Here is a 56,825-nt window from a genome sequence, read left to right as displayed (position 1 = left end):
CCACGCGGGGCATGACCCGCGTGCCGTCGGTGAAGGTGGACGCCGTGGACACCACCGGCGCCGGGGACGCGTTCACGGCGGCGCTGGCGTGGAAGCTGGGCACGGGCGCGTCCCTGGCCGACGCGGCGGCCTACGCGGCGCGGGTCGGGGCGGCGGCCGTCACCCGGCGCGGCGCGCAGGAGTCGTATCCGACGGCGGACGAGGTGGCCGCGCTGTGAGCAGGGCCGGCCTCCTCGACCGCCATCCGTCCTTCTGGCGCGGGCCGCGCCCCTGAGGGTGGGCCGCTGCCTCCGCCACTGCCGGTCGCGGCTCTCCGGCAGGCGCCTCGACGCCCCCCGCGCCCCCGTCCACCCCGTCCATCGCTGGAGCACCCCGGTGCTCCGGGGTCCGGGACAGCGCGCGGGTCTCCAAGTGGGCCCAGGCGGTGAGGAAGACGGTGTTGGCCGTGGTGAAGAGGACCGCGGTGAGCCACGCGGAGTGGACCAGGGGGAGGGCCACGCCTTCGACGACCACCACGGCGTAATTGGGGTGGCGCAGAAAGCGGTACGGGCCGTGGGTAACGAGGGGGAGGCCGGGGACGACGACGATCCGTGTGTTCCAGCGCGGGCCGAGCGCGCGCATGCACCAGCCGCGCACGGCCTGCACCAGCACCAGGACGGCGACGCAGGAGAAGCCCAACGGCGGCAGGAAGGGGCGACGGGCGAACGTGACCTCCAGCAGGATGCCGAGGAGCAGCCCGGTGTGCAGGACGATCACGACCGGGTAGGCGCGGCGGCCGTACTCGATCCCGCCGTGTGCGACGGCCCAGCGGGTGTTGCGCCGGGCCAGGAGCAGTTCGGCGACGCGCACGCAGCACACCGAGGCCAGCAGGAGCAGGACGCCCGGCGGGGGCGTCGGCGTCGCGGGCGTGGTCACGGGCCCACCCGCGCGTCCGTCGGCTCCGGCGCCTTCGACGCGGGCCGCCGGGACGTCCCGCGCCGGGGGGCCGCGGCCAGGTAGCAGAGCGCGGCGGCGGTGACGACGGCCACCGCGACGACCGCCGCTGACATACCGCTCATGAACGCGTTCCTGACGTCGTCGGCGAGCGCGGCGCCGCGCGGTCCGAGGCGCTGCGCGACGTACAGCCCGCCGACCGGGGAGCGGCGTACGGCGTCGGCCGCGGTCGCGGGGAGCCGACCGAGGTCCACGGTGAGCGAGGAGCGGTAGTGGCTGCCGAAGACCGAACCCATCAGCGCCACGCCCAGGGCCGCGCCGACCTCGCGGGTGGCGTCGTTGGCGGCCGACGCGACGCCCTGCCGGTCGGCGGGCAGCGACCCGGTGATCGCGGAGGTGCCGACCGTGCCGGTCAGGCCGATACCGGCACCGGCCAGCACCAGGCTGCCCAGGAAGGGCGGATACCCCGAGTCCGCCGTGAGCAGGGACAGCGTCACCAGGCCGGCGGCCAGCAGGGCCAGCCCGGCCGCCAGCACCGCCCGCATGCCCGACCACCGCACCATCCGCGGGGCGATGAGCGAGGCCGGTACGACGACGAGCCCCACGGGCACCAGAGCGACGGCCGACTTCAGCGGGCCGAAGCCGAGGATCAGCCGCAGGTACTGCAGGCCGACGAAGTAGAAGCCGAACAGCACCATGAACTGCACGGTGAGCGCCGTGGTGCCGGCGGAGAAGTCCCGCAGGCGGAACAGCCGCGGGTCGAGCAGGGGGTGCCGGGCGCGCAGGCCCAGCAGGACGTAGGCGGCAGCGGCCAGTACGGCGACCACGAGCGCCGCCGCGACGGACGGGGTGCGCCAGCCCTCGTCGTTGCCCGCGATGAGGGCGTACACCAGCGCGCCCGGAGCGAGAGCCGTGCACACGGCCCCCGCGGCGTCGAAGCCGCCGGGCGACGGGTCCTTCGTCTCGGGGGCGCCCAGAAGGGCCGCGGGCGCCATCGCCAGGGCCACGCACCCGCCGGCCAGGAAGACCGACCTCCAGGAGAACCACTCCAGCAGGGCTCCGGAGGCCAGCATGCCGAGGATGGAGCCGGCCCCCGCGCAGGCGGACCAGATCGCCACGGCCCGGCCGCGCCGTCCGGCGGGGAAGACGGCGGTGACGGTGGACAAAGTCCCGGGCATGATCATGGCGGCGCCCACGCCCATCACCGCGCGCCACACGATCAGGGCGGTGGGGCCGGACGACACGGCGGCGGCGAACGCGGCGCCGCCGAAGACCAGCGTCCCGGCGACCAGGACGGCCCGGCGCCCGACGCGGTCACCGAGCGCGCCCAGGGGCAGCACCAGGCCGGCCAGGGCCACCGTGTAGCTGTCGACGATCCAGGTGAGCGAGGTGAAGGAGGCCGACAGGTCCAGTGCGATGTCCGGCAGGGCCAGGTTGAGCGCGGGCATGAAGGCGACGACCAGCATCAGGGCCAGGCACATGACGCACAGGACGCGGCGGCGCGCCACCCCGTCCTGTACGACGGCCACCGCCGCGGTCGGAGGTGCGGGAGGAGACGTCATACGGCAGCGGGTCCTCGTCTGTCGGGCGGTGCGTCCGTGGGGTCGTACGTCTGTCGGGCGGTGCGGAGCGGTCGGCCGCCGTCGGCTCACCAGCGGGTGAGGACCAGTTCGATGGCGAACCCGGGGCCCATGGCGGCGAGGAGACCGGGCGCGCCCGCGGCGGGGGGCGTGCGCAGGGCGGTGTCCAGCACGTGCAGGACGGAGGCGGAGGAGAGATTGCCCCGGTCGGCCAGGGACCGGCGGGTCGCTTCCAGGGCGTGCGGCGGCAGGTCCAGGGCCTGTTCGACGGCGGTGAGCACCTTCGGCCCGCCGCCGTGGACGATCCAGGTGGCGACCTGCCGGGGTGTGAGAGCGTGCCGGCCGAGCAGGTCGTAGACGGCCTTGGGCAGGTGTTCAGCGGTGAGGGCGGGCACCTCCGGGGCCAGGACGATGCGCAGGCCGTGCGAGCCGATGTCCCAGCCGAGGGCCTCCTCCGTGCCGGGCACCAGGTGGCTGTGCGCGTCGACCAGTTCGGGCCCCGCGGCCGTCGCTCCGCGCGGCCCGCCGGTGTCCTGGTACCGCTGTGCGCCGGTGGCCACGACGGCTGCGGCGCCGTCCCCGAACAGGCTGCCGGCGACCACGTTCGCCATCGACGTGTCCCGCATCTGGTAGGCCAGCGAGCACAGTTCGACCGAGAGCAGCACCGCGATGTGGCCGGGATGGGCCAGGAGGTAGTCGCGCAGCCGCGCCAGCCCGACGGCGCCGCCCGCGCAGCCGCTGCCGAACAAGGGGATCCGCCGCACGTCCGGGCGCAGACCGACACGGTGCGCGAGCCGGGCCTCCAGCGAGGGCACCGCCAGGCCCGTGACCGTCGTACTGATCACGGCGTCGACCTCGTCGGGCGCCACCCCGGCCGTCTCCAGCGCACCGCTGAGGACCTCCTCGCCGAGTTCGAGAGCGGCCTGCAACCAGACCCGGTTGGCGTCGGAGAAACCGGCGAGCGCCCGCAGTTCCTCCAGCGGCCGGGCGAAGTGCCGTGCGGTGACCCCCGCGTTCGTCTGGATCTTGCGCAGCATCAGCGCGCCGGTCTCGGAGCGGCCCAGCGTCGTTCCCGCCAGGAAGTCCATGATCTCTTCCTGGGCGAACCGGTGTGGCGGCACGGCCGTCCGGATCGCCGTCACCCGCGGTGCGGGCTGCGGCGGCCCCCAGCCCCCGCGCCCCGGTGCGCTCGCCGTTCCCGGACGTACCGACCCGTGCATGCTCACCCTTCGCCACCCTGCTCGACCGTGGAGAAGACCAGGACCGCGTTCTGCCCGCCGAACCCGAAGGAGCAGCTGACGGCGGCTCCCCCGGCTGCCGGGCGCGGCCGCCCGGCCACGATGTCCACCTTGTGATCGCCGTCCTGCCCCTCGAAGTTCGCCACCGGCGGCACCAGGCCCCGGCGCAGCGCGAGCACCGTGTACGCCGCCTGGATCGCTCCCGCCGCTCCCAGTGCGTGACCGACGACGCCCTTGGAAGCGGTGACCGCGGGGGCGTGGCTCCCGAAGACCCGGGTGAGGGCGGCGGCCTCCGCCGCGTCGCTCAGCGGGGTGGAGGTGCCGTGCGCGTTCACGTGCGCGATGTCGCGGGGTGCGCAGTCCGCGTCGCGCAGCGCGGCCCTGATGGCCCGGGCGGCGCCCTCGCCCCGTGGGTGCGGGGCCACAGGATGGTGGGCGTCGGAACCGGCGCCGTACCCGCGCAGCAGGGCCAGGACCCGGGCGCGGCGGGCCCGCGCGTCCGCCGTCCGCTCCAGGACCAGGACGGCGGCGCCCTCGCCGAGCACGAGTCCGTCCCGCCGGGCGTCGAACGGCCGGCTCGCGAGCTCCGGCGCGTCACGGCGCCGCGACAGCGCCCGCATCCGGGAGAAGCAGGTGACCGCCATCCGGGACCGGCCCGATTCGCTGCCGCCCGCCAGCACGACGTCGCAGGTGCCCGAGCGCAGCAGGTCCCGTGCCACGCCGAGCGCGGTCGCGCCCGAGGCGCAGGCGCTGGCAGTGGTGAAGTTCGGTCCCTGCGCGCCCAGGTCGACGGCGACCTCGCCGGCGGCCATGCTGGGCACGCTGCGCGGCAGCGCGAGCGGGGAGACCCGCTCCGGGCGGCCCGCGCCGAGATGGCCGAACTCGGTGACGTACGTGCTCAGGCAGTTGGATCCGACGCCGAGGACGACGCCCACCCGCTCGCCCAGCGGGCCGGGGCCGAGGCCGGCGTCCGTGACGGCCCGGCGTGCGGCGACCAGCGCGAACTGGATGAACCGGTCCACGCGGCGGGCCAGCGGCCGGCCGAGTTCGGCAGCCGCGTCGAAGCCGGTCACCGCACAGCTGAAGTCGACGGGCAGGCCGGCCAGTTCGGGGTCGCTGCGGGCCAGGCTGCGTCCCCGGCACAGGGCGTCCCAGTTCTCCTGCGGGGTATGGCCGGCCGGAGTGACCAGACCGATTCCGGTGACGGCGACCTCAGCGGGCATCGGCGAAGACGCGGGCCGCGTCGGCGAGCGTGGCGGACGGCGAGAGGTCCAGGGCTTCCTCGGGCAGGACCATGCCGAACTTCTCCTCCGCCGCCACGACGAGTTCCATCAGCATCAGGGAGTCCACGCCGAGGCTTTCGAAGGTGGTCGACGGGGTCAGCTCCCCGGCGGTCACCGTGAGGGGCAGGTGTTCGGTCAGCAGAGCCGTGAGCTGGTCCGGGAGCGTTCGGTGTGCCGCGTGGGTCATGCCGGTGTCTCCTGTCGTTGTTCGTGTCGGCGTGCGGGGGCCGGGACGTGACGGGCGGTCACGGGGTCAGGAGCCTTCGATCGTCAGGGCCCCCGGGTCAGGGGACGGCGAGGCTCCCGGCGTTCATGCGGGCGAAGAGCTCCCGGGAGCGGGCGGCCCGCGCGGCGAGCTGTTCGACATGGGCGGCGAGCCGTTCACGGGCCTGTTCGCCGACCGGTCCGAGCCCGGGCAGGGACGTCACCTTCAGCGCGCGCAGGAGCGGGGAGACCACGTATTCCAGGTGGACGTCCAGGTTGTAGATGCCGCAGGCCGCGATCCGGGCCGCGCGGGCCCGGAACCCGGGGATCGCCGTCCCGGGCATCCGGAAGTCCTCCAGGACGTCCGCCAGCGCGGCCAGGGCCGCGTCGGGGAACAGTTCGAGCGCGTCGGTGAGCAGTCCGCGGTAGAACACCATGTGCAGGTTCTCGTCCGCCGCGATCCGCGCCATCATCTGCTCGCCGGCTCGGTCCCCGCAGGCGGCGCCGGCGTTGCGGTGGGCCTGCCGGGTGGCCAGTTCCTGCACGGTGACGTAGGCCAGCGTGTGCAGGAGCGTCGGCAGCCCGGTGTGGTGGCCGGTGGCGACCTGCCGTATCCGCAGCCCCTCCAGAGCGACGGGGTCCACGGCCCGGCGGGCGTGGACGTAGGCACGCAGCACCGAGGCGTGGCGGTCCTCCTCCGCGGTCCACCGGTGCACCCAGGTCCCCCAGGCGCCGTCCCGGCCGAACCGGGTGGCGATCTCGAAGTGGTAGCTGGGCAGGTTGTCCTCGGTGAGCAGATTGACCACCAGGGCGTCCCGGACGGCCTGGGGCAGCGCCGACTGTTGCGGTGTCCAGGCGGTGCCGTCCAGCGGTCCGTCGTAGTCCCGGGCCGCGCTCCAGGGCACGTACTGGTGCGGCAGCCAGTCGTGAGCGACGGCGAGGTGCCGCTCCAGCAGCCGTTCCACCGACGGTTCCAGCTCCCGCAGGACGCGCTCCGCCCCCACCCTGACCTCAGCCATCCACCGTTCCCTCTCGTCACCGGCCGGCCCGTGCGTCCCCCTGTGCGCGCAGCGGGGGACGGACCGGAGACGATCTTTGACACGGCTGGGGACGCTCCACACCCGGCAGCTCGCCGGATCACCTTGCGGGGGGAGCAACGGGCCTCCCGGCTGCTCCGGGTGGCGGCAGCCGCGGGATTCTCACCGCCGGCCGGGCCGGGCGCCGGCCGAGCGGGCAGCACAGGGGGGCGTGCGACACCGGCCCCGGCTCTCCCGACGTGCGCCGGGCCCCGGCGTTCTCCCGGTGTGTGCCGGGCCCCGGACGTCTTCGAGGGGCCCGGTCCGTCGACCGGGCCCCTCGGCTTTCCCCCCGTCGAAGCCCCGTGAATCCCCCCCGGGTTCCCTCCCCCGGAAGCTTCGACGCCCAGTACGACCGGCGAGGTGCGGAAACGGTTGTACCGCTTCCGCGATTATTTTTCCGGCGCCATCATTCGACCACGTGTGCGAGGAATCGTTCCGCGGTCTCCACCAGCACCTCCCGCCCGTCACGCGCCCACAACGCGTCGTTGAACAGCTCGACTTCGATGGGACCGGTGTAGCCGGCCGCCTCCACGCACGCCGTCCACTCGCGCAGGTCGATCGCGCCGTCACCGATCTGTCCGCGGCCGTCGAGAACCCCCGCGGGCAGCGGGGTAATCCAGTCGGCGAGCTGGAAGCTGTGGATGCGGCCGCCCGCGCCGGCCCGGGCGATCTGCGCGGGCGCCCGGTCGTCCCACCAGATGTGGTACGTGTCCACGGTCACGCCCACCTGGTGGGCGGGGAAGCGTTCGGCGAGGTCCAGCGCCTGGGCGAGGGTGGAGACCACGCAGCGGTCGGAGGCGAACATCGGGTGCAGCGGCTCGATCGCCAGCTTCACGCCGTGCTCCTCGGCCCAGGGGCCCAGCTCGGCGAGCGCGTCGGCGATGTGTTCGCGGGCGCCGCGCAGGTCCTTCGAGCCGGCCGGGAGGCCGCCGGAGACCAGGACCAGGACGTCCGTGCCGAGGGTGGCCGCCTCCTCGACCGCACGCCGGTTGTCCTCGAGGGCGCGGGCGCGTCCGGCCGGGTCGGTGGCCGTCAGGAAGCCGCCGCGGCACAGGGTGGTGACGCTCAGGCCCGCGTCACGGACCAGCTTGGCGGTCGCCCGGAGGCCGTACGCCCGGACCGGTTCGCGCCACAGGCCGACCCTGCCGACGCCCAGGTCCTCGCAGGCCGCGACGAGTTCGGGCAGCGACAGCTGCTTGACCGTCATCTGGTTGATGGAGAAACGGGACAGGTCGCCGGTCACTGGTCCACTCCGTACAGGGTCAGCAGGGTCTTCATCCGCTCCTCGGCCAGCTTGGGGTCGGGGAACAGGCCGAGGCCGTCGGCGAGTTCGTAGGCGCGGGCGAGGTGCGGCAGGGAGCGGGCCGACTGCAGGCCGCCGACCATCGTGAAGTGCGACTGGTGGCCGGCCAGCCAGGCGAGGAGGACCACGCCGGTCTTGTAGTAGCGGGTCGGGGGTTCGAAGAGGTGGCGGGACAGCCCGACCGTCGGGTCGAGCAGGGCGCGGAAGCCGGCCGTGTCGCCGGTGTCCAGGACCCGGACCGCCTCGGCCGCGAGCGGGCCCAGCGGGTCGAAGACGCCGAGCAGGGCGTGGCTGAAGCCCTGCTCGTCCCCCGCGATCAGCTCCGGGTAGTGGAAGTCGTCACCGGTGTAGCAGCGCACGCCCCGCGGCAGGCGGCGGCGCAGGTCGACCTCGCGCCGGGCGTCCAGCAACGACACCTTGACGCCGTCGACCTTGTCCGGGTGGGCGGCGACGACCTGAAGGAACACATCGGTGGCCGCGTCCAGGTCGGCCGGACCCCAGTAGCCCTGAAGCGCCGGGTCGAACATCGGGCCGAGCCAGTGCAGGATCACCGGCTCGGCGGACTGGCGCAGCAGGTGGCCGTACACCTCGAGGTAGTCCTCGGGGCCCTTCGCGGTCGCGGCCAGTGCCCGGGAGGCCATCAGGACGGCCTGCGCGCCCGCCTCCTCGACCACGGCGAGCTGCTCCTCGTAGGCGGCGCGGATCTCGGCGAGGGAGCCGCCGGTGATCTGGTCGGTGCCGGCCCCGCAGACGATACGGCCGCCCACGGCGCGCGCCTCGGCGGCGGAGCGGCGGATCAGTTCGGCCGCGCCCGCCCAGTGCAGGCCCATGCCGCGCTGGGCGGTGTCCATGGCCTCGGCGACACCGAGCCCGTGGGACCACAGATGGCGGCGGAAGGCGAGGGTGGCGTCCCAGTCGACGGCGGCCGGGGAGTCGGGGGTGACGTCGGCGAAGGGATCGGCGACGACGTGCGCCGCCGAGAAGACCGTGCGGGAGGCGAGGGGGGCGCCGGGGGCGACGAGGAGGGGTTCCGTGCGCGGCTCGTACGTCCGCAGGGTCCCCCGGGCGCCGGGAAGTCGGACGGTCACAGCGCGATCTCCGGAACCTCGACACGGCGGCCCTCGGCCGAGGACTTCAGGCCCAGCTCGGCGAGCTGCACACCGCGGGCGCCGGCGAGCAGGTCCCAGTGGTAGTCGGCACCGGCGTGGACGTGCTTGAGGAACAGCTCCCACTGGGCCTTGAAGCCGTTGTCGAACTCCTGGTTGGCGGGGACCTCCTGCCACTGGTCGCGGAAGACTTCGGTGGCGGGGATGTCCGGGTTCCACACCGGCTTGGGCGTGGCGGAGCGGTGCTGGACGCGGCAGCTGCGCAGGCCCGCGACCGCGGAGCCCTCGGTGCCGTCGACCTGGAACTCGACGAGTTCGTCGCGGTGGACGCGCACGGCCCAGGAGGAGTTGATCTGGGCGATCGCCCCGCCGTCGAGTTCGAAGATGCCGTAGGCGGCGTCGTCGGCGGTGGCGTCGTAGGGCTTGCCGTTCTCGTCCCAGCGCTGCGGGATGTGGGTGGCGGTGAGGGCCTGGACGGACGTGACGCGGCCGAACAGCTCGTGCAGGACGTACTCCCAGTGCGGGAACATGTCGACGACGATGCCGCCGCCGTCCTCGGCGCGGTAGTTCCACGACGGGCGCTGGGCCCCCTGCCAGTCGCCCTCGAAGACCCAGTAGCCGAACTCGCCGCGCACGGACAGGATCCGGCCGAAGAAGCCGCCGTCGATCAGCCGCTTCAGCTTCAGCAGGCCCGGCAGGAAGATCTTGTCCTGGACGACGCCGTGCTTGATCCCCTTCTCCCGGGCGAGGCGGGCGAGTTCCAGGGCGCCCGCGAGGCCGGTCGCGGTGGGCTTCTCGGTGTAGACGTGCTTGCCGGCCGCGATGGCCTTCCTGAGGGCGTCCTCGCGGGCGGAGGTGACCTGGGCGTCGAAATAGACGCCGATCGTGTCGTCGGCCAGTACGGCGTCCAGGTCCGTCGACCAGTGGTCCAGGCCGTGCTTCTCCGCAAGCGCCTTCAGGGCGTGCTCGCGGCGGCCGAGCAGGACCGGCTCGGGCCACAGCACGGTGCCGTCGCCGAGGTCGAGCCCGCCCTGGTCGCGGATGGCCAGGATCGAGCGGACCAGGTGCTGGCGGTACCCCATGCGCCCGGTCACGCCGTTCATGGCGATGCGCACCGTCTTGCGTGTCACGTCAGTCCCTTCGTGGGCGCCGGGCGCCCGGTGGATCGGCCGGTGAAGCCGTACAGCAAGCGCTTTCTATCGTGAAAAGCTAGCCCCCGGGCGGCCGTCTGTACAAGGCTGCGGACCGGACGAGTTGTTCGAGGGGGCGAACACCCGCGCCGGGTGGCCTTAAGGTCTGCTCGGAACCGTGGCGGTGGGCCCGGGTGTGTACGAGGGCGTACGACGAGATGCGCGACCGGAGGACGACATGACGGTGACCCTGGCGGACGTGGCGGCCCGCGCCCAGGTCTCCCCCGCGACGGTGTCGCGCGTACTGAACGGCAACTATCCGGTGGCGGCCTCCACCCGGGAGCGGGTGCTCAAGGCCGTGGACGAGCTGGACTACGTCCTGAACGGTCCCGCGAGCTCGCTGGCCGCGGCCACCTCCGACCTGGTCGGCATCCTGGTGAACGACATCGCCGACCCCTTCTTCGGGATCATGGCGAGCGCCATCCAGAGCGAGATCGGCGGGCCGGGCGGGCGCGCGGGCGGCGAGAGACTCGCGGTCGTGTGCAACACGGGCGGCTCACCGGAGCGTGAGCTGACCTACCTCACGCTGCTGCAGCGGCAGCGGGCCGCGGCCGTGGTGCTGACCGGCGGCGCCGTCGAGGACGCGGCACACCAGGCGGCCATGACGGCGAAGCTGCGCAAGCTGGCCGAGGCCGGGACGAAGGTGGTGCTGTGCGGGCGGCCGCCGGCGCCGGACGCGGGCGCCGTCGCGCTGACCTTCGACAACCGGGGCGGTGCCCGCCGGCTCACCGAGCACCTCATCGGGCTCGGCCACCGACGGCTCGGCTACATCGCCGGGCCCGAGGAACGCACCACCACCCGGCACCGGCTGGAGGGGCACCGCGAGGCGCTGGCCGCGGCCGGCGTCGAGGAGCGGCCCGGCTGGACCGTGCACGGGCGCTACGACCGGCAGTCCGGCTACGAGGCCACGCTGGAGCTGCTGCGGCGGGACCCGTCGCTGACGGCCGTCGTCGCCGCGAACGACTCCGTCGCGCTCGGGGCGTGTGCCGCGCTGCGGGAGTCGGGGCGGCGCATCCCCGAGGACGTCTCCGTCGCCGGGTTCGACGACCTGCCGTTCAGCGTCGACGCGGTGCCGTCGCTGACGACGGTGCGGTTGCCGCTGGCGGAGGCGGGGGCCCGGGCGGGGCGCATCGCGATGGGGCGGGAGGAGGCGCCGCCCGGGGGGATCGCGACGGTGCGGGGGGAGCTGATGGTTCGGGGGTCTTGTGGGGTGCCTGTGGCGGGGTGACGGGTGCCGGTGCCTGCGGCGCTGGGTGCGTTGTGCCTGCGGCGCGGGGTGCCTGCGGCGCTGGGTGCGTTGTCGTCTGCGGGTGCGTTGTGCCTGCGGCGCCGGGTGCGTTTTCCTCTGCGGGTGGGTTGTGGCTGGTCGCGCAGTTCCCCGCGCCCCTTTGGCGCCTGCGGCGCCCGGTGCGCTTTCTTCTGCGGGTGCGTTGTGGCTGGTCGCGCCGTTCCCCGCGCCCCTTTGGTGCCTGCGGCGGCCCGTTGCCGTCCGGTGGGGGGTGGCGGTCACGTCGTGGGGGTGACGTATTGGGTCTCACCGTGGCCGAAGGACCAGTCCGGGGAGGTGTTTTCGTACAGGGTGACCACCACGTTGCGCGGCTCGACCCCGGCGCGGGCCTCGGCCTCTTCGGCGATCCGGCGGTAGAGGTGCTGTTTCTGCTCGGTCGTGCGGCCGGTGCGCAGGGTGACGGCGATGAAGACGACGCCGTCGTCGTGGGGGATGCCCAGGTGGTCGCCGTGGCGCAGGGTGCTGGTCGTGCCGTCGTGGGCGGTCAGGATCTGGAAGCGGTCCTCGGGCGGGATGCCCAGGGCGTCCATGAGGGCCTGGTGGACCGCGTCGCCGAGTGTGTGCAGGCGGGCGGTGTCCGTGCCCAGGGTGTCGATGCGGACCAGTGGCATGCGGGCTCCCGGGTTCGGGCCGACGGTTCCGTACATACTAGTAGGTACAGAGATGACGGGTGACGGCTTCCGCGTTTCGGTGGGCGCAAATGGGCCACCTAGGGGCATGACGCCCCGATACTGGGCGGCGGGCACCGCACCGGCAGGAATGAGTCCCATGCGTACCGTGGCCAGCGAGTTCATCAGTCTCGACGGTGTCGTGCAGGCACCCGGCGAGCCGGAGGACGAGACCGACCTCGACTTCGCGCACTCCGGCTGGTCCCTGCCGTATGTCGATCCGGAGGTCGTCGGCGGCGCGTTCGAAGGGGCGCTCGCCAAGGCGGGCGCCCTGCTGTGCGGGGAGCGGACCTGGCAGGCCATGGCCACCTTGTGGCCGGAGCGGGCCGGGGAGATCTTCGCCGACCGGATGAACTCGGTCCGCACCTATCTCGTCTCCGGCACCCTGGACGAGTCCGACCTGCCCTGGGACAACATGCGCCTGATCCGGGCCGGTGAGGTGATGGACCGGATCGAGGACCTGCGGGCCACGCCGGGGGGCGACCTGCTGATCGCGGGCAGCCCGCGCCTGGTGCGCTCGCTGCTGGCCGAGGGGATGCTCGACGAGCTGATGCTGATGCGGATGCCGGTGCTGCTCGGCGGCGGTGTGTCGATCTTCCCGGCGGACGGGGTGCGGCGGCCGTTCCAGCTGGTCTCGACGGTGGCCGCGAAGACGGGGGCCGAGGTGTGCGTCTACCGGGCCGTGGCTCAGGACGTTTGAAGCGGCGGCCTGCGAGTAGGGTCCTGAGCATGAAGCTGGCGTTCTCCACTCTCGGCGTTCCCGGTCTGCCCCTGCCCGACGTGCTGAGCCTGGCCGGCGCGCACGGCTATCACGGCGTGGAGCTGCGCGCCCATCCCGAGGAGCCGGTGCATCCGGGACTCTCCCCGGCCGAGCGGGCCGACGTGGCCGGCGCGTTCAAGGCGGCCGGCGTGGAGCTGCTCGGCATCGCCGGGTACGCGCGCGTGGCCGCGCCGGGCGACGACGGGCCGGTGCTGGACGAGATCCGCGCCCTGCTGGAGCTGGCCCGTGACCTCAGCGCGCCCTTCGTCCGGGTCTTCCCCGGCGGCGGTGACGCGCCGTCGCCCGAGGAGGCCGACGCGACGGCCGCGCGGCGGCTCGGTACGGCCGCGGAGGACGCCTCCGCGCTCGGGGTGCGGGTGCTGGTGGAGACCCACGACTCGCATCGCACCGGAGCGGATCTGATCAGGGTCCTCGGGCCCGTCGGGCACGGCAGCGTGGGCGCGCTGTGGGACGTGATGCACACCTGGCTGGGCGGCGAGCAGCCGTCGCAGACGTACGCCGCGCTCGCCCCGCACCTCGGCTACGTCCAGGTCAAGGACATCGCCTCCACCGACGACACGACGCCGCTGGCGCTGGGCGCGGGGGTGCTGCCGCTGGCCGAGGTGGTGGAGGTGCTCTCCCGCAACGGCTGGGACGGCTGGCTGTGCTGGGAGTACGAGAAGCGCTGGCACGAGGCGGCGGCGCCGCTGCCGGGACTGCTGGACGCGGGGCGTGAGCATCTGAGCCGGCTGCTGAACGAGTCGGCCTGAGCGGCGGGGCCGGTGAGCGGTTCCGGGCTCATCCCTCCGGTGCCGTGCGTCCCCGGGCGTGGCGGGCGACCCGCTGCTCCAGCCTCGTGCGGCACTGCGGCCACTCCGGTGCCGTGATCGAGAAGATCGCCGAGTCGCGCAGCGCGTTCTCCTCGCCCGGGACCCAGGAGCGGGACCAGTTGCGCAGGACGCCCTCGAAGCGGGCGCCGACCGATTCGATGGCCGCGCGGGAGCGGGCGTTGCGGGCGTCGGTCTTCAGGTCGACGCGGGCCACGCCCCACTCCTCGAAGGCGTGCCGCAGGAGCAGCAGCTTGGCCTCGGCGTTGATGCCCGTGCCCTGCGCGGAGGAGGCCAGCCAGGTGAAGCCGATCTCGATCGCGTCGAGCACGTCCTCGGACCGCCAGCTGCGCGGGTCCCAGTACGACGTGGTGCCGACGACCCGTCCCGTCGCGCGGGACACCTGGGCGTAGGGGGCGAGCGTTCCGGCCGCCGCGCGGGCCAGCTGGGCGTCGACGTACGTCTGGATCTCGTGGGCGCGGGGCACCCAGGTGAAGGCGTAGGTCTCCCGGTTCTCCTCCGCGGCCGCCGCCAGCCCGGCGGCATGCCGGTGCTCCAGCGGCTCCAGGCGCACCAGCGCGCCCTCCAGAACCGGGCCGTTCAGCGTGAAGCCCACCCCGTGCCACCTCTCACTCGCGTGCGGCGCTGCCGACGAGCGCAGAGTCTTCCGCAGCCGGTCGTGGCCGTCGACCGAAATAGCCGGGGGCGCGCCGCCGCGCCGGCGCCAGGGAGGTGACCGCGACGCCGCCCACCAGCAGCGCCGCCGCGCACCAGCGCAGCGGGCTCACGTCTTCGCCCAGGAACAGGGCTGCCGACGTCATCCCGAACACCGGCACCAGCAGGGAGAACGGGGCGACCGTGGACGCCGGGTGGCGGCGCAGCAGCCAGCCCCAGGCGCCGAAGCCGAAGACCGTGGTGACCCAGGCGACGTAGACGAGCGTGCCGGCGCCCTGCCGGTCGAGGGCGCGCAGGGCGTCGTAGTCGCGGGTGGGGCCCTCCAGGAGGAGGGAGAGCGCGAGGAGGGGCAGGACGGGGACCGTGCTCACCCAGACCATGAAGTTCAGCGCGTCGGGCGGGGCGGCCTTGCGGGTCAGCACGTTCGACAGGCCCCAGCAGGCGGCTGCCGCGACGACCAGCGCGAACGCGCCGAGCGGGCCCGAGGCGCCCTCGTCGACGGCCGCCACCGCGATGCCGCTGAGCGCCACCAGCATGCCCAGCAGCCTGGTGCGGGTGGGCCGTTCGCCGAGCACCACGGCGGCGATCAGGGCCGTGAAGACCGCCTGGATCTGCAGGACGAGGGAGGACAGGCCCGCCGGCATGCCGGCGTCCATGCCGACGAACAGCAGCCCGAACTTCGCCACGCCGAGCACCAGGCCGACCGCGAGGATCCATCGCCACGCCACCTTCGGACGGCCGACGAGGAAGACCGCGGGCAGCGCCGCCACCAGGAAACGCAGGGCGGAGAAGAGCAGCGGCGGGAAGTGGCCGAGGCCGATCTCGATGACGGTGAAGTTCACGCCCCAGACGGCCGCGACGAGGACGGCGAGGGCCACATGTGCAGGTCGCATGCATCGAGGATCACGGCCGTGGACCCTTCAGCACCAGCGATGATTCCTGCACTGTTGAATGAAGCAGCGCTTACGACTCGCGGCGCTCACGACTCAAGGAGGGGCCGTGCTGGATCTGCACCGGCTGCGCGCTCTGCACGCCGTCCATGTCCACGGCAGTGTCGCCGCGGCCGCCGACGCGCTCGGATACACGCCGTCGGCGGTGTCGCAGCAGATCGGCAAGCTGGAGCGGGAGACCGGGGCGGCGCTGCTGGAGCGGGACGGGCGGGGGGTGCGGCTCACCGCCGAGGCGCTCCATCTGGCCGGCGCGGCGCGGGAGTTGCTGACGATCGTGGAGCGGGCCGAGACCGAGCTGGAGGAGCGGCGCGGGGTGCCGGCGGGGCGGCTGACGATCGCCGCGTTCGCGTCGGCCGCGCGGGGGCTGCTGCCGGGCGTCCTGGCCGACCTGTCGGCGCGGCACCCGGCCCTGGACGCCCGGCTCAGCGAGGTCGATCCGCATCTCTCGGTGGACCTCGTCGCCCGGGGCGCGGTCGACCTGGCCGTGGCACACGACTGGGACATCGCGCCGCTGCCCGCACCGGCGGGTGTGGAGCAGGCGGTGATCGGGGACGACCTGTGCGATCTGCTCGTACCGGCGGACCATCCGTTCGCCGGGCGGGCGGGGGTGCGGCGGGGGGAGCTGGGCGGGCAGCGGTGGATCTGCCAGCCGCCCGGCCGGGTCTGCCACGACTGGCTGGTGCGCACCCTGCGCGGCGCCGGTCACGAGCCGGAGATCGTCCACCAGGCCGAGGAGAACCCCACCCTGGTCGCGCTCGTCGCCGCCGGGCTGGGCATCGCGCTGATCCCGCGGCTGGGGCGCGGCCCGCTGCCCGAGGGCGTGGTGGAGGTGCCGCTCGATCCGCTGCCGGTGCGGCGGCTGTACGCCCTGTGGCGCACCGGGGCCACCGGGCGGCCGTCGATCGCGGAAACCGTGCGCACGCTGCGGGAGCACTGGCCGAAGGTGTCGGTCCGGCCGGCGGGTTGAGGAGCGCGGGGCGGCGCAGGGGAAGCGGGCCGGCGGCGCCGGCGGCGGCCTTCGCCGCACAAGTCCGGGCGCTGCGCACTGTCTTGACTGGCAGAAACTTCCCGGATATTGGTGGCCTCTCGGAAGTTTCCTTCAGCGGTTCCCCCTCCGGAAGGAGCGCACGTGCACCACGCCAGCACGGACAGCACGGGAAACACCGCACGACCCGCCAGACGCACGGTCCTCGCCGCGACGGCCGCGCTCACCGCCGCCCTCGCCGTCGGCCCCGCCACGACGGCCGCCGCCGCCCCGGACGACGAGCGCAAACTGCGCGCCCTCATCTCCCGGATGTCCCTGGAGGAGAAGGTCGGCCAGCTCTTCGTCATGCGGGTCTACGGCCATTCGGCGACCGCCCCCGACCAGGCCGACATCGACGCCAACCTCCAGGAGATCGGGGTCCGTACGGCGGCCGAGCTGATCGAGAAGTACCGCGTCGGCGGCATCATCTACTTCGTGTGGGCGCACAACACCCGCGACCCGCAGCAGATCGCCGACCTGTCCAACGGCATCCAGCGGGCGTCCCTGGCGCTGCCGCGCGGGCTGCCGCTGCTCGTCTCCACCGACCAGGAGCACGGCATCGTCTGCCGCGTCGGCAGGCCCGCCACCCTGTTCCCCGGGGCGATGGCGATCGGCGCCGGCGGCTCCCGCTCCGACGCGCGCACCCTCGGCCGGATCTCCGGCACGGAACTGCGCGCGATCGGCATCCGCCAGGACTACTCCCCCGTCGCCGACGTGAACGTCAACCCGGCCAACCCGGTCATCGGTGTGCGCTCCTTCGGCGCGGACCCGGACGCGGTCGCGGGACTGGTCGCCGCCGAGGTCACGGGGTACCGGCACGCGGGGGTCGCGGCGACCGCCAAGCACTTCCCCGGGCACGGCGACACCTCCGTCGACAGCCACTACGGCTTCCCGGTCATCACCCACAGCCGCGAGCTGTGGGAGACGCTGGACGCGGTGCCGTTCCGGGCGGCCATCAGGGCCGGCATCGACTCGATCATGACCGCGCACATCCAGTTCCCGGCGCTGGACCCCTCCGGCGACCCCGCGACCCTCTCCCGCCCCATCCTCACCGGCATCCTGCGCGAGGAGCTGGGCTACGACGGGGTGGTGGTCACCGACTCCCTCGGCATGGAGGGCGTGCGCTCCAAGTACGGCGACGACCGGGTGCCGGTGCTCGCCCTGAAGGCGGGCGTGGACCAGCTGCTCAACCCGCCCGACCTGGACGTGGCGTGGAACGCCGTGCTCACCGCCGTACACACCGGGGAGCTCACCGAGGAGCGGCTCGATCAGTCGATCCTGCGCATCCTGCGGCTCAAGGCGCGCCTCGGGCTGTTCGACGCGCCGTACGCGAGCCACGCCGGTGTGGAGCGGACGGTGGGCACGCCCGCGCATCTCGCGGCGGCCGACCGCATCGCGGAGCGGACGACGACGCTGCTGGTCAACGAGGGCGCGCTGCTGCCGCTGGACCGGCGCGCACACAAGAAGCTGCTCGTCGTCGGCGCCGACCCGGCGTCCCCGTCGGGCACCACCGGCCCGCCCACCGGGGTCCTCGCCGCCGCCCTGACCGAGCTGGGCTTCACCGCGACCGCCCTGTCCACCGGTACGGCACCGTCCACGGCGACGATCGACCGGGCCGTCGCCGCGGCGGCCGACGCGGACGCGGTCGTCGTCGGGACGTACAACGTCACCGCGGGCAGCAGCCAGCGCACGCTGGTGCGGCGGTTGCTCGCCACGGGCAGGCCGGTGGCGGCCGTCGCGGTGCGCAACCCCTACGACGTGGCCCAGCTGCCCGAGGTGCGGGCGTATCTGGCGTCCTACTCGTGGACCGACGTGGAATTGCGCGCCGCCGCCCGGGTGATCGCGGGGCGGGTCGGTCCGCGCGGGAAGCTGCCGGTGCCGGTGATGCGGGCGGACGATCCGGCGCAGGTGCTCTACCCCATCGGGCACGGCCTGGCGTACTGACCCCACGCTCCGCCCCCGGCGCACCCCCGTGCGACCGGCCCGGAACTCCCCGCGCGTCTGGTGTGCGCCCACGTCCACGGGTCACGCTGGGCGCGGGGGGCGAGGGATGCGCGGAGCTGGTCCGTGGGGAGGAGGAACGGGCGGCCGCCCGGGTCGTGCCGCCGCACCCGGGCGACCCGGGCGGCGGGGGCGGGCCGCGCACCATCGCCGGCGACTGCGTCTACGCCCTGGGTGGCGGCCAGGTCCGGGAGACGGCCTGCGACGGCGGCGGCCGCCACGCGCCGCAGTACCGGGTGGTGCGGGCCGTGGCCGTCCGGTCGCTGTGCCCGGCGGCCACGGCCCGGTACGTGCGGCTCGGCGGGCAGCAGCCGGTCGGCTGCGCCCGCCGGATGTGACTACGGGCGCAGCGCGGGCTCGCGCTCGGTGTCACGCACGTCCAGCCGGCTGTCGAACCTCGCCAGCGGCTGGGCCTGCGCGGTGTCCTGCCGGACGCCGGCCCACTGCAGGATGCGGGCGGTGGCCAGTTCCTTCTGCGCGGGCACCAGACCGGCCACGTTGGCGCCGTGGTTCAGGCCGGGCGCGGTGAAGACGTAGGAGTCCTTGGCGCCCTTGTCGACGCGGAAGCGCTCGCTGCCCCACGGGTCGTTCTGGCCGTACACGAAGAGCATGTGGCGGGCGTTGTGCCGCACCCAGGTGTCGACGTCGCGCATCGCCCACGGCTGGAAGCGCATCGGGATCTCGCGCGGGACGAAGTTGCGCGGCGGCTGGTAGCCGTAGCGGATGTACCGCTTCTCGATGTGCGGGAAGTGGATGGTGGGCGCGCCGAGCTGGGTGCCCGCCTGGTAGTAGTACGGCGTGTACGTCTCGAGGCCCTGGTCGGTGTAGGCGGAGAAACCGGAGATCTCGTCGACCGAGTTCCAGATCTCGTCGTCGCTCGCCGTCGCCGCGTTCGCGGGAATCCTGTCGCAGTCGGCGAGCAGGCTGTACTGCCAGAAGCCCCACACGTAGTCGAGGACGACGGCCTCGTAGGCGCGGTCCAGGGAACCGATGGTGGTGAAGGTGTAGCCGTTCTCGGCGGCGTACGCGGCGTACTTCTTCTCCAGCGGTTCGCGGCGCACCAGCGCCTCGCGCTGGACCGCGTTCAGCTTGTCGCGGCACTCCTTGGTGCCGACGGAGGCGAAGAAGCGGTCGTAGGCCGAGTCCTCGTTGTTCACCACGTCGTCGGGGGCGACGTAGGCGACCACGCCGTCCATGTCACGCGGGTAGAAGCGCTCGTAGTAGGTGGCGGTCATGCCGCCCTTGGAACCGCCGGTGGCGAGCCAGTTCTTCGAGTAGACCGGCTTCAGCGCCTCGAAGACGCGGTGCTGGTCGCTGGCGGCCTGCCAGATGTCGAGCTTGGACCAGTCGGCGGGGGCGGGGCGGGACGGGGTGAAGAAGCGGTACTCCAGGGAGACCTGGTTGCCGTCCACGATCTGGGTGGGCTCGCGGCGCGACGGGGTCGTGGAGACGTTGTAGCCGCTCGTGTAGAAGACGGTCGGGCGGCTGACGTCCTTGTGCAGCACGGTGATGCGCTGCTGGAACGTGCCGGCCGAGGGGTGGCGGTGGTCGACCGGCTGGGTGTAGTTCAGGACGAAGTAGCGGTAGCCGGGGTACGGCTTCTCCTGGATCAGGCTCATGCCCGGTATGGAGAGCAGCCGGTCCTTGATGTCCTGGCTGCCGGAGGCGTCGGCGGCGGTGGCCGCGCCCGCCGCGCTCAGCGTGCCTATGAGCACGGTGAACGCCAGCAGCCATCTGAGTGCCTTGCGCATGCACCCTCCCTGTGAGACAGATGTGCGCCGGACGCTATCGGCGCAACATCGTTTTCACCAGGGGGAGTTGCGGAGAGCAAGACGGTTCAGCACAGGATCCAGCCGGAGTTGACCGTTCCGCCTCCCACCGAGCCGGTGACACGGACGCAGCGGTGCCCGGCGTGCACGGTGACCGGTCCGGCCCGCTCGATGAACGGCCCCTTGTCCACCACCGGCCGCCCGCCGCGCGCCTGCACGCCGACCGACATGACCTGGCGGGGGCCGGGACGCCGGGGCACGGTGATCGCGCAGACGTAGCCGTCGCTGCGGAAGACCTGCACGCTGCCGGTGGAGAAGGGCAGCGTCGCCACCCTGTGTCCGCCGCACCGCGTGGGCGCCGCGGCGGCCTCGGCACTGCCGGGCGCGGCCAGCGCGAACAGCCCGGCCGCGGTCAGCACGCCCAGCGCGACCGCCGTCCGCCGCCGTATCCCACCCCAGTCCACAGTCGTCCCTCCCTACGTCCCGCGCGACACGAAGCGTACGCGTGTACGGACGCGGTACGTATGTCGGATGGTTGCACGACCGTCAGAGAGACGACGCGGGGCCCGGCGTTCAGCGGGAGGCGCCGACCGGCTCTTCCGGTTCGGCCTCGCCGATGAACGTGCGCCACAGGCGGGCGTAGTGGCCGTCGCGGGCGAGGAGTTCCTCGTGGGTGCCGTCCTCCGCGACACGGCCGTGGTCCATGACCACCACCCGGTCCGCGCGGGCGGCGGTGGTCAGGCGGTGGGCCACGACCAGGGTGGTACGGCGGCCCGCGAGGCGGTCCGTGGCCTGGTTGACCTGGGCCTCGGTCGCCAGATCCAGCGCGGCCGTCGCCTCGTCCAGCAGCAGGATGTCGGGGTCGACCAGCTCCGCGCGGGCCAGCGCGATCAACTGCCGTTGCCCGGCGGACAGGTTGCGGCCGCGCTCGGCGACCTGGTGCAGGTAGCCGCCCTCCAGCGTGGCGATCATGTCGTGCGCGCCGACCGCCCGGGCCGCCGCCTCCACCTCCGCGTCGGTGGCGTCGGGACGGCCGTAGGCGATGGCGTCACGGATCGTGCCGGGGAAGAGATACGCCTCCTGCGGCACCACGCCGAGCCGGTGCCGGTACGACGTGAGGTCCAGGTCGCGCAGGTCCGTGCCGTCGGCCGTCACCCGGCCACCGGTCGGGTCGTAGAACCGGGCCACCAGCTTGACGAGGGTCGACTTGCCCGCGCCGGTCTCACCGACGAACGCGACCGTCTGCCCGGCGGGGATGCGCAGATCGATGCCGCCGAGCGCCTCCTCGTCGTCGCCGTAGGCGAAGTGGACGTCCTCGAAGGCGATCTCGCCCCGCAGGGACAGCACCTCCAGCGGCTCCCGCGCGGCCTTCGTGGACGTCGGCTCGCGCAGCAGCTCCTGGATGCGGCCCAGCGACACCGTGGCCTGCTGGTAGCCGTCGAAGACCTGGGACAGCTGCTGGACGGGCGCGAAGAACAGGTCGATGTACAGCAGGTAGGCCACCAGCCCGCCCGTGGTGAGCGTCGCCGCGTCCACCCGGCCCGCGCCGACGATGAGGACCGCGGCCGCGGCGGCCGACGACAGCAGCTGCACGAAGGGGAAGTAGACCGAGATCAGCCACTGGCCGCGGATGCGCGCCTGTCGGTAGCTGTCGCTGCGCTCGGCGAACCGCCGCCCGCCGTCGCCCTCGCGCCGGAACGCCTGCACGATCCGCAGACCCGACACGGACTCCTGGAGGTCGGCGTTGACCACCGACACCCGCTCGCGGGCCAGCTCGTACGCCTTCACGCTGGCCCTGCGGAAGAAGTACGTGCCGACGATCAGCGGCGGCAGCGTGGCGAACACGACCAGTGCGAGCTGGAGGTCGATCACGAGCAGGGCGGCCATGATGCCGAAGAAGGTGACGACCGAGACGAAGGCCGTCACCAGCCCCGTCTGGAGGAAGGTGGAGAGGGCGTCGACGTCCGTCGTCATCCTCGTCATGATCCGGCCGGTCAGCTCCCGCTCGTAGTAGTCGAGGCCGAGCCGCTGGAGCTGGGAGAAGATCTTCAGGCGCAGGGAGTACAGGACGCGCTCGCCGGTCCGGCCGGTCATCCGGGTCTCGCCGACCTGAGCCGCCCACTGCACGGCCACCGCCAGCAGCGCGAGCAGGGACGCCGACCAGACGGCACCCAGTGCCATCCTGGTCACCCCGCTGTCGATGCCGTGCCGGATCAGCACCGGCAGCAGCAGACCCACCCCGGCGTCCACGGCGACCAGGGCCAGGCTGACCAGGAGGGGCAGCCCGAAGCCGCGCAGCAGTCGGCGCAGACCGTAGGAGTCCTCCGGCCGGACCGCGGCCGCCTCGTCGACGCCGGGGGTGTCGGTGGCCGGGGGCAGCGCCTCGACCTGGGCCAGCAGCTCCGGTGTGGCCGGGGTGCCGTGCAGCGCCGCGTCCCGCGGCTCGCGCTCGCCCGCCCACAGCCGGGGCGTGATGCCGCGCTCGGCGTCGAACTCGGCGTCCAGTTCCTCGCGCAGCGAGGTGTCCTCGGCGGGCGCGGCGGGCTGTGCGTGACCCGGGGAGACCCCGCCGAGCTCGTCGGGGTCGGTGAGCAGCCGCCGGTACAGGGCGCAGCGTTCCTGCAGCTCGTCGTGGGTGCCGAGGTCGGCGAGCCGGCCGTCGTCGAGGACGGCGATGCGGTCGGCGAGGTTGAGGGTGGAGCGGCGGTGCGCGATCAGCAGGGTGGTGCGGCCCCGCATGACCTCCTTCAGCGCCTCGTGGATCTCGTGCTCCACGCGGGCGTCGACCGCGGAGGTCGCGTCGTCCAGGACGAGCAGGCGGGGGTCGGTGAGCAGGGCGCGGGCGAGCGCGATGCGCTGGCGCTGGCCGCCGGAGAGGGTCAGTCCGTGCTCGCCGACCGTGGTGGCGTAGCCGTCGGGCAGCTCCTTGATGAAACGGTCCGCCTGTGCGGCGCGCGCGGCGGCCTCGACCTCCTCGTCGCTCGCGTCGGGGCGGCCGTAGGCGATGTTGTTGCGGACGGTGTCGGAGAAGAGGAAGGAGTCCTCGGGGACCAGGCCGATCGCGGCGCGCAGCGACTCAAGGGTCAGCTCGCGCACGTCGTGGCCGCCGACCAGGACGGCGCCGCGGGAGACGTCGTAGAAGCGCGGCAGGAGCAGGGAGAGGGTGGACTTGCCGGAGCCGGAGGAACCGACGACGGCGAGGGTCTCGCCGGGCCGGATCTCGAAGCTGAGCCCCTGGAGCACCGGGCGCTCGTGGTCGTAGCCGAACGACACGTCGTCGAACTCGACCGACGCCGGTGCGTCGGCGGGCAGCTCCTTGGTGCCGTCCTTCAGGGTCGGCTCGGTGTCGATCAGCTCCAGGACGCGTTCGGTGCCGGCGCGGGCCTGCTGGCCGACGGTGAGGACCATGGCGAGCATGCGGACCGGGCCGACCAGCTGGGCGAGGTAGGTGGAGAAGGCGACGAAGGTGCCGAGCGTGATGTGCCCGCGCACGGCGAGCCAGCCGCCGAGCGCCAGCATCGCGACCTGGCCGAGCGCCGGGACGGCCTGGAGGGCGGGGGTGTACCTGCTGTTGAGGCGGATGGTGCGCAGGCGGCCCGCGAAGAGGCGGCGGCCGACCTCGCGCAGCTTGTTCGTCTCCTGCTCCTCCTGCCCGAAGCCCTTGACCACGCGGACGCCGCTGACCGCGCCGTCGACCACCCCGGCCACGGCCGCGGCCTGGGCCTGCGCGTACCAGGTGGCCGGGTGCAGCCTGGTGCGGCTGCGCCGGGCGATGTACCAGAGGGCGGGCGCCACGGCCAGCGCGACCAGGGTCAGCGGCAGGGACAGCGCGGCCATGATCCCCAGGGAGATCAGGAACAGCAGGATGTTCCCGATGGTCATCGGCAGCATGAACAGCAGGCCCTGGATCAGCTGGAGATCGCTGGTGGCCCGCCCGACGACCTGCCCGGTGGACAGCTCGTCCTGCCGCCGGCCGTCCAGCCGGGTGATCGTGCCGAACATCTCCGTGCGCAGGTCGTGCTGGACGTCGAGGGCGAGGCGGCCGCCGTAGTAGCGGCGGATGTAGGTGAGGACGTACACGAGCAGGGCGGCGCCGATCAGCACGCCGGCCCACGGGGCCATACGGCGGCTGTGGTCGCCGATCACGTCGTCGATGATCACCTTCGTGACCAGCGGCACGACGGCCATGACGGCCATGCCGCCGAGGGAGGAGCCGAGGGCGAGGAGCACGTCCTTGGGATACCGCCAGGCGTATCCCCACAGTCGCCGAGCCCATCCCCGTTGCGGTGTCACTCCGTGCCTCCCAGTGGTCCTGCTCTACCGGAAGGCTGCAACGCCCGGGGGCTGCGATTTCATCCCCGTGCAACAAACGTTCGGCACTCACCCGTGGGGGTGTGCAGCGGACGCATCGGGTCCGGGGGGAAGGGGAGGCCGTGGTCTTCGGCCATCCGACCGCCGCCAAGCCCCGGAAGGATCCGTACGCCACGGCGGTGACCGAGGTGTTCCCGTCCGCAGGCGGGCGCCGCCGGTCGCCTGCGCCCCGGGGGCGCCGAGGCCGGTGACCGGCGGGAGACCGCGCGGCGGAACGTCAGCCCTGCGGCGGGACGGCCACGAACGCCTCGCTCGGCCGGCTGGTCGGCGTGTAGCGGGCGGTGGCGGCCGGGACCAGGTCCTTGTGGACGGCCTTGGCGACGTTCTGGATGGTGGTGACGCCGTAGCTCATGGTGCTGTTGTCCTGTGTCAGCACCGTGATCGTGTAGTCGTGGCCGGCGCCGTTGAAGGTGCCGAGGCTGTGCACCCGCCAGCCGTGCGTGGCCCGCTGCAGCCAGCCGTTCTTGACGTGCACGGCGACCGAGGAGGGCGCGCCGGCGGGCGTGCCCCAGCGCTGCGAGGAGACGACCTGCCCCATCAGCTTCAGGATGTAGGCGCGGGAGTTGTCGCTGAGCACGCTGTTCTTCGCGGTGACGAGCTTGAGGAGCTTCTGCTCGTCGGTGACGTTGACCTGGGTCAGGCCCCAGTAACCGCCCGCGCCCGGAGTCGTCCTCGTCATCCCGGCGGCGGCGAGGAAGCCCTTGATCTTCGTCAGGCCGAGCTGCTTCCACAGCGCGCTGGTGGCGTTGTTGTCCGACTGGGTGATCATGGCCCGGGTGAGGGAGGCCTCACGGTCGGTCAGATAGCGGTTGTGCTTCTTCGCGTCCCACAGCAGCGTGGCGAGGACGGTCACCTTGACGGTGCTCGCCGAGTCGAAGCTGCTGGTGGCGCGCAGCGTGCAGGTCGTGTTGGTCGTACGGTCGTAGACGCCGAGCGCGACGGTGCCCTTGCGGCCGGCGAGCGCGCCCGTGATGTCCTTCTGCAGTTTGGCGGCGAGGCCGGCCTTGGCCGACGTGCAGCTGACGGTCGGTGCGGCGGCAGCGGCGGGTGTGGCGGCGACCACACCCGGAACGAGAACGCCCGCGCCGACGGCGGCGGCCAGCAGACGGGCGCGCCTGGATATCCCCTGAGTCATACCCCTGTTGACGCACGAGTTCGACCGAATGGTTGTACGGATCGACGGACGCGTCGAACAGGAGGTGACTCAGGGGCAGGTGAAGGGGCGTCAGCCCAGGTGCGTGGGGGCGAACATGCGCAGCACGGCGGGCAGGACGACCACCGAGGGCCCCGGCGTCGCGAGTGCCTTCGCCAGGTCGGCCTCCAGCGCCTCGGCGGTGGTGCGCACCCCCGGCACCCCGAAGGACTCCGCCAGCGCCACGTAGTCCGGGCGGGTCAGCTCGGTGGCGGTGGCCTGGCCGAAGGCGTCCGTCATGTACTCGCGCAGGATGCCGTAGCCGCCGTCGTCGACGATCAGCCAGGTGACGTTCAGGTCGTACTGGCGGGCCGTGGCCAGTTCGGCGATGGAGTACAGCGCGCCGCCGTCGCCGGAGACCGCCAGGACCGGGCGGGTCGGGTCGGCCGCCGCCGCGCCGAGGGCGGCCGGGAAGCCGTAGCCGAGGCCGCCGGCGCCCTGGGCGGAGTGCATGGCGTTGGGGGCCTTGGCGTCGAACGCGGACCACGCCCAGTAGGCGAGGATCGTCATGTCCCAGAAGGAGGGGGCGTCGGCCGGGAGCGCGCGGCGCACGGACGCGAGCACCTGCTGTTCCAGGGTGAGGTCCTGGGCGTCGATCCGCTCGCGCACCTTGGCGAGCAGGTCCCGGACCCGTTCGGGGGCGCTCGGGTCGGGGCGCTCGGTGACCGTCTCCAGCAGGGCCTGGAGGGCGAGCCGGGCGTCGGCGTGGATGCCGAGGGCCGGGTGGTTGGACTCCAGCTTGCCGAGGTCGGCCTCGATCTGGATCACCCGGCCGCGGGGCTTGAACGTGTGGTAGTTGGAGGAGAGTTCACCGAGGCCCGAGCCGACGACCAGCAGGACGTCGGCGTCCTCGAGGAGGTCGGTGGTGTGCCGGTCCTCCAGCCAGGACTGGAGGGACAGCGGGTGCTCCCAGGGGAAGGCGCCCTTGCCGCCGAAGGTCGTCACGACCGGCGCCCGGAGCTTCTCGGCGAGCGCGCGCAGCTTGCCGGAGGCGTCCGCGCGGACCACTCCCCCGCCCGCGATGATCGCGGGGCGCTCGGCGCGCGCGAGCAGGTCGGCGGCGACGGCGGTCAGTTCGGGGCGCGGCACCAGGTCGTCCGGGGTGGCGTCCAGCGCCGTCACCACCGGCAGCTGGGTCCCGGCGAGCAGCACGTCCTGCGGGATCTCCACCCACACCGGGCCGTGCGGGGCACTCAGCGCGGACTTCCAGGCCGCCGCGATCGCGGACGGGATCTGCGACTGGGTGCGGACCGTGTGCACGGACTTGACGACGCCGCGGAAGGAGGCGGCCTGGTCGGGGAGTTCGTGCAGATAGCCGTGGCGGCCGCCGCCGAGGCCGGCCGTCGGGATCTGGCTGCTGATGGCGAGGACGGGGGCCGAGGCGGCCGCCGCCTCCTGCAGCGCGGCCAGGGAGGTGAGGGCTCCCGGGCCGGTCGACAGCAGCAGCGGGGCCGCCTCGCCGGTGATCCGGCCGTAGGCGTCGGCCGCGAAGCCCGCGTTGTTCTCCACGCGCAGGCCGACGTACCTGAGGTCCGAGCGGCGCAGGGCGTCGAACATGCCGAGGGCGTGCTGGCCGGGCAGGCCGAAGACGGTCGTCGCGCCGAGCCCGGCCAGGGTCTCCACGACCAGGTCTCCGCCGTTGCGCCCGGCGGGCGGATTCAGCGCGGCCTCCGTCTGTGCGGCACTCGGGCGGAGCTCCAGGTCGTGGTCGTGGGTCACTTGCCCTCGTTCTCCTTGCGGGCGGCCGCGATCTGGCGGCTCATGATGGTGGTCAGTTCGTACGCCGTGTGGGAGGCCGCGACCGAGGTGATCTCGGCGTGGTCGTAGGCGGGGGCCACCTCGACGACGTCCGCGGACACCAGGTTGCAGGAGGCCAGGCCCCGCAGGATCTCCAGCAGCTCGCGGGAGGTCATGCCGCCCGCCTCGGGGGTGCCGGTGCCGGGGGCGTGGGCGGGGTCGAGGCAGTCGATGTCGATGGAGATGTACAGCGGGCGGTCGCCGATGCGCTGGCGCAGCTGGTCGGCCACCTCGTCGGCGCCGCGGCGGTAGACGTCCGCCGAGGTGACGATGCCGAAGCCCATCTTCTCGTCGTCGGTGAGGTCCTGCTTGCCGTACAGCGGGCCGCGGGTGCCGACGTGGGAGAGCGCCTCGGTGTCGAGGATGCCCTCCTCCACCGCGCGGCGGAACGGGGTGCCGTGGGTGTACTCGGCGCCGAAGTAGGTGTCCCAGGTGTCCAGGTGGGCGTCGAAGTGCAGCAGGGCGACGGGGCCGTGCTTCTTCGCCACCGAACGCAGCAGGGGCAGCGCGATGGTGTGGTCGCCGCCGAGGGTCATGAGGCGGGCGCCGGTGCCGAGGAGGTCGTCGGCGGCGGCCTCGACGGTGTCGACGGCCTCGTTGATGTTGAAGGGGTTCACCGCGATGTCGCCGCCGTCGGCGACCTGCGCGAGGGCGAACGGGGAGGCGTCCTGCGCCGGGTTGTAGGGGCGCAGCAGCCGGGACGCCTCACGGATGGCGTTGCCGCCGAAGCGGGCGCCCGGCCGGTACGAGACGCCGGAGTCGAACGGCACGCCCACGACGGCGACGTCGGCGCGGCCGACCTCGTCGAGGCGGGGCAGCCGGGCGAAGGTCGCGGGACCGGCGTACCGCGGGATGCGGGACGAGTCGACGGGGCCGCGGGGCGTCTCGTTGCTGCTCATGGTGAACTGCCTTCTTTCCTACGCTTCATCGCGTATGTACTGCTTGGTCCTTCCCGACTCTACTGGTGAGCCGGGACCGGTTCGGACACGGGTTCGGGGGCCCGGCCGGCCAGGCGGTCGCGCCAGGCGGCCAGGACGGCCTCGTCGGTGGGCTTCGTCGCCAGGGAGACGACGACGTAGGCGGCGAGGGAGGCCAGCAGGCCGTAGTAGACGGGCTCGTTGGCGAGGATGCCGTAGCCGGCCATCAGGCCGATGACGGCGAGACCGCCGACGATCACGGCGGCGAGCGCGCCCTGCACGGTGCCGCGCTTCCACAGCAGACCGCCGAGGATGGGCACCAGCAGGCCGCCCACGAGCAGGTTGTACGCCACGGTCAGCGCCTCGACGACGTTGTTGAGGGCGATGGCCGTGCAGATCACGGCGATGCCCATGATCAGGATGAAGGCGCGGTTGCCCTTGACCTCGTCGTGTTCCTCGCCGCCTCGCTTGACCACGCCGCGCAGCCGGGACCAGATGTCGTTGTTGGCGACGGTGGCGCAGGCGATCAGCGCGCCGGAGGAGGTCGACATCACGGCGGCGAGGGCGGCGGCGAGCACCAGGCCGCGCACACCGATGGGGAGTTCGTCCTTGACGATGGTGGCGAAGGCGTCGTCCGGGCTGCCGAGCTTGGGGTACATGACCTTGGCGGCGGTGCCGATGACCGCGCCGGCGAGGGCGTAGAGCAGGCAGTAGGTGCCGGCGACGGTGCCGCCGTAGCGGGCCGTCCGGTCGCTGCGGGCGGTGAACACGCGCTGCCAGATGTCCTGGCCGATCAGCATGCCGAAGGTGTAGATCAGCACATAGGTGAAGATCGTCTCGCCGCCGATGCCCAGCGGGTCGAAGTACGAGGTCGGCAGCTTGGCCTTCATCTCGGAGAAGCCGCCCGCCTTGACCACCGCGATGGGCAGCAGCAGGAGCAGCACGCCGATGGTCTTCACGACGAACTGGACCATGTCGGTCAGCGTGATCGACCACATGCCGCCGAGCGTGGAGTAGGCGACGACGATCGCGCCGCCGAGGATGATCGCCACCGTCCGGTTCATGTCGAACAGGACGTCGAAGATGGTGGCGTAGGCGATGGTGGAGGTCACCGCGAGCATCAGGGTGTACGCCCACATGACCACGCCGGAGATGACGCCGGCCCGGCCGCCGTAGCGCAGGTCGAGCATCTCGGAGACGGTGTAGACCTTCAGCCGGGCGATGCGCGCCGAGAAGAAGACCGACAGGGCGAGCAGGCCGAGGCCGATGGTGAAGACCATCCAGGCGCCGGAGAGGCCGTACTGGTAGCCGAGGCCCACGCCGCCGATGGTGGAGGCGCCGCCGAGGACGATGGCCGCCATCGTGCCGGAGTACATCGCGGGCCCCAGGCGGCGGCCCGCCACCAGGAAGTCGCTCTTCGACTTGGCGCGGCGCATGCCCCACCAGCCCATGGCCAGCATGCCGGCCAAGTACAGGACGATGACTGTGTAGTCGACGGCCATGGGGTCTCCTTCCACCGTTCTCGGTGGCGTGTCGTGAAAGTCGGGAGAGTCGGCAGCGGTTCGCGGGGACATCCGCCCGTACCCGCGGCTGCCGGTTCCCGACTGACACTAGGTGGCCGAAAAGCGACTGCGAAGTGTACGTTTCCTCCATTCGTCCGACCGGAGGGTGGAGGGAGTGCACACCATGCCGGAGCAGGCCGTACCCCCCACGCCACCCGTTCCCCTCACGTCCCTCCTTGCCCGTGAGGACCTGGCGCTGCGGCAGATCGCCGGGCCCCGCGATCCGGGTATCGCCATCCGCTGGGCGCACACCTCGGAGATGGCCGACCCCTACCCCTACCTGCTGGGCGGCGAGCTGCTGCTGACCGCGGGCGTGCACGTGCCGCAGGCCGCGGTCGCGGACGGGAGCCTCGGGCACTACTTCGGCGACTACGTCTCCCGGATCGTCGCCGCCGGCGGCGCGGCCCTCGGTTTCGGGGTGGCGCCCGTGCACGACACCGTGCCGCGCGCCCTGGTGGAGGCGTGCGAGGCGCACGGGCTGCCGCTGCTGGAGGTCCCGCCGCAGACGACGTTCTCCGGCGTCGCCCGCGCGGTGTGGCAGCTGATGGCTCAGGCCCGCCTCGCCGAGCTGCGCCGGGTGACCGAGGCCCAGCAGTCCCTGGCCGCCGCCGCGGCCCGCCCCGACCCGGTGCCGTCGGTGCTGCGCCAGCTCGCCCAGCGGGTGGGCGGCCGGGCGGTGCTGTACGGCCCGGAGGGCGCCCGGATCGCCGAGGCGGGCCGGGAGCAGCCCGAGGGGGCCATGGGCGCGCTGGCCGAGCTGGCCACCGTGGTCACCGGCCGCTCCACCACCACCGCCACCGACACCGCGGCCGGCGTCCACCTCGCCGCCTACGCCCTCGGCGCCGGCCACGGCTTCGCGCTCGGCGTCGCCGCCCCGCAGCGCGACCCCGCCGACCACACCATCGCCTCGGTCGCCGCCGTCCTGCTCACCCTGCTCACCGGCGAGCAGCAGAGCGGCACCGGTGCCGCCCGCTCCTCCGCCCTGGTCCGGCTGCTGCTGGGCGCGGCGCCCGAGGAGGTGGCGCCGCTGCTGGGCACGGGCCCCGCCGCCGTCGTGCACGCCCACTCCGACACCCAGGCCCCGGACCCGGTGGCCGCCTCCGCGCTCGGCGCGGCCCTCGGCACCCCGCTGGTCGACCTGACCGACGACGTCGTACGCCTGCTGGTGCCCGCCGGTCACGAGGTGCCGGAGCAGCCCGGCTGGGTCCTCGGCGTGAGCGCGCCCGCCGGGCCGGCCGACTGGGCGGCCGCCGACCGCCAGGCGGCCCGCGCGCTGGCCCGCGCCCGCGCCGGCCGCGCCCCGCTGGTCCACCACGACACCCGCCCCGCGCTGGCCGACCTGCTGCCCGCCGAGGAGGCCGCCGCGCACGCCCGCACCCTGCTCGCCCCGCTCACCCCCGCCCTCACCGAGACCCTGCGCACCTGGCTGTCCCTGCACGGCAGCTGGGACCGCACCGCCGTCGCCCTGTCCGTGCACCGCAACACCGTCCGCCAGCGCATCGCCCGCTGCGCGGCCCTGCTCGACGCCGACCTGGACGACACGGACGTCCGGATGGAGCTGTGGCTGGCGCTTAAGCATCTGTGAGGCCGCCCGGGCCACCAGCGCGGCCCGGTACCGGCACGTGACGCGCGTCCCAGCCGCCGGTACGCCATCGGCTCGCACAGCGATCTGCCTCACAATGGTGCCCATGCCGATACCCGGGACGCCCAGCCGCGCCGAACTCGTCGCCCACCTCGTCCGCACCCGTATCGCGGGCGACGTCGCCACGCCCCGCGAGAACAACCTCTCCCACTACCGGCAGCTGGCGAACGGCAACCGTCACTACTGGCTCGGCCTGGAGCTCGGCGACCGCTGGAGCGACGAGCAGGACGTCCTCGCGGTGATGGCGGAACGGGCCGGCGTCAACGACGATCCCGAGTACCGCTACGGCCAGGACACCATCGACCCCGAGCTGACCGTCGACGCCCTGGAGCGCATGGCGGGACGGCTGCGCAAGGCGGCCGACGGCGGGCAGCGGGTGCTGTTCGCCACCGGGCACCCCGGCGGCCTGCTCGACGTGCACCGCGCCACGGCCGCCGCGCTGCGGGCCGCGGGCTGCGAGATCGTCGTCATCCCCGAGGGCCTGAGCACCGAGGAGGGGTACGTCATGCAGTTCGCCGACGTGGCCGTGCTGGAGCACGGGGCGTCGCTGTGGCACACCCACTCGGGCGAGCCGATGCGGGCGATCCTGACCGGCCTGGAACGCGAGGGGCGGCCGCTGCCCGACCTGGTCGTCGCCGACCACGGATGGGCCGGTTACGCCGGCCAGCACGGCGTGGACTCCGTCGGGTACGCCGACTGCAACGACCCGGCGCTCTTCCTCGCCGAGGCCGAGGGCACCGTGCAGGTGACGGTGCCGCTCGACGACCACGTGGTCAGCCCGCGCCACTACGACCCGATGACGGCGTATCTGCTGGACCAGGCGGGTCTGTCCTGACCTGCGGTGCCGACGCGGGGGCCTGCGCCTGCCTGCCCGGCGTCGGGTCCAGGTAGACCCGGCCGATCGCGGGAAGCAGCTCCCGCAGCCGGCGCTCGGCCTGCTCGCAGGCCCGCTCGATCTGCCCGGCCGTGGACACGTCCCGGAAGTCGACCTTCGCCGCCACCAGGGCCTCGCGCGGCCCCTGCACCAGCGTGGTCAGCTCCAGTACGGCCTCGATCTCGTCCACGGCCAGCAGCTCGGCCCGGATCCGCTCCCGCACCGGCTCGGGCAGCGGCCGCCCGATCAGCAGCTCGGCGTTGGAGCGGCCCAGCACCCAGGCGACGTAGAGCAGCAGCACACCGATGCACAGGGACGCGAGCGCGTCCCACACGCCCGAGCCGGTGAGCTGCCCGCCGAGCAGCCCGAGCGCGGCCAGCACCAGGCCGATCAGCGCGGCGGAGTCCTCCAGCACGACCGCCTTCACGGCGGTGTCGGGCGTGCGCCGCAGATAGTGCCGGAACGGCACGTCGAGCCGGGCCGCCTCGGCGCGCGCCTGCCGCACGCCGGTCCGCAGCGAGAACCCTTCCAGCAGGAAGGCCACGGCGAGGACGAGGTACGACACGAGCGGATCACCGAGTTCCTCGCCCGCGAGGAGGGTGTGCACGCCGTCGTAGAGGGAGAAGACGGCGCCGCCGACGAAGGTGGCGACGGCCGCCAGCAGCGCCCAGATGTACCGCTCGGGCCCGTAGCCGAGCGGATGGTCCTCGTCGGCGGGTTTCCCGCTGCGTTTGAGGGAGGTGAGCAGCAGCACCTCGGTGACCGTGTCGGCGACCGAGTGCGCGGCCTCGGACAGCATCGCGCTGGAACCGCTGATCACCCCGGCGACCGCTTTCGCCAGGGCGATCCCGAGATTGGCGAGGGCGGCGACGATCACGGTGACCGTGGACTCGCCGCCGGGACGCTCGTCTTCCGCCTGCTGCTGTACTGGGGCCATGCCCCTCAGTGTTCCCGGGACGGCCCTCAGTGTTCGCGGGGAACGCGGACCACGCCCTCCTGGATCACCGAGATGGCCAGCCGCCCGTCCTGCGTGTAGATCCGCGCCTGGCCCAGCCCCCGGCCGCCGGACGCCGACGGGGACTCCTGGTCGTACAGCAGCCACTCGTCGGCGCGGAAGGGCCGGTGGAACCACATGGCGTGGTCCAGCGAGGCGCCGACCACGTCGCCGACGGCCCAGCCGCCGCGCCCGTGCGCGAGCAGCACGGAGTCGAGCAGGGTCATGTCGGAGACGTAGGTCGCGAGCACGACGTGCAGCAGGGGGTCGTCGTCGAGCTTGCCGTTGGTGCGGAACCACACCTGCGAGTGCGGCTCGCGCGGCGCGCCGAAGCGGCCGTACGGCGGCTCGTCCACGTATCTGAGGTCGATCGCCTCGCGTGCTTCGAGGAAGCGTTCGACGACCTCCGGCTCGAGGTGGTCGTAGCCGCGCAGCCGCTCCTGCGAGGTGGGCAGCGCCGCCGGGTCCGGCGCGGGCGGCATGGGGGCCTGGTGGTCGAGCCCCTCCTCGTACGCCTGGAAGGAGGCGGACAGGGAGAAGATCGGCCGGCCGTGCTGGATCGCGACCACGCGCCGGGTCGTGAAGGAACGGCCGTCGCGGATGCGCTCGACGTCGTAGACGATGGGCGCGCCCGGGTCGCCCATGCGCAGGAAGTACGCGTGGAGCGAGTGGGCGAGCCGGTCCGCGGGGACCGTCCGCCCGGCGGCGACCAGCGCCTGGGCCGCGACCTGCCCGCCGAAGACGCGGGGGACGACGGCGGAGCGGGACCGGCCGCGGAAGATGTTCTCCTCGATCTGCTCGAGATCGAGCAGATCGAGGAGATCCTGGAGTGCCTGGCTCATGGCAGTAGTTGTACGGCCAGCGATTCCCGGCGTCCTACAGACCCATGTCCTTGGCGATGATCGACTTCATGATCTCGCTGGTGCCGCCGTAGATGCGGTTGACGCGGTTGTCCGCGTACAGGCGGGCGATCGGGTACTCGTTCATGTAGCCGTAGCCGCCGTGCAGCTGGAGGCAGCGGTCGATGACGCGGTGGGCGACCTCGGTGCAGAACAGCTTGGCGGAGGCGGCCTCGGCGGGGGTCAGCTCACCGGCGTCCAGCGCCTCGGTGGCGCGGTCGGCGACGGCCTCGGCGGCGTCCACCTCGGCCTGGCAGGCGGCCAGCTCGAACTTGGTGTTCTGGAAGTGCGCGACGGGCTTGCCGAAGACGGTGCGCTCCTGCACGTACTGCTTGGCGAACCGGACGGCGGCCTTGGCCTGCGCGTAGGCGCCGAAGGCGATGCCCCAGCGCTCGGAGGCGAGGTTGTGGCCGAGGTAGTAGAAGCCCTTGTTCTCCTCGCCGAGCAGGTCCTCGACGGGCACCTTCACGTCGACGAACGCCAACTCGGCGGTGTCGGAGGTGCGCAGGCCCAGCTTGTCGAGCTTGCGGCCGATGGAGTAGCCCTCGGACTTGGTGTCCACGGCGAACAGGGAGATGCCGTGGCGGCGGTCCTCGGCGGTCGGCGCGGCGGTACGGGCGCAGACGATCACGCGGTCGGCGTGGACGCCACCGGTGATGAAGGTCTTGGCGCCGTTGAGGACGTAGTGCGTGCCGTCCTCGGAGAGCTTGGCGGTCGACTTCATGCCCGCCAGGTCCGAACCGGTGCCCGGCTCGGTCATGGCGATGGCCCACATCTCCTCGCCGGTGACGAACTTCGGCAGGTAGCGCTTCTTCTGCTCGTCCGTGGCCAGCATCTTGATGTACGGCAGGGCGAGCAGCACGTGCACGCCGGAGCCGCCGAACTGGACGCCCGCGCGGGCGGTCTCCTCGTACAGGACGGCCTCGAACTTGTGGCTGTCCAGACCGGCGCCGCCGAACTCCTCGGGCACGTTGATGCCGAAGATGCCCAGCTCACCGAGCTTGTAGTAGAAGTCACGGGGGGCCTGGCCGGCGGTGAACCACTCGTCGTAGACGGGGACGACCTCGGCCTCGATGAAGGCGCGGAGGGTCTCCCGGAACGCCTCGTGATCCTCGTTGAACACCGTACGGCGCACGGCCGCCACCTCCACGTACGTCGACTGTCTAAGCGCTTGCTCAGACCAACGGTACCGGCGAGTAGGGAATGCGTCCAGAGACGGCGGGGGGTAACGCTGGTCACGCCCCGGCCGCAACCGGGCCGCCCGTCCCCGCGTCGCACAGGGCATGCACCCCGTCTGGCTCTTCTCGCTCATCCCGCTCACGGTCGGCGCGGGCTTCCTCGCCTTCGGCATCTCCGGACGGCGCCGGGCGCAAGCGCTGCGCCGCACCGGTGTCACCACGCGGGGCCGGATCGTCCGCCACGACACCTGGCGCAGCGACGAAGGCGCCAGGTTCCACCACCCGGTCGCGACGTGGACGACCCAGGACGGCCGCGCGTGCACGCACGCGTCCCGCTTCGGCCGTGGCACGGTCGGCCCGCGCTTCGGCGTCGGCGCCACGGTCGAGATCCGCTACGACCCGGCGAAGCCGCAGCGGTTCCTCATCCAGGGCTGGGACACACCCTCGGTCGACAGGCTGTTCACGGTCCTGGGGTCGGCGCTCACGGCCGGCACGGTCCTGGTGGTCCTCGTGCCGACCGTCACCCGGTGAGGGAGGCCGGGGGTCACTCCTCCTCGGGCCTGAGCCGCAGACCGGCTTCCCTCGCGACGTCCTGCCGGTAGACGACGGCGCCCTGGCGGTACCAGACCCGGTAACCGGCGAGGTTGTCGTGCACCGGGGCGGTCACCTCGACGCGGGCCAGCAGACAGGCGCCGGCCCGGCCGTGGGCGGGCACCCGGACCGGCCGCTCGTCCAGAGCCCGGACATCGCGCGCCGCCAGCGCGAACGCCGCGTCGTCGCCGACGCCGAGCATGCAGATGCCGTCGTGGTCGGCGTCCGTCACCCCGTAGCGCAGCACCCGCAGCCCTCGCGGAACGTGCAACCAACGGGCCCGCACCACGGTGAGCGGTTCCGCGCTGACGCTGTCCGGCAGGGGCATGCTCACCCAGTACTCACCACCGACCCGGACGTGCTCGGAACCGATCTCACCGCCCCCACGTGCGTCGAGGCCCCGCCCCTGCGCCCAGGCCTGAGCCCGGTCACCCCCGGCGACCCCCGTCACCACCATCAACGCGGCAGCGACGACGACGCCCCGCCGCACCCCCACTCCCGCGGCTCTGCGACCCACACCGACCATGACGACTCCCCCCTTTTGATCACTGTCGGGGCATCAGATCACGCGTTCGAGGCGGACGGAAGCCCACGCCTCCACCGCAGGTGGGCGCCCCCCACCACGCCCCGGGGCCGCTCGCTCGCTCTTCCCGTGCGGGCACGACACCGACCGGGAAGCGAGCGGCCCCACGTCCACGTCCCGGACGTGCGGTTCGACGAAGCCGAGCGAGACCCGTCCCTCGGCGCGGCCAAGGCGGTCGGAGGCACCGCCGGCCTCCGTCCGGAGGAGCCGACGATGCGTGGGCAAGGTCTGGAACCTGCGGGTGCCTTGGAGCACCAAGGTCAGAGTCTTGGAGATGTCGCGACTACAACGGAGATCGACTCGGCTGCGCCAGGTGGTGGCCAAGGGCTGTGGCTACGTGCCTGACGGCTTGCCCCGTGCGCAGCGTCCGAATCAGGCCCGCCTGCCTCAGCACGGCGGCACAGCGGCTGACCGCCGCGTCCGACACCCCGAGCAGCGAGGCCAACTGCCGTCCGGTGACGCCCCCTGACGTGACGATCGCTGCGAGTACCTCCGCTCTGCCGTCGCCCAGCAGAGACCGGAGCGCGGCCATGTGGTCCGGCTCGATGCGTGGAGGGGCGCCGGCGGGAATCCGGAGGGTCAGACGATCGCCGGCGGGTTCAGCCAGGGTGACCCGTCGGCTGAGAGCTACTGGCTGGATCTGGAGCGAGCGCTCGCCGAGCCCAAGCTCTGCTTCAAAAGCCGTCGGCACCTCCACCACGCCATGGCTGAACCTGATGTCGTGTCCGAGCCGGTCCAGCAGGACTGAGGCACCGCCGGCAACGTAGAGGTGCGACAAGTCGGCGGCGCGGGCCGCCACCGCCGACATGATCCTCGAGCGGTGCGGGTCGAGCGCTGTGCTGCGCAGATGGTCCACCGATGCGGCCAGGACGCCGTGGGCGTGTTCGTCTCCCTCGGCCAGGGCTTTGGTGAACGGCGTCAGCCTGCGGCGCGCGAACAAGTGGGAGAGGTACACGCTGTCGACACCCTCGGCGAGGTCCGGGGAGGTGCCGCGAGAGTAGAGCTGGGCCAGTGGCAAGCGGGCCTGGCCGCCACTGGCGAGGGCACGCCCGGCAGCGGTCAACTCCGCGTCGAAGTCGGCGACACCGCAGATTCCGACCTTGCCCAGACCCTGCGGCCCCAGATGAATGCGTATCAACGACCCCCCCTGGTCTTGACGCCCTCACCAGGGCTTTTGCACCACGCGGAGAAAGCTACCCGTGCGCAGGTCCAACCGAAACGATGAGGACACACACCCCCGGAACGGCGCTGTGCCGGTCAGGGAACCACGAGCCACATACACCCGCCCCATGACGCACCACTCTCTCCGAAGGAGTAACCGTGATAATCGGACGCACGATCAAGTTCGCTGTGGCAGGGATTGCCGCAGCCAGCCTCCTCGCCGTCTCGGCCGGCGCCGCGTCAGCAGCCGGCCTGGGTGGGGATGCGTTCGCCGGCAACTGCCATGCGTACATCCTCCCGTACTCCGACATGTACGCCTACGGTCACGTCGACGGGCCGCCCAACGAGTGCAAGGTGGACCTGTGGCAGGTGAACACTCAGACCGGTGGCCTGACGCACACCGGCTGGTCCGGCGGGGTGAACACGTGGCCGGAGTACCACAAAGACGGTGTGCACAAGCTCTCCGTAGAGGTCATGGACATCAACACCGGCCAGGTCGGCCAGGGCGGCTGGATCTTCTGATCTGCCCGCGCTGAGGGAGACGGAGCATTCCCCTCCCGTGGGGCCGGCAGGCCCTCCAGGTGCCGGGCCGAACGTGCAGGCCCGGCACCACCGCCGGCGTCCATGCGAGGCGCCACTGCGCCCCACTCCCCGGCCGACCGCCTGGCCGGCCCGCTCCACGACCCACCCGGGCCGCGCTTCACCCCGGGCCGCTCGCTCGCTTCTCCCCCGTGCTGGAGCGGGCCGGGTCAAGGGTGGCCCGCAGGGCCATCGGCGAAGCCGACGCGCAGCGCCCTTGAGGCGGCCCGCGGAAGCACGACACTGACCCGGAAGCGAGCGGCTTTACGGCCACGTCCCCGCATGTGCGTCCCATGCAGCCAACCCCTGTCCGCGGCGTCAGCGTCAGCTCGCCCGAGCCGCGCCGTCCGGCCAGACGACGTCCACCGGCAACCCGGCTTCCCTGGCTTCAAGCACGGTGTCCGCTGTACCACCGCCCTTGCCGGAGGGCGGCTCACCGTTCCAGACGGCGACGAGGCGATCAGCTCGGCCGAGCAACGTGCGGTTGGCATCCTCGTACGCCGCTCGATTCGCGGACTGGTGATCGAGCACGACCACTTCTCCGGCCGCCTGGAGGAGCCGGTCGAAGGTCTCGGCATGGTCGGGCTTGACCTTGTTCGCCCGGTAGTCCTGCGAGGGGACGACCGCGACCAGGCGGCCACCGAGTTCCAGGACGACTTCGGCGAACAGGGAATCGGCGCCCTTGGCGATACACGAAACGCCGGTCAGCCCCTCGGCGTAGGGCTCCAGCGCCTTCCGCAGTGCATCGCGGACCAGGGGCACGCAGCTGTCGGTCAGGTCCATGTGCCCGGTCACGGCGATCGTGGTCACGTTGCTCCCTCAGCTCGACAGGACTTCGCGGATCTTCTCCCGCGCCTCGCCGACGCTACGTGAAGCGGATCGGCCCACCATGTACGGGTACAGCTGCCCGAGTTGCGCGCGAACACGGCTGGACTGCGTGCGGGCGGCGGCATCGGCGGCCCGGTGCGAGTGGTCCACGGCTCCGCTTACATCTCCCATCAGGAAGTGACACTCGGCCAGCCCAATCATGTCCAGGGCGTAGCTGCGACCGGCCTCGGCACCTCGCGTCGTCAGGGCACCACGGATGTTCTGCGCGGCCGCTTCCGCATGAGCTGGCGGGTCCTGCCGAGCCATCTCGAGAAGACGCCCGCCCGTGACTCCAGCCAATTCGGCTTCGTCGAAGTACATGATCCAGTACGGCTCGTCGTCGGTGCCGACCCCGGCCAGGGCTTCGGCCGCCTCACTGGTTGCTCGCTTAAATCCTGCCGGCCGCCCCATGGCCGCATAAGCCCAGGCCTCCCTGGTGTGCAGCATGGCACACAGACGTGCGCCCGGCTTCCCACTCATGCCCTTCTGAGCCAGGTGCACGAGTTCGAGCGCGTCCTGTGGCCGATCGCGATACAGCATTTGCCGTGCCATTCCGGCGAGCACATTTGCGCCGAACGCGACGTCTTGGGCGGAGTGCGCGGCGCGCAGCGAGAGAAGGTAGTAATTCTGGGCCTGCTTATGGAGGCCGGAGTCCCACGCCATCGTGGCCGCCGTACCCCCGAGGTATGCCATGACCCGGAACAGGCCGCGTTCGACGCCCGGTGACTGGTGCTCCTCAAGATGCCCGGCCACCTCATTGAGCTGGCCGACGACCGCTTTGCGGCGCAGTCCGCCGCCAAAGCGGTGATCCCATGCGCGGAAGGCTCGCGCTGTCGCCTCCAGTTCCTGAACCTGCCGCTCGCTCAGCCGGCCGCGCCGCTGCACGGATTGGCTGTTACGCGCAGGTCCCAACCACCCGTCGAGGGAGTCGAGCAGGGAAGCTCCTGCCAGAGTAGCGCCGGCAAGGGTGCGAGTGGCGGCGCGGCGGTCCATCACAAGATCGCTCCTGGTGAGTTCACCGGCCAGGCGCACGGTCGTGGAGGGCTGCCAAGAGGAGTCCTCGCTGCATGGCCGCGTGGCCGGTTTCTGGACGGGGTCAAGAGCTTCCGACCGGCTTTCCCAAGGTCGGTCGGCAAGTCCCATCATGCGCCCGGGAACGTGCAGGCCGTCCGCAATACGACAGATCACCTCGAAGCTGGTGACCTGCTGCCGACCGCCGATGATGGAGGAGACCTTGCCGGGAGTGAGCCGACAGGCTGCCGCGATGCGGTTCTGAGAAAGTCCGCCCCACTTCTTCATGAGGGAAAAGGCCGCAGCGAAGTCGTGCTCTGCAAGGGCTCGTTTCACGTCGTCCCGTTCGAGGACTTCGGGCGCGAGCAGGCCGGGGGTGATGGCGTCCATGGGCCAACTTCCGCAGGTGATCGTATGCGCTTCATTGCACCGTACGAACCGGCAACGAGTGTATTACCGCTTCGGTAACCCCCGCTGGTCATACCGCACTTGTAGCCGGTCAGGGATCTTCGACGCATGGGCAACACGAACCCCGGCGACCGCTGTCACGGCCCCGGGGCATGGCCCACGCTGCGAAGGAGCGTCGACACCATGCAAGCTACATCCCCGAACGACCCGGGGGTCAAGATGACCCTGCGCGTGTACCGAGTGGACCGCTACGGCACCGTCATCCAGGACCGGGGGACAGTCAAGGTCGTGACCACCGACGAGCCCCTGCCGCTCTCGACCGCTTACCCGCCGTGCGGATGCCCGACCTGCCGGGCCGGACGGGTCAGCGGTCAGGTGAGCACCGCAACCGCTCCGCTCGACCTGGCCGCCATGCGGGAGACCATCGAGCGCGTCCTCGGCCCGGAGGACTCTGCGGAGCTACCGCTGCCTGCCCTCACGGAGGTGGAAACTTTCACGGCCCTTCTGCGCGGCCACCTGGAATTGCTGACCCCCGAAGTCACCAAGAGGGCCGCCCGGCTGCCCAAGGACAGCGTCTCCCGCTACTGCGCTCTCGCCTGCGTCGGCGAGGCCCGCCGCAAGCTGGACGCGGGGCCCAGCCCCCGCTTCGGCGGCCCCGCCGGCCACGCACGCCGCCTGGCCCGCGTGCTGCGCGCCCTGTGCGACCACTACGAGAACGCGGGCCACGCCCAACGGTGACACCGGTCGCCGTTCCACCGGTCCGTGCTCCGGTACTGGCACGGACACCCCGCAGGCGTACCCCCACGGCGACCGCAGGGTCAGGGTCGCACCCCCGAAGTTCCCCGGAGAACCCACGCTCGACAGTGAAGGAGCACCCCTTGTTCGTCCACTCCGACCGATTCCCGACCAGCACGCCACTGCCCTCCGGCACCCGTACCCCCGCCCCGTGGGGCCTGGGCCGCATGGCCCCGTACCCCACCATGGCCCCCGACTACGCTCGCGCCGAGATCGACCCGGTCACCCAGGCCACCGTCTTCTTCGACGCCGACGGGCACGTCATGGAGATGCCCGGCCACGGCACCAGCACCGGCACCGCGCCGTCCACGGGGACTAGCCCCGACGGCAACGGCTCGACGCAGGACAGCGACACCGGCAGCGACGGCGACCAGTGACGGGACCGCGTCCGGTGCTGGTCGTCACCAGCCTCTACGACCCCACCGCCGACGTGGTGATCCGCGAGCTGCACGGCCGGGGTGTCCCTGTCGTGCGGCTCGACTCCGGGGACTTCCCGGCATCACTGTCGGTGGAGGCCGAGATCACCGAGCAGGGCCTCCGGGGGCGTGTCTCCACCCCGTCCCGTACGGCGGACCTGTCCCGCATCCGCGCCCTCTACTACCGCCGCCCCTCCGGGTTCTCCTTCCCGCACCACGCCGAGCAGGACGCACGATTCGCCGTCACCCAGGCCCGCTACGGCCTCGGGGGTGTTCTGGCCTCCCTGCCGGGCTGCGTCTACGTCAACCACCCGCACCGCATCGGCGACGCGGAGTTCAAGCCCTCGGGGCTTGCCGCAGCGGTCCAGGCCGGCTTCGACGTACCGCCCACGCTCATCACGTCCGACCCGGACGCCGCCCGGGCCTTCATCAGGCGGCAGGGTTCGGTCGTCTACAAGCCCCTGCACAACCCCGTGTATTTGGTCGACGGCGTCTCGTCAGTCGTCGCCGTCGCCGAGGTGGCCGCCGACGAGATCGACGAGCGCGTGGCCGGGACGGCCCACCTGTTCCAAAAGCGGGTACTCAAGACAGCCGACGTCCGCGTGACCGTCATCGGCTCCCGTGTGTTCTGCGTCCGCATCGACTCGGACCTCCTCGACTGGCGCACCGACTACAGTCGCCTCACCTACACCCCCGTCGAGCCGCCGCCCGGCGTCAGGTCCGCGCTGCTCCGCTACTTGCACCACTTCGGGCTGGTCTTCGGCGCATTCGACTTCTGCGTGGACCAAGAGGACCGATGGTGGTTCCTGGAGTGCAACCCCGGCGGCCAGTGGTACTGGCTCCAGACGGAGACCGGCCTGCCCATGCTGACGGCCCTGGCAGACCTGTTGGAGAGGACGTCATGACCGATCAAGCCCGGCTGCTCCTCGCGTCGCTCATCAACACGCTGACCGAGGGCGGCCATCTGCGATCGACCGCGTGGCAGCAGGCCGCCGAAGCCGTCCCCCGGCACGAGTTCCTCCGTGGCGGCTTCTTCCGCCGTGTCCAGGACGCCGTGCCCTCCGCCTGGGAGCCCGTCCAGGAGAGCGACCCCGGCTGGCTCGAGACCTGTTACAGCGACGAGTCGCTGGTGACACAGGTCGCCGGGACCATCGTCCCGGCCGACATCCGGGGCCGGATCATGCGCGAGCCGACCAGTTCCAGCACCCTGCCCTCCCTCGTCCTGCGCATGCTGGAGGACCTACAGGTCGAGCCCGGCATGCGCGTGCTGGAGATCGGCACCGGCACCGGGTACTCCACCGCCCTGCTCGCCCAGCGGCTCGGTGAGGAGAACGTCACCTCCATCGAGTACGACGAAGACGTCGCCGCCAGGGCCCGCACGGCCCTCGGCCGGCTCGGCATCCACCCGACACTCGTCACCGGGGACGGGCTGGACGGCTACGCCGACGGCGCGCCGTACGACAGGATCATCGCCACGTGCGGCGTACGGACCGTCCCGCCCGCCTGGATCGCGCAGACCCGCCCCGGCGGGATCGTCCTCGCCACCGTCGGCGGCCGGCTCGGCCCGTCGGAGCTGGCGCGGCTGACCGTGCACGACGACGGCACCGCGTCCGGGCCGCTGCTCGGCGGTCAGGTCAGCTTCATGCTCGCCCGGCCGCACCTTCCGCCTCCGCTCGGCCTTCTGCCCGACATGAGCGTCGGGCAGGAGCGCGGAACCTCCGTCGGCGCCGACGTTCTCGACGGCTGGACCTCCCGGTTCGTCGTGCAGGCGGCCGTACCGGAGGCCCAGCACCTCACGCTGGAACACGACGGGTGCCGCGAAGACGTCCTGATCGACGTCGCGTCCGGCTCGTGGGCCCTCCACCACGACGGCCGCCGGTGGACCGTCCGGCAGGACGGCCCGCACGCCCTGTGGGACAGTGTGGAAGAGCACCTGCAGCGCTGGCGGGAGGCGGGGGCGCCCGACCTCGCACGCTGCACCCTTCACGTCACGCCCGGCGGAGACAGCTGCCGCTGGTAGCTCCCCCGCCCTCCCTACGACGCCTCCGCCGCCGAGAACGCCCCCCGGGCCATCCGGTGCAGCAGTTCCGCCGTCACCCCGCGGCCGGGGAGCGTGCCGCCGCGGCCCAGGTGGGGGGTGGAGTTCAGCAGGCCGAAGACCGAGTGGACGGCGGAGCGGGCCGTCGGTTCCGCCAGGCCCGGGTACACCTCGCGGACGACCTCCACCCACAGCTCGACGTACTGGCGCTGGAGCTGGCGTACCAGCTTGCGGTCGCTGTCGCGCAGGCGGTCCAGTTCGCGGTCGTGGAGGGTGATCAGGGGGCGGTCGTCCAGGGCGAAGTCGATGTGGCCCTCGATCAGGGAGTCCAGGACCGCGCTCGGCGGTACACCGTCCGCCTCGGCCAGGCGGCGCTTCGCGCCGGTGAGGAGGCGGCCGCTGATGCCGACGAGCAGCTCGGCGAGCATCGCGTCCTTGCCGGGGAAGTGCCGGTAGAGGCCGGGGCCGCTGATGCCGACCGCCGCGCCTATCTCGTCCACGCCGACGCCGTGGAAACCGCGGTCGGCGAACAGCCGGGCAGCCGCCTTGAGGATCTGGTCGCGGCGGGTCGGGGCGTCGGTTCTGGTGGCCATGCACGTAATTCTAGACAGGCCGGTTAGCGGTCGTTAACCTGGAGGAAATGGTTAACGCTCATTAACAGTGATCGCTGGGTGAGGGGACCGCAAGGATGCAAGAGGCACCGGAGCTGACGAGCGCGGCCGACCCCGCGTCGGAGGCCTGGCAGGCCAACGAGGAGGCGCACCGCGCCCTCGTCGAGGAGCTGCGCGGCAAGCTGGCCGCCGCCCGCCTGGGCGGGGGTGAGAAGGCGCGGGCGCGGCACACCGCGCGCGGCAAGCTGCTGCCGCGGGACCGGGTGGACACACTGCTCGACCCGGGCTCGCCGTTCCTGGAGCTGGCGCCGCTGGCCGCCGACGGGCTGTACGACGGGCAGGCCCCGGCGGCCGGCGTGATCGCCGGGATCGGCCGGGTCAGCGGCCGGGAGTGCGTGATCGTCGCCAACGACGCCACCGTCAAGGGCGGCACGTACTACCCGATGACCGTGAAGAAGCACCTCAGGGCGCAGGAGGTGGCGCTGGACAACCGCCTGCCCTGCGTCTATCTCGTCGACTCCGGCGGGGCCTTCCTGCCGATGCAGGACGAGGTGTTCCCCGACCGCGACCACTTCGGCCGGATCTTCTACAACCAGGCGCGGATGTCCGGCGCCGGGATCCCGCAGATCGCCGCCGTGCTCGGGTCGTGCACGGCGGGCGGCGCGTACGTCCCCGCCATGAGCGACGAGGCCGTCATCGTCCGCAATCAGGGGACCATCTTCCTCGGCGGGCCGCCCCTGGTGAAGGCCGCCACCGGTGAGGTCGTGACCGCCGAGGAGCTGGGCGGCGGCGAGGTCCACTCCCGCGTGTCGGGCGTCACCGACCACCTCGCGGAGGACGACGCGCACGCCCTGCGGATCGTGCGGAACATCGTGGCCACCCTCCCGGCGCGCACCTCCCTGCCCTGGCAGGTCACGCCCGCCGCAGAGCCCAAGGTCGACCCGTACGGCCTCTACGGCGCCGTGCCGGTCGACTCCCGCACCCCCTACGACGTGCGCGAGGTCATCGCCCGTGTCGTCGACGGGTCGCGGTTCGCGGAGTTCAAGTCCGAGTTCGGGCAGACCCTCGTCACCGGGTTCGCCAGGATCATGGGCCACCCCGTCGGGATCGTCGCCAACAACGGCATCCTGTTCGCCGAGTCCGCCCAGAAGGGCGCGCACTTCATCGAGCTGTGCGACCAGCGCGGCATCCCGCTGGTGTTCCTGCAGAACATCTCCGGCTTCATGGTCGGCAAGGACTACGAGGCCGGCGGCATCGCCAAGCACGGCGCGAAGATGGTGACGGCGGTGGCCTGCACGCGCGTGCCGAAGCTGACCGTCGTCGTCGGCGGGTCGTACGGCGCGGGCAACTACTCCATGTGCGGCCGGGCCTACTCGCCGCGCTTCCTGTGGATGTGGCCCAACGCCAAGATCTCCGTGATGGGCGGCGAGCAGGCCGCCTCCGTGCTCGCCACCGTCAAGCGGGACCAGATGGAGGCACGCGGGGAGGACTGGGCCGCCGAGGAGGAGGAGAACTTCAAGGCACCCATCCGGGCGCAGTACGAGCGCCAGGGCAACGCCTACTACGCCACCGCCCGCCTGTGGGACGACGGCGTCATCGACCCGCTGGACACCCGTCAGGTCCTCGGGCTCGCCCTGACGGCCTGCGCCAACGCGCCCCTGGGTGACCCCCAGTTCGGCGTCTTCCGGATGTGAGGAGGGGACTCGTGTTCGACACCGTACTCGTGGCCAACCGGGGCGAGATCGCCGTCCGCGTCATCCGCACCCTGCGGGCGATGGGCGTGCGCTCGGTGGCCGTCTTCTCCGACGCCGACGCCGACGCCCGGCACGTCCGGGAGGCCGACACGGCGGTCCGGATCGGTCCGCCGCCCGCGACCGAGAGCTATCTGTCCATCGAGAGCCTGCTCGACGCGGCCCGGCGCACCGGCGCCCAGGCCGTCCACCCCGGCTACGGCTTCCTCGCCGAGAACGCGGCCTTCGCCCGCGCCTGCGAGGAGGCCGGGATCGTGTTCATCGGCCCGCCGGCCGACGCGATCGCGCTGATGGGCGACAAGATCCGGGCGAAGGAGACCGTGCAGGCGGCCGGGGTGCCGGTCGTGCCGGGCTCCAGCGGCAGCGGGCTCAGCGACGAGCAGCTCGCCGACGCCGCCCGCCAGATCGGCGTGCCCGTGCTGCTCAAGCCGTCGGCCGGCGGTGGCGGCAAGGGCATGCGGCTGGTCAGGGACATCGAGCGGCTCACCGACGAGATCGCCGCCGCCCGGCGCGAGGCCCGCGCCTCCTTCGGCGACGACACACTGCTGGTGGAGCGCTGGATCGACCGGCCCCGGCACATCGAGATCCAGGTGCTGGCCGACGGCCACGGCAACGTCGTGCACCTCGGCGAGCGCGAGTGCTCGCTCCAGCGCCGCCACCAGAAGATCATCGAGGAGGCGCCGAGCGTGCTCCTCGACGAGGCCACGCGTGCGTCGATGGGCGAGGCGGCCGCGCAGGCGGCCCGCTCCTGCGGCTACCGCGGCGCGGGCACGGTGGAGTTCATCGTCCCCGGCGGCGACCCCTCGCAGTACTACTTCATGGAGATGAACACCCGTCTCCAGGTGGAGCACCCCGTCACCGAGCTGATCACCGGCCTGGACCTGGTGGAGTGGCAGCTGCGGGTGGCCGCGGGCGAGAAGCTCGGCTTCGGGCAGGAGGACGTCCGCCTCACCGGGCACGCGATCGAGGCCCGGATCTGCGCCGAGGACCCGGCGCGTGGCTTCCTCCCCTCGGGCGGCACCGTCCTCAGGCTCCGCGAGCCCCAGGGTGACGGGGTGCGCACCGACTCCGGCCTGAGCGAGGGCACCGAGGTCGGCAGCCTGTACGACCCGATGCTCTCCAAGGTCATCGCGTACGGCCCCGACCGGGCCACCGCGATCAGGAAGCTCCGCGCGGCCCTGGCGGAGACGGTGACGCTCGGCGTGCAGACCAACGCGGGCTTCCTGCGCCGCCTGCTCGCCCACCCGGCGGTCGTCTCCGGCGACCTGGACACCGGGCTGGTGGAGCGGGTGGTGGACGACCTGGTCCCCACCGGCGTCCCGGAGGAGGTCTACGAGGCGGCGGCGGCCGTACGCCTGCACGCGCTGAAGCCGGACGGGGACGGCTGGGTCGATCCGTTCTCCGTGCCGAGCGGCTGGCGCATGGGCGGCACGCCCCGGCCCGTCTCCTTCCCGCTGCGGGTGACCGACCCCGTGGACCACACCCCGCGCGCCGCCCACACGGTCACCGAGGACACGGTCACCGTGACCCTCGACGGCGTCCGGCACACCTTCCACCGCGCCGCCGACTGGCTCGGCCGGGACGGCGACGCCTGGCACGTGCGCGACCACGACCCGGTCGCCGCGTCCCTGACCCGCGCCGGGCACGCGGGCGCCGACTCGCTGACGGCGCCGATGCCGGGCACGGTGACGGTGGTGAAGGTGGCCGTCGGCGACGAGGTGGCCGCCGGGCAGAGCCTGCTGGTGGTGGAGGCGATGAAGATGGAGCATGTCATCTCCGCCCCGCACGCCGGCACGGTCGCCGAACTGGACGTCACACCCGGCACGACGGTCGCCATGGACCAGGTGCTGGCCGTGATCACCCCGCACGAGGAGGTGACCGCATGACCGCCGGCGCTCTGCCCATGACTGTCCCGGCCGCCGGGCTGCCCGCCCGGGTGCGCATCCACGAGGTCGGCGCGCGTGACGGGCTGCAGAACGAGAAGACGGCCGTGCCGACCGAGGTGAAGGCCGAGTTCGTCCGCCGCCTCGCCGACGCGGGCCTGACCACGATCGAGGCGACCAGCTTCGTGCACCCCAAGTGGGTGCCCCAGCTCGCCGACGCCGAGCAGCTGTTCCCCGCCGTGAGCGCCCTTGCGGTGGACCTGCCGGTCCTCGTGCCGAACGAACGCGGACTCGACCGGGCTCTCGCCCTCGGCGCCCGCCGGGTCGCCGTCTTCGCCAGTGCCACCGAGTCCTTCGCCACGGCCAACCTCAACCGCACGGTGGACGAGGCGCTCGCGATGTTCGCGCCGGTGGTGTCACGGGCCAAGGCCGAGGGCGTCCATGTCCGCGGCTATCTGTCCATGTGCTTCGGCGACCCCTGGGAGGGCCCGGTGGCCGTCGACCAGGTCGTCCGGGTCTGCCGGGCGCTCGTGGACATGGGCTGCGACGAGCTGAGCCTCGGCGACACCATCGGAGTGGCGACCCCCGGGCACGTCACGGCGCTGCTCACCGCACTCGGCCAGGCCGGCGTGGCCACCGACCGGCTGGGCGTGCACTTCCACGACACCTACGGCCAGGCCCTCGCCAACACCCTGGCCGCGCTGCAGTACGGCGTCACCACCGTCGACGCCTCCGCGGGCGGCCTGGGCGGCTGCCCCTACGCGAAGTCCGCCACCGGCAACCTCGCCACCGAGGACCTCGTGTGGATGCTGCACGGCCTCGGCATCGACACCGGGGTCGACCTCGGCCGTCTCGTCGCCACAAGCGTCTGGATGGCCGAACGGCTGGGCCGCCCCAGCCCCTCCCGTACCGTCCGCGCCCTCTCCCACAAGGACCAGTGATCAGCATGGACTACCGACTCTCCCCCGAACTGGAAGAACTCCGGCGCACGGTCGAGGAGTTCGCGCACGACGTGGTGGCCCCGAAGATCGGCGACTTCTACGAGCGGCACGAGTTCCCGTACGAGATCGTGCGGGAGATGGGTCGCATGGGTCTGTTCGGGCTGCCGTTCCCGGAGGAGTACGGCGGCATGGGCGGCGACTATCTCGCGCTCGGCGTCGCGCTGGAGGAGCTCGCCCGGGTGGACTCGTCCGTGGCGATCACGCTGGAGGCGGGGGTGTCGCTGGGTGCGATGCCGATCCACCTGTTCGGCACCGAGGAGCAGAAGCGTGAGTGGCTGCCCCGGCTGTGCGCGGGCGAGATCCTGGGCGCCTTCGGCCTGACCGAGCCGGACGGCGGTTCGGACGCCGGCGCCACCCGCACCACGGCCCGGCTCGACCCGGACACGGACGAATGGGTGATCAACGGTACCAAGTGCTTCATCACCAACTCCGGCACGGACATCACCGGTCTGGTCACGGTCACCGCCGTCACCGGCCGCAAGCCCGACGGCCGGCCGCAGATCTCCGCGATCATCGTGCCGTCCGGCACCCCGGGCTTCACCGTCGCGGCGCCGTACTCCAAGGTCGGCTGGAACGCCTCCGACACCCGCGAGCTGTCCTTCCAGGACGTGCGGGTCCCGGCTGCCAACCTGCTGGGCGAGGAGGGCCGCGGGTACGCGCAGTTCCTGCGCATCCTGGACGAGGGCCGCATCGCCATCGCGGCGCTCGCGACCGGTCTCGCACAGGGCTGCGTGGACGAGTCGGTGAAGTACGCCAAGGAGCGGCACGCCTTCGGCAAGCCGATCGGCGCCAACCAGGCCATCCAGTTCAAGATCGCCGACATGGAGCTGAAGGCCCACACGGCCCGTCTGGCGTGGCGGGACGCCGCCTACCGGCTGGTGGCCGGTGAGCCGTTCAAGAAGGAGGCGGCCATGGCCAAGCTCTACTCCTCGACCGTCGCCGTGGACAACGCCCGCGAGGCGACCCAGGTGCACGGCGGCTACGGCTTCATGAACGAGTACCCGGTGGCCCGTATGTGGCGCGACTCGAAGATCCTGGAGATCGGCGAGGGCACGAGCGAGGTCCAGCGGATGCTGATCGCACGGGAGTTGGGGCTGGTGAGCTGAGACGCCGGGTCCGGTGGCGTGAGCTGCCGGGCCTGACGGGGTGAGAGCGAGGGGCGCCCTCTGGACAGGTACTGAGGTTAGGCTAACCTACCTTCGAACCTGTCCGGCGGGCGCTCCGCCCCGTTCGAAAGCAGTCATACCCATGCCCAACGCCCGTGCCACCCATCTCACCCGCCGCGGGATCCTGGCCGCGGGCGGCGTCATCGGCCTCGGGGCCGCGCTCGCCGCCTGCGGTGACGGCGACGCGAAATCCGGGGGCCCGGGCCAGGACACCGCCGCCGCCAAGTCCGGCCCCTGGACCTTCAAGGACGACCGCGGGCAGACGGCCAAGGCCGACACGGTGCCCTCGCGCATCGTCGCGTTCACCGGTGCCGCCGCCGCGCTGCACGACTACGGCGTCGAGGTGAAAGGCGTCTTCGGCCCGACCAGGACCAAGGACGGCAAGCCCGACGTGCAGGCCGGCGGCCTGGACGTGAACAAGGTGACGGTCCTCGGCAACGAGTGGGGCCAGTTCAACATCGAGAAGTACGCCGCGCTCCAGCCGGACCTGCTCGTCTCCACCATGTTCGACGACGCCGGCACCCTCTGGTACGTCCCGGAGGAGTCGAAGAAGAAGATCGAGGCCGTCGGCGCACCCGGCGTCGGCATCTCCGTCTACGACCGTCAGCTGACCGAGCCGCTCGCGCGCATGCTGGACCTGGCGAAGTCGCTCGGCGGGGACGTGACCGCGGCCAGGGTCACGCAGGCGAAGAAGCGGTTCGAGGACGCGGCGGCCCGGCTGCGCGCGGCGGCCAAGGCCAAGCCCGGCATCAAGGTGCTGGCCGGTTCCGCCAGCCAGGACCTGTTCTACGTCTCCGGCACCAACCTCTCCGTCGACCTGGAGTACTTCAAGGCCCTCGGGGTGAACTTCGTCGAGCCGCCGGAGAGCGCCAAGAAGCAGGGCGGCGGCTGGTTCGAGTCGCTGAGCTGGGAGAACGTCGACAAGTACCCGGCGGACATCATCATGATGGACAACCGGACGTCGGCGATCCAGCCCGCCGACATCTCCGAGGCCACCTGGAAGAAGCTGCCCGCCGTGAAGGCCGGACAGGTCATCTCCCGTAATCCGGAGCCGATTCTCTCCTACGACAAGTGCGCGCCGTTGCTCGAGCAGCTGGCCGAAGCCTTGGAGAAGGCGAAGAAGGTCGGCTGACCCGTACCGCCGGTGAGGTGCCTCCGCCAGCGCCGCGGGGGTTCCTCGTCGCGGGCGGACCGCGGACCGTGCGTGGCCGGCCGCGCAGTTCCCCGCGCCTCTGAAGGTCGGACGCATCCCGCGTCCGACGAAGCCTGACGTCGATTCAGGAGCCCCCATGACGACCGCCGTAGCCGCCCCGTTCCGTTTCTTCTCCCTTCAGGTCGCGCGGACGAGGCGGCTCGGGCCGTCCCTGGTCCGCGTTTCCTTCGCGGGGGACGATCTGGACGCCTTCCGGTCCCTCGGGCTCGACCAGTCGCTGTCGCTGTTCCTGCCGCATCCGGGGCAGGCGGAGCCGGTCGTGCCGGTGGAGCTGGGCGACGGCTGGTGGCAGGCCTGGCGGGAACTGCCGGACGACGTCAGGGCCGTGATGCGGTCGTACACGCTGCGCTCGCTGCGGCAGGACGCCTGGGGGCGCACCACCGGGATCGACATCGACTTCGCGCTGCACGGCGTGGAGCCCGGCGCGGCGACGCCCGCCGGGCCCGCCTCCCGCTGGGCCGCCCGGGCCGCGGCCGGCGACCGGGTCCTGCTGCTCGGGCCGGCGATCGCCGACAACCGGGCCATCCGCTTCCGTCCGCCCGCGGACGCCGACATCGTCGTGCTGTGGGGCGACGAGACGGCCGTGCCCGCCGCGACCGCCGTCCTGGAGTCCCTGCCGGCCGGTACGCGGGTGCGCGCCTGGCTGGAGGTGCCGCACGCCGGTGACATCCAGGACGTGGCGACGCGGGCCGACGCCGAGATCACGTGGCTCGTACGGCACGACGGGTCCCCCACGACCGTCGACGCCGTACGGGCCGCCCCGCTGCCCGCGTCGGCACGGCCGTATGTGTGGCTCGCGGGTGAGTCGGGCCGGGTCAAGGCGCTGCGGCGGCACTTCGTCGGCGAGCGGGGCGTCGACCGGCGGCGGGTGACGTTCGTCGGGTACTGGCGGCAGGGCATGACCGAGGAGCAGCTCCGCGCGGCGGAGTAGGCCGCATCGCCGAAGTGACCGCGGTCAGGGCACAGCCATGTCCGCCATTGATCAATTTAGGTTAGGCTAACCTAAGCAACACGCCCCGCACGGACTGTCCCCACCGGAGGACCCCCACATGCGTTCGCACCTGCTCAATGACCTCACCGCGGAGCACTACCGCCGCTCCGTGACCGAAGGAGTCGAGCGGGTGGCCGCGAAACTCGCCACCACCGACCGTCCGTTCACCGGCGTCACCGCCGACGACCTCGCGCCCCGCATCGAGGGCATCGACCTCGACCGGCCGCTGCACGACACCACGGCCGCCCTGGACGAGCTGGAGGAGGTCTACCTCCGCGACGCCGTCTACTTCCACCACCCCCGCTACCTCGCCCACCTCAACTGCCCCGTCGTCATCCCGGCCGTGCTCGGCGAGGCCGTCCTGTCCGCCGTCAACTCCTCCCTCGACACCTGGGACCAGTCGGCCGGCGGCACCCTCATCGAGCGCCGGATCGTCGACTGGACCGCCGACCGCATCGGCCTCGGTCCCGCCGCCGACGGTGTCTTCACCTCCGGCGGCAGCCAGTCCAACCTCCAGGCGCTGCTGCTGGCCCGGGAGGAGGCCAAGACGGATTCCCCGGACCGGCTGCGCGTCTTCGCCTCCGAGGCCGGCCACTTCAGCGTGCAGAAGTCCGCCCGGCTCCTCGGTCTCGGGCCCGACGCGGTCGTCACGCTCCCCGTCGACCACGACCGGCGGATGCAGACCGTCGCCCTGGCCCGCGAACTCCAGCGCTGCCGTGCGGACGGCCTGGTGCCGATGGCCGTCGTCGCCACCGCCGGCACCACCGACTTCGGCTCCATCGACCCGCTGCCCGAGATCGCCGAACTGTGCGCCCAGTACGGCACCTGGATGCACGTCGACGCCGCCTACGGCTGCGGCCTGCTGGTCTCCCCCACCCGGCGCGCACTCCTGACCGGCATCGAACGCGCCGACTCGGTCACCGTCGACTACCACAAGTCCTTCTTCCAGCCGGTGAGTTCCTCCGCCGTGCTGGTACGCGACGCCTCCACCCTGCGGCACGCCACCTACCACGCCGACTACCTCAACCCGCGCCGCATGGTCGCCGAGCGCATCCCCAACCAGGTCGACAAGTCCCTCCAGACCACCCGCCGCTTCGACGCGCTGAAGCTGTGGCTGACCCTGCGCGTGATGGGCGCCGAGGGTGTGGGAAGGCTCTTCGACGAGGTGTGCGACCTGGCGCGGGAGGGCTACCGGCTGCTGGCCGGCGACCCGCGCTACGACGTCGTCGTCGAACCGGCCCTGTCCACCCTGGTCTTCCGCTACGTCCCGGCCGCCGTCACCGACCCCGCCGTGACCGACCGCGCCAACCTGTACGCCCGCAAAGCCCTGTTCGCCTCCGGGGACGCCATCGTCGCCGGAACCAAGGTCGCGGGCCGCCACTACCTCAAGTTCACCCTGCTCAACCCCGAGACGACGGCCGAGGACATCGCGGCCGTGCTCGACCTGATCGCCGGCCACGCCGAGCAGTACCTGGGAGAGTCCCTTGACCGCGCTTGCTGAACCCCGCCGCACATACGACTTCGTGGGGATCGGGCTCGGCCCCTTCAACCTGGGCCTCGCCTGCCTGACCGAACCGATCGCCGAGCTGGACGGGCTCTTCCTGGAGTCCAAGCCCGACTTCGAATGGCACGCCGGGATGTTCCTCGACGGCGCGCACCTGCAGACGCCGTTCATGTCGGACCTGGTCACCCTGGCCGACCCGACCTCGCCGTACTCCTTCCTGAACTACCTCAAGGAGCAGGGCCGGCTGTACTCCTTCTACATCCGGGAGAACTTCTACCCGCTGCGCGTCGAGTACGACGCCTACTGCCGCTGGGCGGCGAACAAGCTGAGCAGCGTCCGCTTCGGCACGACGGTCACCGAGGTGACGTACGACGAGGACGAGGAGCTGTACGCCGTGCGGACCGCCGCCGGGGAGACGTTCCGCGCCCGCCACCTGGTCCTGGGCACCGGCACCCCGCCTCATCTCCCCGAGGCCTGCCAGGGCGTGGGCGGCGACCTCCTGCACAACTCGCGCTATGTGCAGCACAAGGCCGAGCTGCAGCGCAAGGAGACGATCACGCTGGTCGGCAGCGGGCAGTCCGCCGCCGAGATCTACCACGACCTGCTCGGCGAGATCGACGTCCACGGCTACCGGCTGAACTGGGTCACCCGCTCCCCGCGCTTCTTCCCGCTGGAGTACACCAAGCTCACGCTGGAGATGACGAGCCCGGAGTACGTCGACTACTACCACGCCCTGCCCGAGGCGACCCGCTACCGGCTCATGGCCGAGCAGAAAGGCCTGTTCAAGGGCATCGACGGCGACCTCATCAACGACATCTTCGACCTGCTCTACCGGAAGAACCTCGGCGGCCCGGTCCCCACCCGGCTGCTCACCAACTCCGCGCTGACCGGGGCGGCGTACGCGGACGGCGCGTACACCCTCACCTTCCACCAGCAGGAGCAGGGCAAGGACTTCGAGATCGTCACCGACGGGCTGATCCTGGCCACCGGATACCGGTACGCCGAGCCGGAGTTCCTGAAGCCGGTCCGCCACCGCCTGGTGTACGACTCGCAGGGGAACCTCGACGTGGCCCGCAACTACGCCGTCGACGTCACCGGAAGAGGCGTCTTCCTGCAGAACGCCGGCGTCCACACCCACAGCATCACCAGCCCCGACCTGGGCATGGGCGCGTACCGCAACAGCTACATCATCCGGGAGCTGCTCGGCAGCGCGTACTACCCGGTCGAGAAGACCATCGCCTTCCAGGAGTTCGCCGTATGACCTTCGCCTTCCGCCCCCTCGACCCGCTGAAGGACGCCGAGCTGCTGCACTCCTGGGTCACGCACCCCAAGGCCGCCTTCTGGATGATGCAGGACGCGAGACTCCAGGACGTCGAGCGGGCGTACATGGAGATCGCGGCGGACGAGCACCACGATGCGTTCCTCGGACTCCAGGACGGCGAGCCCGCCTTCCTCATGGAGCGCTACGACCCCGCCCACCGGGAGCTGGCCGGTCTGTACGAGGCGCAGCCCGGCGACGTCGGCATGCACTTCCTGACGCCGCCGACCGAGCGGCCCGTGCACGGGTTCACCCGGGCGGTGATCACCGCGATCATGGCCCGTCTCTTCGAGGACCCGGCGGTGCGGCGCGTCGTCGTGGAGCCGGACGTGCGCAACACGGCCGTGCACGCGCTCAACGCGGCCGTGGGCTTCGTCCCGGAGCGGGAGATCGACAAGCCGGAGAAGCGGGCCCTGCTGAGCTTCTGCACCCGTGAGCAGTTCGAGAAGGCGGTGCGCGCATGACCCTCGCCGACGCCGTGGCCCACCTGTCGCCCGAGCGCTGGGAGGAGGCCAACCGGCTGCTGCTGCGCAAGGCGCTCGCCGAGTTCGCGCACGAGCGGCTGATCACGCCGGAGCCCGACGGCGAAGGGTACGTCGTCCGCAGTGACGACGGGCTCACCCGGTACCGCTTCACCGCGGTGCGCCGCGCCCTGGACCACTGGGAGGTGGACGCCGGCTCGATCACCCGGCACCGCGACGGCACCGAACTCCCGCTCGCGGCGCTGGACTTCCTCATCGAGCTGAAGGAGTCCCTCGGGCTGAGCGACGAGATCCTGCCGGTGTACCTGGAGGAGATCTCCTCCACCCTCTCCGGCACCTGCTTCAAGCTCACCAAACCGCGGGTGAGCGCCGCCGAGCTGGCCGGGAGCGACTTCCAGGCGATCGAGACCGGGATGACCGAGGGCCACCCCTGCTTCGTCGCCAACAACGGGCGGCTCGGCTTCGGCGTCCACGAGTACCTGTCGTACGCGCCGGAGACCGCGAGCCCCGTCCGGCTGGTGTGGCTGGCGGCGCACCGGTCCCGGGCGGCGTTCACGGCGGGGGCCGGCATCGAGTACGAGAGCTTCGTCCGCCAGGAGCTGGGCGAGGGGACCGTCGAGCGGTTCCACGGCGTGCTGCGCGAGCAGGGGCTGGACCCGGCGGACTATCTGCTGATACCGGTCCACCCGTGGCAGTGGTGGAACAAGCTCGCCGTCACCTTCGCCGCCGAGGTCGCCCGCCGGCACCTGGTGTGCCTGGGCGAGGGCGACGACGAGTACCTGGCGCAGCAGTCCATACGGACCTTCTTCAACGCCTCGCATCCGGACAAGCACTACGTCAAGACGGCTCTGTCCGTGCTGAACATGGGCTTCATGCGGGGGCTGTCGGCGGCGTACATGGAGGCGACCCCGGCCATCAACGACTGGCTGGCCCAGCTGATCGAGGGCGACCCGGTGCTGAAGTCGGCGGGCCTGTCGATCATCCGGGAGCGGGCGGCCGTCGGCTACCGGCATCTGGAGTACGAGCGGGCGACCGACCGGTACTCGCCGTACCGCAAGATGCTCGCCGCGCTGTGGCGGGAGTCCCCGGTGCCGTCCCTGGAGGACGGTGAGCGGCTGGCGACCATGGCCTCGCTGCTGCACGTCGACCACG

50 protein-coding genes and 2 pseudogenes (2 of these 52 running past the window's edge) are annotated in these 56,825 nt (G+C 72.4%); 25 read left to right on the top strand and 27 right to left on the bottom strand.

Features of this window, described 5'->3' with window-relative positions; all coding sequences use genetic code 11:
• A protein-coding gene (locus tag AB0E88_RS03395; RefSeq protein WP_361623397.1) for a ribokinase crosses the window boundary here: on the top strand, window positions 1–218 show its 3' end. 685 nt of this gene lie to the left of the window's left edge; only the last 218 of its 903 coding nucleotides appear in the window; its start codon lies off the left edge, out of view; it ends in the stop codon at window positions 216–218.
• A 142-nt stretch (window positions 219–360) separates the two neighbouring features.
• On the opposite strand, the pseudogene AB0E88_RS03390 reads toward AB0E88_RS03395, so the two are convergent.
• From AB0E88_RS03390 to AB0E88_RS03350, 9 genes and pseudogenes are all read right to left on the bottom strand, one after another.
• Window positions 361–876, bottom strand: a pseudogene (locus AB0E88_RS03390) (isoprenylcysteine carboxylmethyltransferase family protein); the annotation flags it as partial.
• Window positions 877–911: 35 nt separating this feature from the next.
• On the bottom strand, window positions 912–2,495 hold the full coding sequence (locus AB0E88_RS03385; protein ID WP_361622992.1) for an MFS transporter: 1,584 nt from the start codon (window positions 2,493–2,495) through the stop codon (window positions 912–914).
• An 86-nt stretch (window positions 2,496–2,581) separates the two neighbouring features.
• A complete protein-coding gene (locus AB0E88_RS03380) occupies window positions 2,582–3,601 on the bottom strand; it encodes a 3-oxoacyl-[acyl-carrier-protein] synthase III C-terminal domain-containing protein (RefSeq protein ID WP_361622989.1) in 1,020 nt (339 codons plus the stop codon).
• Between the two features lie 134 nt (window positions 3,602–3,735).
• Window positions 3,736–4,974 (bottom strand): beta-ketoacyl-[acyl-carrier-protein] synthase family protein, encoded by a 1,239-nt coding sequence (locus AB0E88_RS03375; protein WP_361622986.1) that lies wholly within the window; start codon window positions 4,972–4,974, stop codon window positions 3,736–3,738.
• Window positions 4,964–5,221: a phosphopantetheine-binding protein gene (locus AB0E88_RS03370; protein ID WP_361622983.1), complete on the bottom strand. Its 258-nt coding sequence runs from the start codon at window positions 5,219–5,221 to the stop codon at window positions 4,964–4,966. The genes AB0E88_RS03375 and AB0E88_RS03370 overlap by 11 nt, the downstream gene beginning before the upstream one ends.
• A gap of 97 nt (window positions 5,222–5,318) precedes the next feature.
• Complete coding sequence (locus AB0E88_RS03365) at window positions 5,319–6,257, bottom strand: acyl-ACP desaturase (protein ID WP_361622980.1); 939 nt, start codon at window positions 6,255–6,257, stop codon at window positions 5,319–5,321.
• Between the two features lie 466 nt (window positions 6,258–6,723).
• A complete protein-coding gene (locus AB0E88_RS03360) occupies window positions 6,724–7,524 on the bottom strand; it encodes a sugar phosphate isomerase/epimerase family protein (protein WP_361623394.1) in 801 nt (266 codons plus the stop codon).
• Between the two features lie 32 nt (window positions 7,525–7,556).
• The gene (locus tag AB0E88_RS03355) at window positions 7,557–8,708 is read right to left on the bottom strand and encodes a dihydrodipicolinate synthase family protein (RefSeq protein WP_361622977.1); all 1,152 of its coding nucleotides are present in this window, start codon (window positions 8,706–8,708) and stop codon (window positions 7,557–7,559) included.
• A complete protein-coding gene (locus AB0E88_RS03350; protein ID WP_361622974.1) occupies window positions 8,705–9,856 on the bottom strand; it encodes a Gfo/Idh/MocA family oxidoreductase in 1,152 nt (383 codons plus the stop codon). Before AB0E88_RS03350 ends, AB0E88_RS03355 begins: the two co-directional genes overlap by 4 nt.
• A gap of 238 nt (window positions 9,857–10,094) precedes the next feature.
• Here AB0E88_RS03350 and AB0E88_RS03345 point away from each other — a divergent pair, with 238 nt between their 5' ends.
• Window positions 10,095–11,144, top strand: a complete 1,050-nt coding sequence (locus AB0E88_RS03345) for a LacI family DNA-binding transcriptional regulator (protein WP_361622971.1) — start codon at window positions 10,095–10,097, stop codon at window positions 11,142–11,144.
• 278 nt (window positions 11,145–11,422) lie between these two features.
• Here the strand turns inward: AB0E88_RS03345 and AB0E88_RS03340 are convergent, their stop codons facing one another.
• Window positions 11,423–11,815, bottom strand: coding sequence for a tautomerase family protein (locus AB0E88_RS03340; RefSeq protein WP_361622968.1), 393 nt, complete (start codon window positions 11,813–11,815; stop codon window positions 11,423–11,425).
• 157 nt (window positions 11,816–11,972) lie between these two features.
• Between AB0E88_RS03340 and AB0E88_RS03335 the strand changes: the two genes are divergently transcribed.
• Both AB0E88_RS03335 and AB0E88_RS03330 read left to right on the top strand, forming a co-directional pair.
• The gene (locus AB0E88_RS03335; RefSeq protein ID WP_361622965.1) at window positions 11,973–12,572 is read left to right on the top strand and encodes a dihydrofolate reductase family protein; all 600 of its coding nucleotides are present in this window, start codon (window positions 11,973–11,975) and stop codon (window positions 12,570–12,572) included.
• 29 nt (window positions 12,573–12,601) lie between these two features.
• Window positions 12,602–13,402, top strand: coding sequence for a sugar phosphate isomerase/epimerase family protein (locus AB0E88_RS03330; RefSeq protein ID WP_361622962.1), 801 nt, complete (start codon window positions 12,602–12,604; stop codon window positions 13,400–13,402).
• Window positions 13,403–13,430: 28 nt separating this feature from the next.
• Here AB0E88_RS03330 and AB0E88_RS03325 read toward each other — a convergent pair whose 3' ends face one another.
• Window positions 13,431–14,075 (bottom strand): GNAT family protein, encoded by a 645-nt coding sequence (locus AB0E88_RS03325; protein ID WP_361622959.1) that lies wholly within the window; start codon window positions 14,073–14,075, stop codon window positions 13,431–13,433.
• A 13-nt stretch (window positions 14,076–14,088) separates the two neighbouring features.
• Window positions 14,089–15,027 carry an EamA family transporter gene (locus AB0E88_RS03320; protein ID WP_361622956.1) on the bottom strand — a complete coding sequence of 313 codons (939 nt, stop codon included), beginning with the start codon at window positions 15,025–15,027 and terminating at the stop codon, window positions 14,089–14,091.
• 106 nt (window positions 15,028–15,133) lie between these two features.
• Between AB0E88_RS03320 and AB0E88_RS03315 the strand changes: the two genes are divergently transcribed.
• From AB0E88_RS03315 to AB0E88_RS03305, 3 genes and pseudogenes are all read left to right on the top strand, one after another.
• Complete coding sequence (locus tag AB0E88_RS03315; protein WP_361622953.1) at window positions 15,134–16,051, top strand: LysR family transcriptional regulator; 918 nt, start codon at window positions 15,134–15,136, stop codon at window positions 16,049–16,051.
• Window positions 16,052–16,213: 162 nt separating this feature from the next.
• Entirely contained in the window at window positions 16,214–18,052 is a 1,839-nt protein-coding gene (locus AB0E88_RS03310; RefSeq protein ID WP_361622950.1) for a glycoside hydrolase family 3 protein, read from the top strand.
• Between the two features lie 152 nt (window positions 18,053–18,204).
• Window positions 18,205–18,447 (top strand): annotated as a pseudogene (locus AB0E88_RS03305) (hypothetical protein); the annotation flags it as partial.
• Here AB0E88_RS03305 and AB0E88_RS03300 read toward each other — a convergent pair.
• From AB0E88_RS03300 to AB0E88_RS03270, 7 genes are all read right to left on the bottom strand, one after another.
• Complete coding sequence (locus tag AB0E88_RS03300; RefSeq protein ID WP_361622947.1) at window positions 18,448–19,860, bottom strand: S28 family serine protease; 1,413 nt, start codon at window positions 19,858–19,860, stop codon at window positions 18,448–18,450.
• A gap of 86 nt (window positions 19,861–19,946) precedes the next feature.
• Entirely contained in the window at window positions 19,947–20,342 is a 396-nt protein-coding gene (locus AB0E88_RS03295; protein WP_361622944.1) for a hypothetical protein, read from the bottom strand.
• Window positions 20,343–20,451: 109 nt separating this feature from the next.
• The gene (locus tag AB0E88_RS03290; protein WP_361622941.1) at window positions 20,452–24,171 is read right to left on the bottom strand and encodes an ABC transporter ATP-binding protein; all 3,720 of its coding nucleotides are present in this window, start codon (window positions 24,169–24,171) and stop codon (window positions 20,452–20,454) included.
• A 295-nt stretch (window positions 24,172–24,466) separates the two neighbouring features.
• Window positions 24,467–25,384, bottom strand: a complete 918-nt coding sequence (locus tag AB0E88_RS03285; protein ID WP_361622938.1) for a serine hydrolase — start codon at window positions 25,382–25,384, stop codon at window positions 24,467–24,469.
• Window positions 25,385–25,474: 90 nt separating this feature from the next.
• Window positions 25,475–27,160, bottom strand: a complete 1,686-nt coding sequence (locus tag AB0E88_RS03280) for a thiamine pyrophosphate-binding protein (RefSeq protein WP_361622935.1) — start codon at window positions 27,158–27,160, stop codon at window positions 25,475–25,477.
• Window positions 27,157–28,137 carry an agmatinase gene (speB, locus tag AB0E88_RS03275; RefSeq protein ID WP_361622932.1) on the bottom strand — a complete coding sequence of 327 codons (981 nt, stop codon included), beginning with the start codon at window positions 28,135–28,137 and terminating at the stop codon, window positions 27,157–27,159. The genes AB0E88_RS03280 and speB overlap by 4 nt, the downstream gene beginning before the upstream one ends.
• Window positions 28,138–28,196: 59 nt before the next feature.
• A complete protein-coding gene (locus tag AB0E88_RS03270) occupies window positions 28,197–29,657 on the bottom strand; it encodes a sodium:solute symporter (RefSeq protein WP_361622929.1) in 1,461 nt (486 codons plus the stop codon).
• A gap of 184 nt (window positions 29,658–29,841) precedes the next feature.
• On the opposite strand from AB0E88_RS03270, the gene AB0E88_RS03265 reads away from it, so the two are divergent.
• Together AB0E88_RS03265 and AB0E88_RS03260 are read left to right on the top strand one after the other, a co-directional pair.
• The gene (locus AB0E88_RS03265; protein WP_361622926.1) at window positions 29,842–31,302 is read left to right on the top strand and encodes a PucR family transcriptional regulator ligand-binding domain-containing protein; all 1,461 of its coding nucleotides are present in this window, start codon (window positions 29,842–29,844) and stop codon (window positions 31,300–31,302) included.
• Between the two features lie 103 nt (window positions 31,303–31,405).
• Entirely contained in the window at window positions 31,406–32,194 is a 789-nt protein-coding gene (locus tag AB0E88_RS03260; RefSeq protein ID WP_361622923.1) for a phosphatase, read from the top strand.
• Here AB0E88_RS03260 and AB0E88_RS03255 read toward each other — a convergent pair.
• Genes AB0E88_RS03255 through AB0E88_RS03245 form a run of 3 tightly spaced genes read right to left on the bottom strand, consistent with a single transcriptional unit; the run spans window position 32,133 to window position 35,261 of the window.
• Window positions 32,133–33,170, bottom strand: coding sequence for a cation diffusion facilitator family transporter (locus AB0E88_RS03255; RefSeq protein ID WP_361622920.1), 1,038 nt, complete (start codon window positions 33,168–33,170; stop codon window positions 32,133–32,135). The genes AB0E88_RS03260 and AB0E88_RS03255 overlap by 62 nt on opposite strands.
• 26 nt (window positions 33,171–33,196) lie before the next feature.
• A complete protein-coding gene (gene tesB, locus AB0E88_RS03250; protein ID WP_361622917.1) occupies window positions 33,197–34,069 on the bottom strand; it encodes an acyl-CoA thioesterase II in 873 nt (290 codons plus the stop codon).
• A gap of 34 nt (window positions 34,070–34,103) precedes the next feature.
• The gene (locus tag AB0E88_RS03245) at window positions 34,104–35,261 is read right to left on the bottom strand and encodes an acyl-CoA dehydrogenase family protein (RefSeq protein ID WP_361622914.1); all 1,158 of its coding nucleotides are present in this window, start codon (window positions 35,259–35,261) and stop codon (window positions 34,104–34,106) included.
• 148 nt (window positions 35,262–35,409) lie between these two features.
• Here AB0E88_RS03245 and AB0E88_RS03240 point away from each other — a divergent pair, with 148 nt between their 5' ends.
• Complete coding sequence (locus tag AB0E88_RS03240; protein ID WP_361622911.1) at window positions 35,410–35,835, top strand: DUF3592 domain-containing protein; 426 nt, start codon at window positions 35,410–35,412, stop codon at window positions 35,833–35,835.
• Window positions 35,836–35,848: 13 nt separating this feature from the next.
• On the opposite strand, the gene AB0E88_RS03235 is transcribed toward AB0E88_RS03240, so the two are convergent.
• Window positions 35,849–36,421: a hypothetical protein gene (locus tag AB0E88_RS03235; RefSeq protein ID WP_361622908.1), complete on the bottom strand. Its 573-nt coding sequence runs from the start codon at window positions 36,419–36,421 to the stop codon at window positions 35,849–35,851.
• A 340-nt stretch (window positions 36,422–36,761) separates the two neighbouring features.
• The gene (locus tag AB0E88_RS03230; protein ID WP_361622905.1) at window positions 36,762–37,616 is read right to left on the bottom strand and encodes a helix-turn-helix domain-containing protein; all 855 of its coding nucleotides are present in this window, start codon (window positions 37,614–37,616) and stop codon (window positions 36,762–36,764) included.
• A gap of 182 nt (window positions 37,617–37,798) precedes the next feature.
• Between AB0E88_RS03230 and AB0E88_RS03225 the strand changes: the two genes are divergently transcribed.
• Window positions 37,799–38,161, top strand: coding sequence for a hypothetical protein (locus AB0E88_RS03225; protein WP_361622902.1), 363 nt, complete (start codon window positions 37,799–37,801; stop codon window positions 38,159–38,161).
• A gap of 381 nt (window positions 38,162–38,542) precedes the next feature.
• Here AB0E88_RS03225 and AB0E88_RS03220 read toward each other — a convergent pair whose 3' ends face one another.
• Complete coding sequence (locus AB0E88_RS03220; RefSeq protein ID WP_361622899.1) at window positions 38,543–39,028, bottom strand: hypothetical protein; 486 nt, start codon at window positions 39,026–39,028, stop codon at window positions 38,543–38,545.
• Window positions 39,029–39,037: 9 nt separating this feature from the next.
• Window positions 39,038–40,486 carry a helix-turn-helix transcriptional regulator gene (locus tag AB0E88_RS03215; RefSeq protein ID WP_361622896.1) on the bottom strand — a complete coding sequence of 483 codons (1,449 nt, stop codon included), beginning with the start codon at window positions 40,484–40,486 and terminating at the stop codon, window positions 39,038–39,040.
• 201 nt (window positions 40,487–40,687) lie between these two features.
• Between AB0E88_RS03215 and AB0E88_RS03210 the strand changes: the two genes are divergently transcribed.
• The 4 genes from AB0E88_RS03210 to tgmC all read left to right on the top strand — a co-directional run bounded on the left by AB0E88_RS03210 (window position 40,688) and on the right by tgmC (window position 43,735).
• On the top strand, window positions 40,688–41,242 hold the full coding sequence (locus AB0E88_RS03210; protein WP_361622893.1) for a DUF6415 family natural product biosynthesis protein: 555 nt from the start codon (window positions 40,688–40,690) through the stop codon (window positions 41,240–41,242).
• A gap of 140 nt (window positions 41,243–41,382) precedes the next feature.
• Complete coding sequence (gene tgmA, locus AB0E88_RS03205) at window positions 41,383–41,676, top strand: putative ATP-grasp-modified RiPP (protein WP_361622890.1); 294 nt, start codon at window positions 41,383–41,385, stop codon at window positions 41,674–41,676.
• Complete coding sequence (tgmB, locus tag AB0E88_RS03200) at window positions 41,673–42,620, top strand: ATP-grasp ribosomal peptide maturase (protein WP_361622887.1); 948 nt, start codon at window positions 41,673–41,675, stop codon at window positions 42,618–42,620. The genes tgmA and tgmB overlap by 4 nt, the downstream gene beginning before the upstream one ends.
• Window positions 42,617–43,735: an ATP-grasp peptide maturase system methyltransferase gene (gene tgmC / locus AB0E88_RS03195; RefSeq protein ID WP_361622884.1), complete on the top strand. Its 1,119-nt coding sequence runs from the start codon at window positions 42,617–42,619 to the stop codon at window positions 43,733–43,735. Before tgmB ends, tgmC begins: the two co-directional genes overlap by 4 nt.
• 14 nt (window positions 43,736–43,749) lie before the next feature.
• On the opposite strand, the gene AB0E88_RS03190 is transcribed toward tgmC, so the two are convergent.
• A complete protein-coding gene (locus tag AB0E88_RS03190; RefSeq protein ID WP_361622881.1) occupies window positions 43,750–44,346 on the bottom strand; it encodes a TetR/AcrR family transcriptional regulator in 597 nt (198 codons plus the stop codon).
• Between the two features lie 95 nt (window positions 44,347–44,441).
• Between AB0E88_RS03190 and AB0E88_RS03185 the strand changes: the two genes are divergently transcribed.
• From AB0E88_RS03185 to AB0E88_RS03140, 10 genes are all read left to right on the top strand, one after another.
• A complete protein-coding gene (locus tag AB0E88_RS03185) occupies window positions 44,442–46,058 on the top strand; it encodes a carboxyl transferase domain-containing protein (RefSeq protein WP_361622878.1) in 1,617 nt (538 codons plus the stop codon).
• A gap of 11 nt (window positions 46,059–46,069) precedes the next feature.
• Entirely contained in the window at window positions 46,070–48,001 is a 1,932-nt protein-coding gene (locus AB0E88_RS03180) for an acetyl/propionyl/methylcrotonyl-CoA carboxylase subunit alpha (RefSeq protein WP_361622875.1), read from the top strand.
• Window positions 47,998–48,939 carry a hydroxymethylglutaryl-CoA lyase gene (locus AB0E88_RS03175; protein ID WP_361622872.1) on the top strand — a complete coding sequence of 314 codons (942 nt, stop codon included), beginning with the start codon at window positions 47,998–48,000 and terminating at the stop codon, window positions 48,937–48,939. The genes AB0E88_RS03180 and AB0E88_RS03175 overlap by 4 nt, the downstream gene beginning before the upstream one ends.
• A gap of 5 nt (window positions 48,940–48,944) precedes the next feature.
• A complete protein-coding gene (locus AB0E88_RS03170; RefSeq protein WP_361622869.1) occupies window positions 48,945–50,105 on the top strand; it encodes an acyl-CoA dehydrogenase family protein in 1,161 nt (386 codons plus the stop codon).
• 142 nt (window positions 50,106–50,247) lie between these two features.
• Window positions 50,248–51,297: an ABC transporter substrate-binding protein gene (locus AB0E88_RS03165; protein WP_361622866.1), complete on the top strand. Its 1,050-nt coding sequence runs from the start codon at window positions 50,248–50,250 to the stop codon at window positions 51,295–51,297.
• A gap of 157 nt (window positions 51,298–51,454) precedes the next feature.
• Window positions 51,455–52,309 (top strand): siderophore-interacting protein, encoded by an 855-nt coding sequence (locus tag AB0E88_RS03160; RefSeq protein WP_361622863.1) that lies wholly within the window; start codon window positions 51,455–51,457, stop codon window positions 52,307–52,309.
• A 118-nt stretch (window positions 52,310–52,427) separates the two neighbouring features.
• Entirely contained in the window at window positions 52,428–53,870 is a 1,443-nt protein-coding gene (gene desA, locus AB0E88_RS03155) for a lysine decarboxylase DesA (protein WP_361622860.1), read from the top strand.
• Window positions 53,854–55,134, top strand: a complete 1,281-nt coding sequence (locus AB0E88_RS03150) for a lysine N(6)-hydroxylase/L-ornithine N(5)-oxygenase family protein (RefSeq protein WP_361622857.1) — start codon at window positions 53,854–53,856, stop codon at window positions 55,132–55,134. The genes desA and AB0E88_RS03150 overlap by 17 nt, the downstream gene beginning before the upstream one ends.
• The gene (locus tag AB0E88_RS03145; RefSeq protein ID WP_361622854.1) at window positions 55,131–55,655 is read left to right on the top strand and encodes a GNAT family N-acetyltransferase; all 525 of its coding nucleotides are present in this window, start codon (window positions 55,131–55,133) and stop codon (window positions 55,653–55,655) included. The genes AB0E88_RS03150 and AB0E88_RS03145 overlap by 4 nt, the downstream gene beginning before the upstream one ends.
• Window positions 55,652–56,825 carry the 5' portion of an IucA/IucC family siderophore biosynthesis protein gene (locus tag AB0E88_RS03140; protein WP_361622851.1) on the top strand. The gene runs 596 nt beyond the window's last position, so only the first 1,174 of its 1,770 coding nucleotides appear in the window; its start codon is at window positions 55,652–55,654; its stop codon lies beyond the right edge, outside the window. Before AB0E88_RS03145 ends, AB0E88_RS03140 begins: the two co-directional genes overlap by 4 nt.

The organism is Streptomyces sp. NPDC028635 (assembly GCF_040637635.1).
Classification (GTDB): Bacteria; Actinomycetota; Actinomycetes; order Streptomycetales; family Streptomycetaceae; genus Streptomyces.
The sequence above is the reverse complement of the archived record's forward strand: the minus strand, read 5'-3'. Positions and strand labels throughout refer to the sequence as shown.

Bases quoted from the DNA above. Each gene is read 5' to 3' on its own strand.
- tesB (WP_361622917.1), bottom strand. From the start codon at position 34,069: ATGAGCCAGGCACTCCAGGATCTCCTCGATCTGCTCGATCTCGAGCAG.
- AB0E88_RS03160 (WP_361622863.1), top strand. From the start codon at position 51,455: ATGACGACCGCCGTAGCCGCCCCGTTCCGTTTCTTCTCCCTTCAGGTC.
- AB0E88_RS03210 (WP_361622893.1), top strand. From the start codon at position 40,688: ATGCAAGCTACATCCCCGAACGACCCGGGGGTCAAGATGACCCTGCGC.
- AB0E88_RS03165 (WP_361622866.1), top strand. From the start codon at position 50,248: ATGCCCAACGCCCGTGCCACCCATCTCACCCGCCGCGGGATCCTGGCC.
- AB0E88_RS03235 (WP_361622908.1), bottom strand. From the start codon at position 36,421: ATGGTCGGTGTGGGTCGCAGAGCCGCGGGAGTGGGGGTGCGGCGGGGC.
- AB0E88_RS03175 (WP_361622872.1), top strand. From the start codon at position 47,998: ATGACCGCCGGCGCTCTGCCCATGACTGTCCCGGCCGCCGGGCTGCCC.
- AB0E88_RS03340 (WP_361622968.1), bottom strand. From the start codon at position 11,815: ATGCCACTGGTCCGCATCGACACCCTGGGCACGGACACCGCCCGCCTG.
- AB0E88_RS03320 (WP_361622956.1), bottom strand. From the start codon at position 15,027: ATGCGACCTGCACATGTGGCCCTCGCCGTCCTCGTCGCGGCCGTCTGG.
- AB0E88_RS03185 (WP_361622878.1), top strand. From the start codon at position 44,442: ATGCAAGAGGCACCGGAGCTGACGAGCGCGGCCGACCCCGCGTCGGAG.
- AB0E88_RS03335 (WP_361622965.1), top strand. From the start codon at position 11,973: ATGCGTACCGTGGCCAGCGAGTTCATCAGTCTCGACGGTGTCGTGCAG.
- AB0E88_RS03170 (WP_361622869.1), top strand. From the start codon at position 48,945: ATGGACTACCGACTCTCCCCCGAACTGGAAGAACTCCGGCGCACGGTC.
- AB0E88_RS03145 (WP_361622854.1), top strand. From the start codon at position 55,131: ATGACCTTCGCCTTCCGCCCCCTCGACCCGCTGAAGGACGCCGAGCTG.
- AB0E88_RS03260 (WP_361622923.1), top strand. From the start codon at position 31,406: ATGCCGATACCCGGGACGCCCAGCCGCGCCGAACTCGTCGCCCACCTC.
- AB0E88_RS03365 (WP_361622980.1), bottom strand. From the start codon at position 6,257: ATGGCTGAGGTCAGGGTGGGGGCGGAGCGCGTCCTGCGGGAGCTGGAA.
- desA (WP_361622860.1), top strand. From the start codon at position 52,428: ATGCGTTCGCACCTGCTCAATGACCTCACCGCGGAGCACTACCGCCGC.
- AB0E88_RS03375 (WP_361622986.1), bottom strand. From the start codon at position 4,974: ATGCCCGCTGAGGTCGCCGTCACCGGAATCGGTCTGGTCACTCCGGCC.
- AB0E88_RS03255 (WP_361622920.1), bottom strand. From the start codon at position 33,170: ATGGCCCCAGTACAGCAGCAGGCGGAAGACGAGCGTCCCGGCGGCGAG.
- AB0E88_RS03285 (WP_361622938.1), bottom strand. From the start codon at position 25,384: ATGACTCAGGGGATATCCAGGCGCGCCCGTCTGCTGGCCGCCGCCGTC.
- AB0E88_RS03330 (WP_361622962.1), top strand. From the start codon at position 12,602: ATGAAGCTGGCGTTCTCCACTCTCGGCGTTCCCGGTCTGCCCCTGCCC.
- tgmC (WP_361622884.1), top strand. From the start codon at position 42,617: ATGACCGATCAAGCCCGGCTGCTCCTCGCGTCGCTCATCAACACGCTG.
- AB0E88_RS03385 (WP_361622992.1), bottom strand. From the start codon at position 2,495: ATGACGTCTCCTCCCGCACCTCCGACCGCGGCGGTGGCCGTCGTACAG.
- AB0E88_RS03345 (WP_361622971.1), top strand. From the start codon at position 10,095: ATGACGGTGACCCTGGCGGACGTGGCGGCCCGCGCCCAGGTCTCCCCC.
- AB0E88_RS03360 (WP_361623394.1), bottom strand. From the start codon at position 7,524: ATGACGGTCAAGCAGCTGTCGCTGCCCGAACTCGTCGCGGCCTGCGAG.
- AB0E88_RS03215 (WP_361622896.1), bottom strand. From the start codon at position 40,486: ATGGACGCCATCACCCCCGGCCTGCTCGCGCCCGAAGTCCTCGAACGG.
- AB0E88_RS03240 (WP_361622911.1), top strand. From the start codon at position 35,410: ATGCACCCCGTCTGGCTCTTCTCGCTCATCCCGCTCACGGTCGGCGCG.
- speB (WP_361622932.1), bottom strand. From the start codon at position 28,137: ATGAGCAGCAACGAGACGCCCCGCGGCCCCGTCGACTCGTCCCGCATC.
- AB0E88_RS03190 (WP_361622881.1), bottom strand. From the start codon at position 44,346: ATGGCCACCAGAACCGACGCCCCGACCCGCCGCGACCAGATCCTCAAG.
- AB0E88_RS03380 (WP_361622989.1), bottom strand. From the start codon at position 3,601: ATGGACTTCCTGGCGGGAACGACGCTGGGCCGCTCCGAGACCGGCGCG.
- AB0E88_RS03265 (WP_361622926.1), top strand. From the start codon at position 29,842: ATGCCGGAGCAGGCCGTACCCCCCACGCCACCCGTTCCCCTCACGTCC.
- AB0E88_RS03270 (WP_361622929.1), bottom strand. From the start codon at position 29,657: ATGGCCGTCGACTACACAGTCATCGTCCTGTACTTGGCCGGCATGCTG.
- AB0E88_RS03370 (WP_361622983.1), bottom strand. From the start codon at position 5,221: ATGACCCACGCGGCACACCGAACGCTCCCGGACCAGCTCACGGCTCTG.
- AB0E88_RS03300 (WP_361622947.1), bottom strand. From the start codon at position 19,860: ATGCGCAAGGCACTCAGATGGCTGCTGGCGTTCACCGTGCTCATAGGC.